Source organism: Streptomyces sp. TE5632, from assembly GCF_054061295.1.
Genome location: NZ_JBSSEA010000003.1, coordinates 2,362,501 through 2,418,750 on the forward strand (window position 1 = coordinate 2,362,501; position 56,250 = coordinate 2,418,750).

The following is a 56,250-nucleotide window of genomic DNA, read 5'->3' on the forward strand; positions in this document are numbered from 1 at the left end:
CTCGGTCTGTCGAACGGTGCGCCGAGCGTGCTGCTGTCGGCGGCGGCGCTCGGAGCCGGACAGGCCGTGATGCAGCCTGCGCTGGCGACGATGATCGTGGACTGCTCCACCGCGGAGACCCGGTCGCGGGCGTTCGCCATGCAGTTCTTCCTGCAGAATCTCGGGCTCGGGATCGGTGGTCTCATCGGCGGACACCTCGTCGACACCACGAAACCCGGCTCCTTCACCCTGCTGTTCTCGATCGAGGCGGCGATGTTCCTGCTGCTGGTCGGGGTGATGGCCACGGTGCGGATGCCGCACTCGCCGCGGGTCGCGGGCTCTCCGGCGGCATCGGCGAAGGGCGACTGGAAGCGGCTGATGGGCAACCGGGCCATGGTGCAGCTGTGCGTCCTCGGCTTTGTGGTGTTCTTCGCCTGCTACGGGCAGTTCGAGTCGGGACTGAGCGCGTACGGGGTCGAGGCGGCCGGCATCTCGACGTCCACCCTGGGGACGGCGCTGGCGGCGAACACGCTGGTCATCGTGATCGCGCAGTTCCTGGTGCTGCGGTTCGTGGAGCGCCGCAAGCGCACGCGCGTGATCGCGTCGGTGGGGCTGCTCTGGGCCGTGGCGTGGGCCGTGGCCGGGTACGCGGGCCTCGGCAACGGCAGCCAGGCGATGGCCACCGCCGCCTTCATCTCGACGTACGCGCTGTTCGGGCTGGGTGAGTCGTTGCTGTCGCCGACGCTCGCCCCGCTGGTCGCGGATCTCGCGCCGACCGGTCTCGCGGGGCAGTACAACGCGGCTTTCGCCCTGGTGAAGCAGCTCGCGCTGGCCATCGGTCCGGCGGTGGGCGGGCCGATGGGTGCCTCGTTGCACACGCCGTACATCGTGGTCTTCGTGCTGGTCTCGCTGGGGATCACCGTGCTCGCGCTGCGGCTGGGCCGGCAGCTCACGGACGTGCAGAACCAGCCGTCGGTGGCGCGGAGCCTGGTGGTGACGCAGGGCGGCGGCACATCGGCGGAGCAGGCGCCGGCACCCGCCTGACGTACCCGGCTCGTCAGGGCCGGCCCGCCCTACGAACCCGTCGGCTTCGGCAGGGCGAACTCGCACCAGACGGCCTTGCCGCCGCCCGGGGTGCGCCTGCTTCCCCAGTTGGAGGCGATCGTCGCGACGATGGCGATGCCCCGACCGGACTCGTCGGCGGGTTCCGCACGACGGCGCCTCGGAAGGTGGTCGTCGCCGTCGGTGACCTCGACGATCAGCCGGCGGTCGGTGCGGCGCAGGCGCAGCCGCATGGGCGGTGTGCCGTGCTGGAGGGAGTTGGCGACGAGTTCGCTGGCGGCCAGGACGCCCAGGTCGTGCAGGTCTGCGGGGAACCGCCAGCTGGTCAGCACACCGGAGGCGAAGGCACGCGCGCGCGGGGCCGCTTCGACGCCGCCCAGCAGTTCCAGGGCCGCGTTGCGGAAGAGCTCGCTCTCCGGGCCCTTGCGGGCGGGGTGCTGGAGCACCAGTACGGCGACGTCGTCGTCGTGGTCCGGGGTCACACCCGCCGAGCGGACCAGGCGGTCGCAGACCACCTGGGGGGTGCCGGTCGCGCCGGCCAGGGCGCGCTCCAGGGCCGCGATGCCCTCGTCGAGGTCCTTGTCGCGGCGCTCGACCAGGCCGTCCGTGTAGAGGACGGCGGTGGAGCCGGGGCCCAGCGGGATCGAGCCGGAGGAGTGCATCCAGCCGCCGGTGCCGAGCGGGGGCCCGGTCGGCTCGTCGGCGCGCTGGACGGTGCCCTGCTCGTCGCGGACCAGGATGGGCAGGTGGCCGGCGGAGGCGTAGACGAGGGTGCCCTCGTTGGGGTCGTGGACGGCGTACGCGCACGTGGCGATCTGGTTGGCGTCGATCTCCATGGCGAGGCCGTCGAGCAGTTGGAGGACCTCGTGCGGGGGGAGGTCGAGGCGGGCGTAGGCACGCACCGCCGTGCGGAGCTGGCCCATGACGGCCGCCGCGCGGACGCCCCGGCCCATGACGTCGCCGATGACCAGGGCGGTGCGCCCGCCGCCGAGGGTGATCACGTCGTACCAGTCGCCGCCGACCGCGGCCTCGGTGCCGCCGGGGTGGTAGGTGGCGGCGACCCGCAGGTCGTCGGGCTCCTCGAGTTCCTGCGGGAGGAGGGAGCGCTGGAGGGTGACGGCGGTCTCGCGCTGGCGGCGTTCGCTCGCGCGCAGCCGTTCCGCGGCCTCGGCGTGGTCGGTGACGTCGGTGGCGAAGACCAGCACACCGCGCCCGCGACCACCACGGCCGCGCCCGCCGCCCCCGGCCCCGTCGGTGTGGCCGTCGGTGACCGGGGTGCAGGTGAAGGTGTAGGAGCGGCCGTCGGGGGCCTTGCGGGACTTGACCGTGCGGGGCTTGCCGCTGCGCAGGACCTGGTCGAGGAGGGGCAGCAGGCCGAGTTCGTCGAGCTCCGGGAGCGCTCCTCGCGCGGGGGCGCCGACCGGGCGGGGGCCGAAGGCGGCCGTGTAGGCGTCGTTGACGTAGGCGATGCGGTGGTCGGGGCCGTGCACCAGGGCGACGAGGGAGGGGACGTGGTCGAGGACCTCGCGCACCCTGAGGTCGTCGACGGCGGGCACGGGCGATGGCTGGTCGGCGGGTTGTCCGGCGCGGGCGGCGGGCACGGAGCCCTCTCCCCGCCGGTCCGGGAAGACCGTGTGCTCGCTGCGCGCTGCGGCGCGGCGCTGCGTTCCGGGGAGCCGGGCGCTCCAGCGCGTGAAGTTCACGAATCCTTGCCTCGTGTAGTTGTCGGCGGCCGGAAACCGGGACCGGCCGGGGCCCCGGGACCGCACCGGGGACGGACGGCCGCCCGCCCTCGGTGGTGGACCAGTCTGGCAGGCTGCCGACCGGGCCGACATCGGTCAGACGTCGGGCCGGTCGGTGGAGTTCCTGGGTCCGGTCAGGACGACCCCTTCGGGTTGTGCGGGGGGTCCTGAGAAGGCTTTCCACCGGCCGCCAGTTCGAACTCGGCCCGCGGGTGTTCGAGTGAACCCAGGGAGACGATCTCCCGTTTGAAGAGCCCGGCGAGGGTCCATTCGGCGGCCACACGCGCCTTGCGGTTGAAGGTGGGGACGCGGCTCAGGTGGTAGGTGCGGTGCATGAACCAGGCGGGGTATCCCTTGAGTTTGCGCCCGTAGACGTGTGCGACGCCCTTGTGCAGTCCCAGGGAGGCGACCGACCCGGCGTAGGAGTGGGCGTATTTCTCCAGGGGTTCGCCGCGCAGGGAGTGCGCGACGTTGTCGGCGAGGAGCTTGGCCTGGCGGAGTGCGTGCTGTGCGTTGGGGGCGCACTCTTGGCCGGGCTCCTTCGAGGTGACGTCGGGGACGGCGGCGGCGTCGCCCGCGGCCCACGCGTGCGTGGCTCCCTCCACGGCGAGTTCGGCGGTGCACTTCAGCCGCCCGCGCCCGTCGCGCGCCAGGTCGGTGGCGGCGAGAACGGGGTGCGGTTTGACCCCGGCGGTCCACACGACGGTGCGGGTGGGGAATCGGGCGCCGTCGCTGAGCACGGCGACGCGGTCGGCGCACGACTCGAGGCGTGTCTCGAGTCGTACGTCGATGTTGCGGCGGCGCAGTTCGCTGATCGTGTACCGGCCCATCGCCTCGCCGACCTCGGGCAGGATGCGGTTCGAGGCCTCGACGAGGATCCACTTCATGTCCTCGGGGCGGAGGTTGTGGTAGTACCGCGTGGCGTAGCGGGCCATGTCCTCCAGTTCGCCGAGTGCCTCGACGCCCGCGTAGCCGCCGCCGACGAAGACGAAGGTGAGGGCCGCGTCGCGGACGTCGGGGTCGCGGGTGGAGGAGGCGATGTCCATCTGCTCGAGGACGTGGTTGCGCAGTCCGATGGCCTCCTCGAGGGTCTTGAAGCCGATGGCGTGGTCGGCGAGACCGGGGATCGGCAGGGTGCGCGAGACGGAGCCGGGCGCGAGGACGAGTTCGTCGTACGCCATCGGCCGGCCGCCGCCGCTGCCCTCCTCCTCGCTGGCGAGCGTGGCGACGGTGGCGGTGCGGGCGGCGTGGTCGAGGGCGGTGACCTCGCCGATGACGATGTGGCACCGGTCGAGGACACGACGCAGCGGTACGACGACATGCCGAGGAGAAATGGCCCCGGCGGCCGCTTCCGGGAGAAAGGGCTGGTACGTCATGTACGGGTCCGGTGTGACCACGGTGATCTCGACGGCGCCCCGGGCGAGTTCCCGTTTCAGCTTCCGCTGCAGGCGCAGGGCCGTGTACATCCCGACGTATCCGCCACCGACAACGAGAATGCGCGCACGTTCCTTCACCATCCCATGACGCACCCGTCGCTCGCGTTTGTCCACAGCCCCGACGAATTGTGTGACCGGAGGCCGTGGGCGGGCCGGAGGGGCAGGATGACCCGACCGAACGGCGTGTGCGCAGGTCAGCGGTGATTTGCCGGTGTTTTCCCGGGGGCGCATTCGGGATCAATGCGCTCCGTACTCCGATCGGGGGGCGCTCCGTGCGGAACCTGCCCCTTCTGAATTGACCCTCACTCAACTATGTTCGTACGTCGACGGGGTGTAGGGGGATGCGCTCTTCGGGTCCGCGACGGGCGGAGCCGGCCACCGGGCATGTTCCTCGAACCCCAGCCATCTAAGGCGGGGAGTCTCCGGGGGGAGACGTCATCGTTACCGGGGGAAAGCGTATGCATGTTCAGGATTCTCATTGGTCTTCCGCGTCCGCTGTCGCGCCCGGCGCCGCGCTGAGCGCTCCGTCGGGCCGCGGACGCGCGGGCGGGCCACGCACGGCACCGCTGCGTGTGGACGCCCAGCGCAATCTGGAGCACGTGCTGCGCGCGGCCCGCGAGGTCTTCGGCGAGCTGGGCTACGGCGCGCCGATGGAGGACGTGGCACGCCGGGCACGGGTCGGTGTGGGCACGGTGTACCGGCGCTTCCCGAGCAAGGACGTCCTGGTGCGGCGGATAGCCGAGGAGGAGATCTCCCGGCTGACCGACCAGGCGCGTGCGGCGCTCGGTCAGGAGGACGGCCCGTGGTCGGCGCTGTCCCGCTTCCTGCGCACGTCGGTCGACTCGGGCGCCGGGCGGCTGCTGCCGCCGCAGGTGCTGCGGGTGGGTGTGGCGGACGAGCACGGCGTGGCGGACCACGCGCGGGTGCCGCAGCAGCGGGCGCAGCACGCGGCGGGTGAGCTGCGGCTGGTGCCCGGGGAACCGTCGGCCGCCAGCGCGGAGGACGACGCCGGCGCGGCACAGCTCCTCGACGTCGTCGGCCGGCTGGTGGAGCGGGCCCGCGAGGCGGGCGCGCTGCGGGCGGACGTGTCGGTGTCGGACGTGCTCCTGGTGATCGCCACGGCCGCGCCCTCACTGCCGGACCCGGCACAGCAGGCGGCTGCCTCCGCGCGTCTGCTGGACATCCTGCTGGAGGGCCTGCGCTCACGCCCGGCGTGAGACGCGTAAGGTCCCCCTGCCCGAACGGGGGTCAGGGCCGGGTCTGTCCGGTGGGGCGGGTCGCAGGAAACCGGCGACGCCTCGGCATCGTAGGTGGGCGGGGGTGATGGGGGTGCCTGCTCGAAGAGCATGGGGGGAGGGCGTGCCCGCTTCCGCGTCTGCGGCGTGATCCGCCGGACGGGTTCACCTGCACGTAAATCCGCCTTGGGCGGGCCTGGGCCGCCCATGGCGGGAAGGTGACGGGGCCGGGGCGGCTGCCCGCGGTAGCCGGCGCGTCGACGTCGGCCACCGCGCAGTCACCCGGTTCCGCGCCGGGCCGAGGACGGCTGCCCGCACCGACACCCGACCCGCACCTGCCCGAGCGCCGCAGGCGCCTCCGCTCAAGCTCCGCGAGCCAGTGCCCCTCGTTGTGGTGCGATGCCCTCGGGGACCGCGCGCTGCCGCCCGGGCGTGCCCGTCCAGCAGGTCCCCCGCCGGGCCAACAGCCGCCGCAGCCACAGTTCCAGCGAGACCAGGTCCGCCAGCCCGTCCAGCGGCAGCGGCTCCCCTTCCGCCGCCGCTCGCAGCGCCTTGCGCACCACCCGGGCCTCGACCAGTCCCGCCTCCGCCAGCAGCGGCGTGTCGAACAGCGCCATCAGCGTGCCCGCGGCCACCCGCAGCCCGGTCCGCGCCGCGACCGCCGTGGTCGCCTGGGTCGGCGCACCCCACCCTGCGGGCAACTCCCGCACGCCCGCGCCTTCCAGCACGGTCCGCAGGATCGCGGCGCGCGCCCCCGGCTGCACCCGCAGCGCCTCGGGCAGCGCCCGGCACGCGCGGACGACCTGGTTGTCGAGGAACGGCGTGTGCAGCCGCTGGAAGCGGACCTCGGCGGCCTGCTCCAGCACCCGCAGGTCCGCCGCGTGCCGGGCCAGTGCCGCACGCGCGCGGAAGTCACCGGGCCGCTGCCCCGGCCCCACCTCGGACCGGCTCGTCGAGGCCTGGAGGCGAACCGATACTTCAGCGAGCGCCTCACCGGTCAGCCAGCGCGCCGCCGGCCCGGGTCTTCCCCAGGTGAGCGCGGCCAGTGAGGCATCCGCCGCACCCCCGGGAGCCTCGTCGTCCAGCTGGTGGCGCAGCAGCCGCTCCGCGAGGTTCTCCAGACCCGTGCGGTAGGGCGTACGGGCGAGGCGCCGGGCCGCGGCGTACACCCGCGCGGGCACCATCACGGACCCCTCCGCCTTCGCCAGCGCGGCGACGGGCCGTACGAGATGGCGGCGCTTGCGGTCCATCAGCAGGTCGGCGAGCCGGGCGGGATGCGCGTCGAGCACCTGCCGGGCCCCGTACCCGGTGAAGTGGTCCGCGCTGCCCGCCGCCAGCCGCGCCCGGTGCCGGGCCGCGATCACGAGGGAGGGTCCCGGCTCGTCCGTCAGCGGCCCGTCCAGATCTGCGTACGGCAGGGTGTCCTCGCCGCCCGCGACCACCACATGGTGCAGCCGGGGGTTGGCGGCCAGCGCCCCGGCCCGCGCCAGTTCGTCCTCCCGCCCGCCGAGCGGACCACCGGCCGGACCACCGGTGGAAACCCCCGCGAGATCGTTGAAGGTGACGGCGAGCAGCCGTTCCCCCGCGCCCGTGCCGTGCCCCAGCACGGTCCCCGGCATGCCCGGCAGCCCGGCGGCGAGCAGCGCCAGCGTCCCGGACGCGGGCCCGCCCGACAGGTCGGCTCCGATCCCGGGCACCGGCATCCCGCGCGCCGCGCGTCGTTCGGCGGGCCCCATGCCCGGGACCGGGCCGGGGTCGATGTCGGCGCCGGGTACGTGGCGGGGCGCGGCGAGCCGGGTGCGTACCGCTTCGACCAGCGCGTCCCGGACGGCGTCCACCGCGCTGTCGGGGTCGGCGGGAGGCGCGGCGACGGCGAGCGAGGCGACGGGCTCGTACCCGGCGATCTCGCGCGCCCCGGCTCGCAGGATCAGCGCGTGCCCCGGCGGAACGCGCTTCACGCCGTCGTACGGTGTGGAGTCGTACAGCGCGGCCGGCACGTCGGGGGCGGCGAGGAGCGCGGCGAGGTGACCGAAGTCGAGGTTGGCCTCGACGAGGTCGGCGAGCGGGAGCGCGGCGGTCGCGAACGCCGTGCCGCCCTCCCAGGGGGTGTGGAACACCGGCCGGGCGCCCGCGAGGTCGCCGCAGACGGTGGTCCGGCGGCCCACCCGCACGACGGCGGTGTAGCTGCCCGGCCAGGCGGTCAGATGACGGAGCGCGCCGCCGCGCGCGGCGAACAGGGCGACACGCAGCTGCTCGTCGGTGGCGCCACAGGTGCCGAGGACGGCGATTCGGGTCTCGGCGTCGGCGGACACCATCCGCACCTCGTCGGGGCGCCAGTCGCCGACCGCCCACAGCGGATCGGGGTCGCCCCACAACGGTTGCGAACCCACCGGCTGCACGGTCTCGCCGTCGGACCCGGTGGCGCCGGCGGAGCCGAACGTCGGGGCACCCGCGGCGGTGCTGCTCCATCCCACCAACCACCGCATCGACGCCTCCACAGGCCGTGGACAACAAGTGCGCCGTGCGCACCGGTTCACCATGCTGCCATGAAGGAGGCGCTCAAGAGGGGTGCCGGTGCCGCATGTGCTCCGTCGAATGCGCCCCGGCGGATACACCCACCTCGCTCCGAACGTCCGCCCGACGCAAGGAGATCGCCCGACCGCGGCCGTGCATTCGCCCCTGCCAGTGCGACGCGAATGCGCCCCCCAGCGCGCCCCAAAAACCTCTAACGCGCCCTCAACTGCCAGGACAGACAAGGCGACAGCCCTCGAACGAGGGGGTCGATTTTCGGCCAATTCGGAGATGCGAGGACAACCTCGAACACGCTCCGTACAGGCTCTGCGCACCGCTGAACGGTCGCACGGCCCGGGAGGCGGAGTGCGCCTCCCGGACCGTCTCCGCCGCCCGCGGGGATGAAGGCGGCGGTGTCCCCCAGCCCGCTGGATCCAGTACAGCGGGCCGACCCACGCCCGACCATGGAATCGCTCCCGCCGTGGCCGGAGTAGAGCGCACACACGGGCGCACGGCCACACGCCGGGAGCATGCCGCAACCGCGCGTATCGGACCCGTACTTCAGTACGGACCACAATCCCGCCATCCGGAAGAATGCCCCTTAACGCTTGGGATGCGGCGAACTACGCTGGGTTTACGAATGCCGCCGGGTTATGCCAGAGCGGCAGCCGTCTGTGTCGAGGGGTGGCGCATGTCCAGGGAGCAACGCGGGCCGAACGAAAAACTCGGCACCGTTCTCGCCCTCGCGGGAATCTCCAACGCGGGCCTCGCGCGGCGCGTCAACGACCTTGGCGCCCAACGCGGTTTGACCTTGCGCTACGACAAGACGTCGGTGGCGCGCTGGGTGTCGAAGGGGATGGTGCCACAGGGCACGGCGCCGCACCTGATCGCCGCCGCCATCGGCCAGAAACTCGGCCGCCCGGTGCCGCTCCACGAGATCGGCCTGGCGGACGCGGATCCCGCGCCCGAAGTGGGTCTCGCCTTCCCCCGGGACGTCGGGCAGGCGGTGAAGTCCGCCACCGAGCTGTACCGGCTGGACCTGGCCGGCCGCAGAGCGGGGTCCGGCGGCATCTGGCAGTCGCTCGCCGGATCGTTCGCGGTGAGCGCGTACGCGACGCCTGCCTCGCGCTGGCTGATAACCCCGGCCGACAGTTCGGTCGCGCGCGAGGTGAGCCCGGCGGAGGGCTCGGCCGCACCGGCCAAAGTCGGCCACAGCGATGTGCGCAAACTGCGCGAGGCGGCCGAGGACGCGCGGCGCTGGGACTCCAAGTACGGCGGCGGCGACTGGCGTTCCTCGATGGTCCCCGAGTGCCTGCGGGTGGAGGCGGCGCCGCTGCTGCTGGGCGCCTACGCCGACGACGTCGGCCGCGCCCTGTTCGGCGCGTCCGCCGAACTCACCCGGCTCGCCGGCTGGATGGCCTTCGACACCGGCCAGCAGGAGGCCGCCCAGCGCTACTACATCCAGGCCCTGCGCCTGGCCCGAGCGGCGGCCGACGTCCCCCTGGGGGGATACGTTCTGGCTTCCATGTCCCTCCAAGCCACCTATCGCGGTTTCGGCGACGAGGGCGTCGATCTCGCCCAGGCCGCGCTGGAGCGCAACCGCGGCCTGGCCACGGCCCGCACCATGAGCTTCTTCCGGCTCGTGGAGGCACGCGCGCACGCACGCGCCGGTGACGCCCCGGCGGCCGGCGCGGCCCTGAAGTCGGCCGAGGGCTGGCTGGAACGTTCCCGCCCCGGCGACAGCGACCCGGTCTGGCTCGGCTTCTACTCCTACGACCGGTTCGCCGCCGACGCCGCGGAGTGCTACCGCGATCTGAAGGCGCCCCGCCAGGTCCGCCGCTTCACCGAGCAGGCGCTGTCGCGGCCGACGGAGGAGTTCGTGCGCTCGCACGGCCTGCGGCTCGTCGTCTCGGCCGTTGCCGAGCTGGAGTCGGGCAACCTGGACGCCGCCTGCGAGCAGGGCGTGCGCGCGGTGGAGGTGGCCGGCCGCATCTCGTCCGCCCGCACCACCGAGTACGTCAAGGACCTCCTGCACCGTCTGGAGCCCTACGGCGACGAACCCCGCGTGGTCGAGCTGCGCGAGCGGGCCCGGCCGCTGCTGATGACACCCGCCTGAACGCCCCGCCCGACCGGGCCGCCTCGCCGAGGTCGGCGTCCCCGACGCCTCCGGGTTCACGGGCGTTGTCAGTGACGTGGTGCACTATCGGGAGCGGGAGGTGGTGCGAGTGGTGCGGGCGGTGCGGCGGTCGTACGACTGCGACGTGCTGGTGATCGGCGGCGGCATCGTCGGCCTGTCGACGGCGTACGCGATCACCCGCGCGGCGCCGGGCACACGGGTCACGGTGCTGGAGAAGGAGCCCGGCCCCGCCAGGCACCAGACGGGCCGCAACAGCGGCGTCATCCACAGCGGCATCTACTACCGCCCCGGCTCCCTCAAGGCACGGTACGCGGTGCGGGGCGCGGCGGAGATGGTCAAGTTCTGCGCGGAGTACGGCATCCCGCACGCCGTGACGGGCAAGCTGATCGTCGCCACCGACCGGGACGAACTGCCCCGTCTGCACGCACTGGTCCAGCGCGGCCGGAAGAACGGGCTGACGGTCCGCGAACTGGGCGCGACGCAGATCGCCGAGTACGAGCCGGAGATCGAGGGTCTGGCCGCCATCCACGTCGGCACCACCGGCATCTGCGACTTCGCGGCGGTGGCCCGCCACCTGGCGGAGGCGTCCGGCGCGGAGATCCGCTACGGCGCGCGGGTCGTCCGCGTCGACCGCCGCCCGGAACTGGGCGTCGCGGCCCTGACCGCCGCCGGGGACGTCGTGCGCGGCCGGGTCCTGGTGAACTGCGCCGGGCTGTACTGCGACGAGATCGCCCGCCTCACCGGTGACGATCCCGGCATGCGCATCGTGCCGTTCCGCGGCGAGTACTACGAGCTGACCCGGCCGGAGCTGATCCGCGGCCTGGTCTACCCGGTGCCCGACCCGGCGTTCCCGTTCCTCGGCGTCCACCTCACGCGCGGCGTCGACGGCGGCGTCCACGTCGGCCCCAACGCCGTACCGGCGCTGGCCCGCGAGGGCTACGACCGGCGCACGGTCCGCCCGCGCGAGCTGGCCGCCACCCTGGCCTGGCCGGGCTCCCGGCACCTGGCCCGCCGCCACTGGCGGCACGGCACGGGTGAACTGCACCGTTCCCTGTCCCGGCGGGCCTTCACCGAGGCGGTCCGCCGGCTCCTGCCCGCGGTCCGGGAGGCCGACCTGACCCCCGCCCCGGCCGGCGTGCGGGCGCAGGCCGTCCTGCGGGACGGCACCCTGGCCGACGACTTCCTGATCCGGGAGACCCCCCGCGCGGTCCACGTGCTCAACGCCCCCTCCCCCGCCGCGACGGCGTCCCTGCCCATCGGCCGGGAGATCGCCCGCCGAGCGCTGGCCGCCCTGGCCGACCCGACGCGGCAGGGTGCCGACGCGACCGCGAAGTCACCGTGAGGGCCGCCGTGCGGGCCGCCGTAAAATCGAGAGCACTGTGTCTGACTCCTTGAACACCTCCGCAGCCCCGCACGCCGAGCACGCGCCCGGTGTGTCGATCCGCCGTACCCGGGAGAAGGGGGAGCCCCGCTTCCCCGACGGGCCGAAGGCCGATCCCGCCGGGTCGCACTTCGAGCGGCGGATCCGGAGTTTCCAGCCGCGCCGGAGCCGGGTCACCGCCGGGCAGGCGGACGCGCTGCAGCGGCTGTGGCACCGGTGGGGCTTCGACGTCGACGGGCGCCGGCTCGACCTCGCCGACTTCTTCGGCAACGACCGCCCCGTCGTCCTCGAGATCGGCTTCGGCATGGGTGAGGCCACTGTGCGCATGGCCGCCGCCGACCCCGGCACCAACATCCTCGCGGTGGACGTCCACACACCCGGCCAGGGCCATCTGCTCGGCCTCGCCGACCAGCACGGTCTGGACAACGTGCGCGTCGGCAACGGCGACGCGATCATCCTGCTCCGCGAGATGCTCACCCCCGACTCCCTGAGCGGGCTGCGCGTCTTCTTCCCCGACCCCTGGCCCAAGAAGCGGCACCACAAGCGCCGGCTGATCCAGCCCGACTTCCTCACTCTCGCCGCGACCCGTCTGGCACCGGGCGCGGTCGTGCACTGCGCCACCGACTGGGAGCCGTACGCCCAGCAGATGCTCGAGGTGCTGACCGCGCATCCCGCCTTCGAGAACACCGTGGCGGACGGTGGTTTCGCACCGCGTCCGGAGTTCCGCCCGCTGACCCGTTTCGAGGGACAGGGGCTGGCCAAGGGCCATGTGGTGAACGACCTGCTCTTCCGTCGCGTACCGCACGACGACCGGCCCGGTGGCCGGCCCACCGGGCAACCCCCCACCGGCTCCTGAGCCCACCTGGCGTACCTGCGGGCAGCGCCCTTCCCTCGTTAGGGTCAATGTCGTGGACACCAGCCGTCCGTACCCGACGCGGTCCAGCGCGGTGGCACACCCCGCCGGGCCGCCCGGGCGGGCCCTGAGGCACGTGCACTGGTGGCAGCGGCCCTGGGTGCGCTACGGGGCGCTGATCGCCCTCCTCGCGCTCTCCGGCCTGGTCATCCTGGGTCTGGTCCGCGAGCAGACCGGCACGGAGGGCTTCCTGGTCGGCCTCGGCCTCGCCGTCCTCCCGGTGCCGCTGCTCATAGCCGCCTTCCGCTGGCTGGACCGTGTCGCACCGGGCCCCTGGCGCAACCTCGTCTTCTCCTTCGCGTGGGGCGCCTGCGCCGCCGCGCTGATGGCGATCGTCGCCAACAGCTTCGCCACCCACTGGATAGCGACGGAGACGGCGGACCCGTCCCGCGCCGACACCCTCGGCGCGACCGTCATAGCCCCTGTCGTGGAGGAGTCGGCGAAGGCCGCCGCCGTCCTGCTGGTCTTCCTCTTCCGCAGACGCGACTTCACCGGAATCCTCGACGGCGTGGTGATAGCCGGGGTCACCGCCACCGGCTTCGCCTTCACCGAGAACATCCTCTACCTGGGCAACGCCTTCGGCACCGACCAGCTCACCGGCGGCAGCGGTGTCTCCTCCGTCACCGCGGCGACCTTCTTCGTCCGCGTCGTCATGTCGCCGTTCGCGCACCCGCTCTTCACCGTGCTCACCGGCATCGGCTTCGGCGTCTCCGCGCTCGCCACCGAACGCCGGCGCCTGTGGCGCGTCCTGCCGCCGCTGGGCGGTCTGCTGCTCGCGATGGGCATGCACGCGCTGTGGAACGGCTCCTCGGTCCTCGGCGGGTACGGCTTCTTCGCCGTGTACGGGGCGTTCATGGTGCCGTCGTTCGGCCTGCTGACCTGGCTGGTGGTGTGGACGCGGCAGCGCGAACTGCGGACCGTGCGCACGGAACTGCCCGTGTACGTCGCCGCCGGCTGGCTGAGCCCGGCCCAGCCGTTCGCTCTCGGCTCGATGCGGGCCCGGCGCATCGCCCGGCGGTACGCGCGCCGGCACGGGGGCCGGGCGGCGGCACGGACGGTGGCACGGTACGAGGCGTACGCGACGTCCCTGGCGTTCCTGCGGCACCGGGCACGCCGCGGCCGCGTGGGCACGGACTTCGCCGCACGGGAGGGGGAGCTGCTGCGGGAACTGTGGTGCCGCCGCGCCGCAGCCCGCCCGGCCCTGGAGCACGCGGCCCGCGCCACCGCGCCGCCTGTGCCGCCCTGGCCGGTGTACGGCGCGTACGGCGTGTACGGCATGCACGGCGCGACGAGCCTCGCGTATGCCCCGTACCCCGCGCACCCCGCGTACCTCGGGTATTCCGCGTACCGGCCGAACCCGTACGCGTCCCCGTACCGCCCCTGAAACGCCTGACCGGCAGCCCTGACGTCGGGGGGTCGTCGTCAGGACTGCCGGGGCTGTGGTCGTCTCAGACGGTGAGGCCCTTCGACTGAAGCCAGGCCATCGGGTCGATGCCCGAGGCGGAGCCGGCGGGGTGGACCTCCAGGTGGAGGTGAGCGCCGGTGGAGTTGCCGGTGGAGCCGACGCGGCCGATCACGTCGCCGGTGTTGACCTGCTGGCCGACGCTGACGCTGATGGAGGACTGGTGGGCGTACCAGATCTCGGTGCCGTCGTCGAGCGTCAGCACGGTCTTGTAGCCGTAGGAGCCGTCCCAGCCGGCGGAGGTGATCGTGCCGGTGTGGACCGCCTTGATCAGCGTGCCCGTGGGGGCGGCGAAGTCCAGACCGGTGTGCTGGCCGGAGGACCAGTAGGCGCCGGCCTGACCGAAGGTCGAGGAGACCGTGTACGAGGAGGTGGGCAGCGCGTACTGCCGGGCCAGCTCGGCGAGGCGCTCGGCCTCGGCCTTCTTCTTGGCCTCCTCCTCCGCCTTGCGCTTCGCCTCGGCGGCCTTCTCCTCCGCCTCCTTCTTCGCGGCGGCGGCCTTCTCCTTGGCCTCCTTCTCCGCGGCGGCGGCGGCCTCGGCGGCGGCCTTGTCCTCGGCCTGGCTCTGCTGCTGCTCGACCTGGGCCATGATCCGGGCGTGCAGCGCCTCGCCGGCGTCGGAGGCACCCTGCTCGGTGACCTCGTCGGCGACCACACCGATGTCGCTGAGCGCGGTGGCGGAACCCTCGGGGGTTTCCTCGTCGGAGATGAGGGAACCGACAGAGGGAAGGTCCGGCATCGAGATCGAGACCGGCGGCTTGCCGGTCTGGGCGCTGGCCATACCGCCACCGGCGACGGCGGCTATGACACCGACGCCCAGGACCGTGGAGCTGCGGGCGAGGCCTCCGCCGCGCTGCTTGCCGACGCGGTGCCGGCCGCGCACGGGGCGGACGGACTCCTCGGTGGGGTTCCACTCCTCGAAGGGGCCCTCGTCGGGGCGGACGCCGCCGTAGACGAAGGTGTCGCCGTCGTACTGGCTCGGCATGAAGGGGGCCTCGGGAGCAGGCCGGTTCGACGCCACGTGGGCGTACTCCTTTCCTTCCTTCTCGCCTACCGGGTTAGCTGACGGGTTCGGAGCAGGAAGGTCTCCTACACGCGTATACCCTCCGTGTCTCCACGGGGCATCCACGCGATTCACCCCAAGATGTTGGTTCCCCGGTTCCCTTGCGGGATTCGGCGCATGCGCACGGAGCCGACTCGTGTGACGGCTGGGACGACCGCGCTGCGTTATCGAACGTTAATAGAGGTAGGGGTCGGATTCCAAGCCGTTCCTCTTGATCGTTAACGATTTCCACGCGGACTTAAGCGCCATGGCCGGGCAAAAACGGGCGAGTTGACCGTGCCTCACGCGTCACATCGAAACTGACGGTTTATCAGTTGTTATGCGCAGCGCGGTGACCCGATCACCTGGCGTGACAACGGTGCGGAAGTCGGGACGACGAGCCGGGGCGGCGGGGCTAAAGCCGAGAACGACCGAGGGCCGGAACCCTTTCGGATTCCGGCCCTCGGCCTTCAGTAGCGGGGACAGGATTTGAACCTGCGACCTCTGGGTTATGAGCCCAGCGAGCTACCGAGCTGCTCCACCCCGCGTCGTTGTGTCACCAGCATACGGCATGCGGGGGACACTCCGCACACTCCTTGTCGTCGCCGTCGTCGCCGTCGCCGTCGCTGCTGTCGCCGCTGTCGCCGCCGTCGCGTCACCGGCCGATCAGATGGCCGTTCGGCGCCGTGGCGGCCTCCTCGTGCTCGGGCAGTACGACGACCTGGGTGCCCCCGGCGGCCAGCACTCCGCTGCCGTCGGCGTCCGCCACGAAGGTGTCCGGCTCCCGCCAGGCGGTGACCACCCGCCGTACCCCCGCGTCCAGGATCAGCCGCGCACAGGGCGCCGGACGCGAGGCGCGGCGCGCGCAGGGTTCCAGGCTGGAGTACACGGTGGCGGTCGTGAGCCGCGGATCCGTGGGGTCGGTCTTGGCGAGGGCGGCCTCCTCCGCGTGCACCAGCGGGTCGCCGCCCTCCCGGGAGTGGCCGCGGGCCAGTTCGGTGCCGTCGGCCGCGACCACCACCGCGCCCACGCTGAAGGCCGTCTCCGACGGCGGGCACTGAACCGCCAGTTCACAGGCGAGGGCCAGCCAGTGGTGGTCGGCGGCGACGGGGAGCGGGCCGGTGCCGGGGGCGGTGGGCTCGTAGCGCATGAGAACGACGTCGCCGACCGGGCGGGTCTCCAGCAGCCGCAGCCGGCCGCCCTGGTAGGCACCGGGGCCGAAGAGGCGGGCGGCGTCCGGGTCGCCGACGAAGAGCGGGGCGAGGACCAACTGGAGCTCGTCGGCGAGGCCCTGGGTGAGGAGCTGGGTGTGGATCAGGCCGCCGCCCTCCACCATGAGCCGCCGGACGCCGTACACGTCGTACAGGTGCGTGAGGAGCCGCCGCCAGTCGAGTGCGGCGCCGAGCGGTACGACATCGGTGGCGAGGCCGTGCGCGCGGGCGCGTTCGGCACCCTCGTCGGTCGTGTAGAGGACCTTCTCGCCGCCGGTGTGCCAGAACCGCGCCGCCGGGTCCAGGTCGCCGGAGCCGCTGACGGTGACCTTCAGCGGGTACTCGGGCCGGCCCTCGGCGACCCGGGCGGCCCGCCGCTCGGGCGAGTTGACCAGCAGGCGGGGGTTGTCGGCACGGATCGTGCCGGCGCCGATCAGGATCGCGTCGACCGACGCCCGTACCTCGTCGACCCGGTCGAAGTCGGCCGGGCCGGACAGCAGCAGCCGCTCGGGGCCGGTGTCGTCGAGGTAGCCGTCCAGGGAGACGGCGGCGGACAACAGGACGTACGGGTGAGGCATCGACGCGCTCCTGGGAGGACGGGAAATTCGGGGACTACTACGAGAACTACGAGAACTACGAGAACTACGAGAACTACGAGAACTACGAGAACTACGGGGACTACGGGGACTACGGGGACTACGGGAACTACGGGGACTACGGGGACTGCAGGACCTGCGGGACTTGCGGACCGCTGAACTGATTCAAGTCTGACAACCGGATCGTGGGACGGGGCAGGCCCCCATGAGGGTCGTCCCCCAGCTTGTTTGGGTGGCACCACGGATGGTCATCGCGCGGGGGCGGATGTGAGCGTGGAAGCAACGTGGAAACAACGCCGAAAGACGGGACAGACACGACAAAAATCCCGGCCCCCTGTCCCGTGGCGCACCGACCGCGGCCCCGTACGGCCCGTATGGCGAAGAGCCCCCACCGACGCGAAGGAGCGGTCCCCACTCGGCTCAGTCGATGAGGTCACGCTCCGTTCCCGTGTTGTGGAAGGTGGTGACCCGTGGGACATGCCGACACACTGCTCGCCATGGGTGGCGCCTTCCTCGCCGCCGCGTTCCTCGCCCGCCTCGGCAGCCGGATCGGGCTGCCGACCATCCCCCTGTTCATGCTCGCCGGCATTCTGCTCGGTCCGCACACCCCGGGCCCGGTCCTGGTCGAGGACGCGCACGACTTCGGGATGCTCTCGGCACTCGGTCTCGTCCTGCTGCTCTTCTACCTGGGCCTGGAGTTCCACCTCGACGATCTGAGACGGGGCGGCAGACGGCTGCTCACCGCCGGTGGCATCTATCTGCTGCTCAACGTCGGCGCGGGGCTGGGCTTCGGGTTCGCCCTCGGCTGGGGAGCACGGGAGGCCCTGGTACTCGCCGGGGTGCTGGGCATCTCCTCCTCGGCGATCGTCACGAAGATCCTCATCGAGCTGGGCCACATCGGCCGGCCCGAGACCCGTCTCATCCTCGGCGTCACCGTCGTCGAGGACATCTTCCTCGCCCTCTATCTCGCCGCTCTGCAGCCCGTCCTCAGCGACGCCCAGGGCCTCACGGACATGGCACTCCAGGCGGCCAAGGCGTTCGGCTTCCTGATGGTGCTCGCCATCGTCGCCCGCTTCGGCGGCCGGCTGTTCGGCCGGCTGCTGGCCGTGCGCGACAACGAGCTGCTGGTCGTCACCTTCCTCGGCACCGCGATCCTGGTCGCGGGCGTCTCCGAGGTGCTCGGGGTCGTCGACGCCATCGGCGCGTTCATGGTCGGTCTGATCGTGGCCGGCACCCCCTCCGCGCCCCGGATCCGCACCCTGGTGCACCCGCTGCGCGACGCCTTCGCGGCGATCTTCTTCTTCGCCTTCGGGCTGGCCATCGACCCCGGCGACATCGCCTCCGTCGCCGGTCCGGTGTCCGTCGCCGTGGCGCTGACCCTCACCATGAACCTGGCCGCGGGCCTGCTGGTCGCCCGCCTGTACCGCTACGGCGCCGACATCGCCGCCGACATCGCGACCACGCTCGTCGCCCGTGGTGAGTTCGCGCTGATCCTGGCCGCCATGGCCACCGGCGCGGGGCTGGACGGCCGGCTCACCGCGTTCATCGCCGGATACGTGCTCGTCCTCGCCGTCCTCGGCCCGGTGCTCGCCGGACGGGCCGGCCTGCTCGCGCGCGCCCTGCGTGCCGTGCAGATGCGGCGGTCCGACCACGGCCCCCTGCCCGACGCCCCGGGTCACGGACCCGCGCCCGACGCTCCGGACGACGGACCCGCACCCGCACCCGCACCCGCACCCGCACTCGACCTGGACACCGGGCGCGGCCGGGAGGGGGAGCCCCTGCCCGCCGAGGCCGAGCGGTAGACCGGCCCTGAAAGCCGCCGTCCTGGCGTCGTTTCCCCGCCGGTGCCGGTTCGGGCACCCGTCTCGACGCCGGTGGCGGTCAGGGCTCGATCAGACCGACGCGGATGGCGTACCGGGTGAGTTCCAGTCGGTCCTTCAGGTCGAGCTTGGCCAGCAGGTTGGCGCGGTGGCGCTCCACGGTCTTGGGGCTGATGACGAGGAGGTCGGCGATCTGCTGCGAGGTGTGCCCCTCGGCGACCAGTTTGAGGATCTCCTCCTCCCGGTCCGTGATGGCCTTGGTGGGCAGGTTCCGGCCGTCCCGGGCGAGTTCGAGGTAGTTGCGGATGAGGGCGTTGACGGCGCCCGGGTAGAGGAACGGCTCGCCGCGCATGGTGGCCCGGCATGCCTCCACCAAGTCGCGGTCGGCGACGGACTTGAGGACGTATCCGGAGGCGCCGGCGCCGAGCGCCTCGAAGAAGAACTGCTCGTTGTCGTACATGGTCAGGATGAGGATCCGCGTCTGCGGGAGGGTGCGGGAGAGCTCGCGGGCCGCCTGGAGGCCGGTGAGGCGGGGCATGGCGATGTCGAGGATGGCCAGGTCGGGTTCGTGGGCGCGGGCCTGCTCGATGGCTTCGGCCCCGTTGTCGGCCTCGGCGACGACGGTCAGGTCCGGTTCGCCGTCGAGGATGAGGCGTACGCCTCGGCGGACCAGCGCGTGGTCGTCGGCGAGGAGGATGCGGGTGGGGGGCGGGCCCTCGGCGGGGCCGGTGGGAGTGCTGGCGGGAGCCGGGTCGGTCATGTTCAGCGTTTCCGGTCGGGAGCGGCGGTCACGGGCGGCACGGCCCGCACGGGCGCGGGGCCCCGTACGGGAACGGGAACGGCGAGGCGCACCCGGGTCCCGCCGCCGGGAGCGGGACCCACGTCGAGGTCGGCGCCGACGAGCAGGGCCCGTTCACGCATCCCCCGGATGCCGGCGCCCTCGGCCGCGGCACCGATGCCGTGGCCGTCGTCCCGGACCTGGAGATCGACTCCGGCGGGGGTGCGGCGCAGGGAGACCTCCGCACGGCGGGCCTGCGCGTGCCGGGCGATGTTGGTGAGCCCTTCCTGGGCCACCCGGTAGAGGACCAGTTCGGCCTCCGGCCCCAGGGCGGGCAGGTCGGGGTCGAGGCGGTGCTGGACCATCAGGCCGGTGGAGCCGCCGAACTCGGTGGTGAGGGCCTTGAGGGCGCTGGCAAGCCCCAGTTCGTCCAGGACCCCGGGGCGCAGCCGGCGGGCGATGCGTCGGATCTCGTCCAGGCTGCTCCGGGTGGTCTCCTGCACCAGGCTCAGCTCCTCGCGCAGCTCCACCGGGGCGTGGTCGGCGACCCGTTTGAGCTGGAGCAGGACGGCGGTGAGGCTCTGGCCGACCTCGTCGTGCAGTTCCTGGGCGATGCGGCGGCGTTCGTCCTCCTGCGCGGAGAGGGCGCGTGCGCTGCTCGTGGCGCGTTCGTCCTCCAGCCGGTCGAGCATCGTGTTGTACGTGCTGATCAGCTCGGCGATCTCCCCGCGCCCGGCGACCTCGGGACGCTGCCCCGGACGGAGCAGGTCGGTGGTGGACATGGCACGGGTGACGCGCTGCAGCGGGGCGAGGCCGACGCGTACCAGCAGCGCGTTGGCGAAGAGCATGGCGGCCAGCCCCACGGTGAGTACGGCGGCCTCGGTGAGCAGGACCGGGGTGGAGACGGTGACCGGTCCGAGCAGCAGGGCGGTGGCCGTGATCAGCACGACGGCGTTCAGCAAAAAGATCCGCCAGAACAGTGGCACTCAGTACCACCTCCTCACCCCTGCTCACCGTGCGCCGTCTGCCGTACTGTCTGTCGTAGGCTCCCGGTGCGGCGGGAGCGTTCCGGCGGCCCGTCGGTTCCGGGGGCGCGGGCACGCGGGCCGCCACGACCCAGCGTGAGCGCTGTTCCGGCTGTGCGCCATCCGTGCCAGCCCCCATTTTTCCACGGGTCCGTGGGTGTCCGGGCGCCCCCGTACATCGTCGACCCCCACGAAGATGAGGGCCGGACCCGATGGTTTCGAGGCACCCGGCGGGCGATCCTTGAAGTGGACGCGGGCCCGGCCCCGCCGAACCCACTCGCACCGGGCGGGTGATGACCTCGGCACCCGGGCAAGCTCCCCTGTGTCGGCCCCGGTTCGCGGGCCGACGGCTCACTTTTCGCCCCCGGCGTCGGTGTCATGGAACCGACGCCGGGAGGTGTTTTCCAGGTGGCGGTCGGAGGTCTCCCGTGCTGCCACCGTTCGGGAAGGAGGAGACGTGCCCCAGTCCGACGACAAGCGCCTCGTCGATCTCGCGGCCCGAATCGAGCAGGACGACCCGCACTTCGCGCGCTCCCTGTCCAGCGGTCGGCCGGCCAAGCCGCGCGAGTACCGGCACACGCGCGCTTGGTGGGTACTGGGAATCGGCGTGGTCCTGCTGTTCATCGGTCTGGTCATGCCCCACGGGCTGCTCATCGCGACCGGTCTGGTCCTCAGCGGAATCGGCGTTCAACTGTTCGACCCCTACCCGCCCCGGAAGGGCAGCCGATACCGGAACTCGGCTCGCTGATACGGCTCGAACCCGCATTCAGACACGATTCACGCTCACCGCTTTGTCACGTTGAGCGGCTTTCCTCATAGCGCACCCCGGTTTGGGGTGCGCTAAAATCTTTACCAAGCGCTTACGCTCCGTTGAGCAGCGTTCCGCTCCTTCGTCGAGCGTTGACCGCCGAACGTCGAGCGCTGAGCACTGGCTACTCGGCGTTGCCCGTCGAGCGTCGAGTGCTGATGACCGGTTGGGCCGACGACGAGAAGAGAAGAACGGGGGCGTGACATGGGTCGAGTGATCCCCGTACGTGTCGACAACGCCGCCCGCGACGCCGTTCCCGATACCGGCGGCACCGCCTTCCGGCCCTAGCGCCTGTCCCACGCCGTCTCCGCCCACCCTGCCCGAGGACCGGGCACCGACCCCTCACCCCGTAGGGGACGACCCGCCCCGCAGGGGACACACCGGACGCTCCCACTCCTCACCCGACAGTCGGCCCCCGCAGCACCTCACCCCGGCACCTGGTTCCCCGGCTCCCGACACCCGGCTCCCGACACCCGGGGTCCGCCCTCCAGCCCGGCGGGCCCCAGCCCTCAGGCACAGACGCCGCCACCGAACCGATCCACGGAGGTCAGCCGCCCGTGCACAACACCACCGCCTTGCTCGTCGAACTCGGAGCGATCATCCTCGCTCTCGGGCTCCTGGGCCGCCTCGCCGGACGGGTGGGCTTCTCTCCCATACCCCTCTACCTGCTTGCCGGCCTCGCCTTCGGCCATGGCGGGATCCTGCCACTGCAGGCCAGCGAGGAGTTCGTCGCCACCGGCGCCGAGATCGGTGTCATCCTGCTGCTGCTCATGCTCGGGCTGGAGTACAGCGCGTCGGACCTCGTCACCACCCTCAAGACCCAGTACCCGTCGGGCGCGGTCGACTTCGTCCTCAACGCCGCCCCCGGCGCCGTCGCCGCGCTGCTGCTGGGCTGGGGCCCGGTCGCCGCCGTCGCCCTCGCCGGCGTCACCTGGATCTCCTCCTCCGGGGTCATCGCCAAAGTGCTCGGCGACCTCGGGCGGCTGGGCAACCGCGAAACACCGGTCGTGCTCGGCGTACTGGTCCTGGAGGACCTCGCCATGGCCGTCTACCTGCCGATCCTCACCGCCCTGCTGGCCGGGGTGAGTCTCGCGGGCGGCAGCGTCACGCTGCTGATCTCCCTGAGCACCGTCGGCGCCGTCCTCTACATCGCCCTGCGTCACGGACGCGTCGTCAGCCGCGCGGTCTCCTCCGACAACGCCGAGATGCTGCTGCTGGTGGTACTGGGGCTGACCCTGCTGGTCGCGGGCGTCGCCCAGCACCTCCAGGTGTCGGCGGCGGTGGGCGCGTTCCTGGTCGGCATCGCGCTGTCCGAGGAGGTCGCCGAGGGCGCGCACGGCCTGCTGTCCCCGCTGCGGGACCTGTTCGCGGCGGTGTTCTTCGTCTTCTTCGGGCTGCACACCGACCCGGCGGACATCCCGCCGGTGCTGCTCCCGGCGCTCGCGCTGGCCGTCGTCACGATGCTGACGAAGATCGCCACCGGCTGGTTCGCCGCCCGGCGGGCGGGCATTCCGGCCAAGGGCCGCTGGCGGGCCGGGGGCACGTTGGTGGCGCGCGGCGAGTTCTCGATCGTCATCGCCGGTCTCGCCGTCGGCACGGAACCGCGGATCGGCCCGCTGGCCACGGCGTACGTCCTGATCCTGGTCGTCCTCGGCCCCCTCACCGCCCGCTGGACCGAACCGCTGGTCGGCCGTCTCACGCGCCGCAAGCCGGACGAGCGGCAGAGCACCGCCACACCGGTCGACCAGACGGAACCGGCCCATGCGAGCGGCTGACCACACGACGGTACGGACGGCGGCCGGTACGAACGGCCCGTTCGCGACGTCGGCGGTGCGAAAATCAGCCCGGGAAGCCCGGGATGCACTCCAGGGGAGCGGCAGCATGACGACCAAGGCGCCGGCATGATCGAGTGGATCACCGTCGGCACCGGCCCGCGACCGGTCCCCCGGCCCGTCGCCACTCCGCTGATATGGGCGGGCGCCTTCGGCGGCGCACTGGCCCTGGTGGCCCTCCTCCACACGGTCGTGGGCCCGCACCGCCCCGGGCTCTTTCTGGTGGCCCTGTCCCTGCTCGCCGCCGTCCTCGGCGTGTGCGCACGGTTCACCGCGGCCCCCGGCACGGCCGTCCTGTGCTGGCTGTTCCTCAACGGCTTCGCGATACCGCCCGCCGGAACCCTCACCTGGGCCGGCCCCAGGGACACGTTCTGGCTCGGCTGCCTGCTCGCCGCCGCCCTCGTCGGCACGACCGCGTCCCGTCTGGCCCATGCCCGCGCGGCCTACCACCGCCTCACCATCCGGACGGACCCCGAGGACGGCCGCCCGGCCTGACCGCCCGCAGCCTTGCGACCCAAGGCGACCCAATTCAAGAACGGTCGTTCTTGATCGATCGTTCTCATAACCCGTACCGTCATGGCCATGGGACGACCACGCGCCTTCGACACCGACCAGGCCGTCAGCACCGCAGCCGCCCTCTTCGCCACCCACGGCTTCGAGGGCACCTCGGTGGACGACCTGGTCACCGCCACCGGCATCCACCGGGGCAGCCTCTACAAGGTCTTCGGCTCGAAACGGAGCCTGCACCTGACCGCGCTCCGCCGGCACCTCGACCACGAGATCCACCCGGCCACCGCGGCCATCGCCACCCTCACCGACCCCGCGCAGGCACTGGCCACCGCCACCGCCTCGTACGACAACGGTCCGGCCGCCGGACTCCTCCTTCTCGCCGCCGCCGAACGCGCACCCCACGACCCGGAGGTCGCCGCACTGGTCGCGGAAGGGATCGCAGCGCTGGAGGACGCCCTGCGCCCCTCCCACGGTGACGCCGCCCCCCAACTCGCCTCCACCGTCCTCGGCACCCGCCTGCGCCTGCGCGCCCTGCCGACCACCACTCCCAAGGAGCACTGACATGGCCCTGATCTCCATCGACCGCGAACGCGGCATACTGACCGCCGAGTTCCAGGGCCTCGACAAGCTCTGGACCCTCAAGAGCCGCCTGGAAATCCCCCTCGCCCACGTACGCGGCGCCACCCACGACCCCGGTATGGCCCGCGAACCCAAGGGCGTCCGCGTCGCCGGCTCCCACTTCCCCGGGCTGATCACCGCGGGCCGCTTCCGCCGCAACGGTGAACGCCTGTTCTGGGACGTGAAGAACCCGGACAAGGCGGTCGTCATCGAACTCGCCGACGCCGAGCACTACGACCGGCTCGTCCTCGAGGTCGACAACCCCCGCGCCACCGTGGACCTCATCGAACAGTCCGTCTCCCGCGGCTGAACGAACCCGCACCACTCCACGACGCATGCGGTGTGCGGACGGAGAGGGCCGTCGACGTCCGCGTCGCGCGGGGCCACCAGGCCGGATTCGCAGGCGAGGAGCACCGGTTGAGCCCGGCCACGGGCCCGGAGCTTGGCCATGGCCCAGTTGATGTGGGTCTTCGCGGTCAACGGGCTGATCACCAGCCGGCTGCGGGCGGACCGCGCAGGGGCCCGACAACGGGGCAACGAGACGGCGTCCGGGTCGGCCGAAGCCGATCCGGACGCCGAAGAGCAGGTCGAAGGGGGCTGCCCCTCCTCTGCAACTGGTAGGCCCTGTGGGACTCGAACCCACAACCAATGGATTAAAAGTTCAGGTTCAGACGTGCCGCCGGGTGGTGCCCGGTGACGTTTCTTGCTTCCCTCGCAGGTCAGCAGGCTAGGGCTCCACCGCCCGGTACCGGTCTGTGTCGGCCCTCTACAGCGCGTCCGTGACCACTCCCGTGACCACGTGACCACCGCGCCGCCGACACGACGACGGCCCCGCCTCGGCGACTGCAACGCCGGACGGGGCCTTGATCCGGAACCCCTTCGGTGCAAGGAGCCCAGACCCATGCAGGACCGTACCCCGGACGCCGTGCGCGACTTGCTCGCCGTCGTCCTCGACGCGCTCACCCTTCCCTACGACACCCCCGACTACAGTCGGCGCATCCTCGACCGCGCCGCCGAGGCCCGCACGGTCGCCGTTGCTGCCCTCGCCGAGGACCCCGCGGACCTCGGCTGGAACGTCGACTACCTCCGTTCGAAGCTTGCCGCCGAGCAGGCCGCCACAGAGCAACGGGAGAGGAGCCGATGCCGGCGCTGCCTCCGACCGTTCGATGCCAACGACACAAGGTCCGACGGCCACGCCCGTCACGCAGACACGCCATGGTGCCGGTCGTGCGTCGACAACTGCCATGACGGCAGCGCCGAACACGCGTGCATGATCTGCGACCCGGCCCGGTACGGCGGTGGCTCCCGGTGAGTACCCCTCCGAAGCCGGGCAAGGCCCTGTCGGTGAAGGTCGACGCGTACCTGTATGACGACCTGGCGGTGATGCTGCGGACCGGTATGACACTGTCGGACGCCGTCCGGCACGCGGTGCGCATCGTGGCCGACGGCTACCGCGGCGCGTGGGAGTCAGGACGTATCCCCGACGGGGTGGCGCCCGACATCACGCACGTGATGGTGCGCCGGTATGACGCAGGTCAGCGGCCCTCTGACGCGCTCGGTGAGGGTCCGTCGGACGGCGTGCCGTATGCAGGTCATACGCAGGCGGGCGCCGGTCATACCGGGGGCGACGAGGGCGGTATGACGCCATCGCGCCGAGCGCTCCAGCCGTAGCGTCCTAAACACGACGACAGCCCTCGAGGACCCGCCTCGGGGGCTGTCTGCTGCCCGGCCCGGCCGCCGCGCCCGGGGGAAGCTTCAGCGGCCGGACCGGAGTCTTACCGGCCGCGTGCGGCTTCCCGCAGGGTCCGCACCAGTACCCGGCCCGTCGCGCACCCGCGGACGTCGTCCACGCACTGCTCACACATCTGCGTGTGCTCCAGCAGCGCCCGGTACGCCAGTCCGGCGGGCCCGTCCCGGTAGGTGCCTGTCGCAGGGCTCGACGGACGCCGGTCGCCGTTCACGGCCGGTCCGCGAACGGCACGAGCCGGTGCTGCTCACGGCACGATGCGCAGGCGTACAGCGCCCCGCCCGACCCGGACCCCTGCTCGATGACCTCGATCAGCCGCACCCCGCCCGCGTGCTGGCGGTGCCAGGCGCACCAGCCGTAAGCCGTGGGGGTGTCCTGCGTAGGTTCGGTCTGCGTACTCTCGGACACGTCGACTCCTTCACCAGTCGGCCGTGCCCCGGACCGTTCCCGCGGTCGCGGGGGCCTTCTGTGTGGGACTGTACGGCAACTTGGTACGTCTTGGTACGTCATCAGACGGGTTAGCTCGATCTATGTCCGGTGGGGATGTGCTCTTACGGTCGCAGCATGATCGAGCTGGATCGGGACGCCATGACGCCGCTGTACGTGCAGCTGGCCAACGTGCTGCGCGACCGTATCCGACGCGGTGAGATTCCGATCGGCCGGCGTCTGCCGTCGCAAGCGGAGTTGGAGGCGGAGACCGGCGGTCTGGTGTCACGGCGAACCATCAAGAGCGCGCTCGAGGTCCTGGCCGACGAGGGCCTCGTTCAGGGCGTACAGGGGAAGGGCGTCTTTGTGATCGCGCTCCCCGGGGGGTCTGCGGACGCGTAGGGGCTCCGGCTGTCGGACCGCACGGAAAATTTCAGTGGGCGGGGCTGTGACCTGGTCACTGAAATCTCCCGTGCGGCGGCTCATGGCGGGTTCGGCCGCACCGGTTGCTTCAGTGTTCGGTGGCTGCGGCGTTCTGCCGACCCTTGGCCGTGGGCGGGCTGGGTCAGCGTTTGACGCGGTTACGGACCGCCAGGACCGCCAGGCCCAGAAGGACGGGCTCGGTCACGCGGGACGCCATCTCAATGTAAGTACCGGCGGTGGTCAGGTCCTGCCCGGAGGAGCGGAACACCACCGAGTTGAGCGTGACGTTCAGGGCCTTCTCGAAGCGCTCGCCGGTGAACCGATTCCCGGTGGGGTTCTGGGGATCAGCCTTGTCGATCTCGAAGGTGACCCTGCCGCCGCCGGGCGGCACGGTGCCGGTGGCCTCCTGCTTCGGGTCATCCTGGGGGAGTCCGAAGCCCATCAGCAGCGCGATGGTGATGAGCATGGTGGCAGCGAGCCAGCCCAGGGCGCGGGAGGCGCGCAGGCCGTAGCCGGACAGCAGCCAGTAGCCGTGCAGCAGTCCGCGTTCGGCGCGGGTGGTGTTGGTGCGGTCGTGGCGGCGCATCTCCATCTCGCCGTAGTAGAAGTCCGCCGCCCCCGGCTCGTTCTTGCCGTCTTCGAACGCCTTGCGCAGCGCCCGGTACACCGGTGCCAACTGTGCCGGCCCGGCGTGTCCGGCGCCGAGCACCGCCACATTCCAGCCTCGGACGGCTGTCGGCTGGTGCGCGCGCCAGTGGTGCTCTTCGGCGAGGGTGCGGCGCTGGGTGAACCCTACGAGGCGCCCGCGCCGCCAGTGCATGCCGGGTGGGACCGTGTCGAAGGAGCAGGTGCCCTCCAGCCGCAGCTGGTCCAGATGCACTATCCCGGTGAATAGGCACTTCGACAGGTCGACGTCGGCGAGGACCAGATGGGCCGCGTCCACCCCCCGCAGCGAGGCGATCCGCACCGTGGCGTCGGTCGCGTGGGCAAGAGCCTGGTCTGCCACCGGCTGTCCGCCGGGGAGCGCGAAGGGGTCGGCCTCCGCAGCGATCGTGAGGGGGTATTCGAAGACCGCGTGGGCGAAGTCCACCGTGGCGTAGCGCAGACGCACCTCGGCCGTTGACGACCAGCGGGTCCGTTGGCACTCCAGGCGGCGCGCGGCGAACGAGAGGGTCACCGGGCCGCTGAACACCGCCCCGGACAACTGCACCCGTCCGGCGCACACCAATGGCCCGAGGCTGGCCGACCGCTCGAAAACCACCTGTTCGAATCCGGCGTCGCCCTGGAAGGTCGCCGACTCGAATCCGGCGTCGCCCTCGAAGGTCGCCGACTCGAACCGGGCGTTGCTTTCGAAGGTCGCCGACTCGAACCCGGCGTCCCGCTGGAAGGTCGCCGACTCGAACAGGGCGTCGCCCTGGAAGGTCGCCGACCCGAACCAGGCGTAGCCCTGGAAGGTCGCCGACTCGAACAGGGCGCCGTCCTGGAAGGTCGCCGACTCGAACAGGGCGCCGTCCTGGAAGGTCGCCGACTCGAACCCGGCGTCCCGCTGGAAGGTCGCCGACCCAAACCGGGCGTAGCCCTGGAAGGTCGCCAACTCGAACCAGGTGTAGCCCTCGAAGGTCGCCAACTCGAACCAGGCGTAGACCTCGAAGGTCGCCAACTCGAACCAGGCGTCGTCCTGAAAGGTCGCCGACCCGAACCGGGCAGTGCCCCGGAAGGTCGCCGACCCGAATCCGGCGTCCCGCTGGAAGGTCGCCGACCCGAATCCGGCGTAGCCCTGGAAGGTCGCCGACTCGAATCCGGCGTCGCCCTCGAAGGTCGCCGACTCGAACCGGGCGTTGCTTTCGAAGGTCGCCGACTCGAACCGGGCGTCGCCCTCGAAGGTCGCCGACCCGAACCAGGCGCTGCCGAGGCGGGGGTGTCCGGTGGCGGGATCGTGGAGGGCATTGAGGAGAGCGTCGAGAAGGGGTTCGGTGAAGGGGGTGCCGCGGTGGTCGATGTCGGCGCCGGGGGTCAGGCCGGACAGGTAGGCGTCGCGGTCGGCGTCGGCCAGGTGGGTGAGGCATGCGGTATGGCCGGGGACGTGGATGCCGCGGCAGCCGACCGGGTCCTCCGGGGTGGTGCCGTGGCCACAGTGCGGCCAATCAGGCGGAGTTGGGGACGGTTCGGGGCTCGGGTGTGGCATACCCGAAGGACGATCGAGCACGGCCGGATGGTTGCCGACCTCGCCTCTGAAGCCACCGCGCTGAACGCGTACTGAAATGAATCGTGCGCTACTGAAATCTTCCGTGCGGTCCGCCACGGTCGTACGCGGCGGGGTCGGTATCCCGCAAGCGCATCGTCTCGCCGTGCGGCAGGGTCAGCAGCTCGGCGCGGGACGCAGGCGGGCGTGACACGGTCTCGCCCCGCATGATCGCGTCATACCGGTCGCGGTGCTCGTTGTACGTGCGGACCTGGTCCTCGGACCGCATCGCGAGCAGCTCGGCGAGGGCCGTGGGCGGCTGGTAGCGGTCGCGGGCGTTGTCGGCCTCGACCACGGCCAGCATCTCCACGTGACGCTGCGCGGTCGGCGAGACGTAACCGGACTGCTCGGGCACAATGCGGCGCGGTGCCGGGTCGCCGGCGGAAACGGTGACGTGCTCAGGACTGGTCACTTCGCGTCGCCGCCCTTCGTGGCCGCCAGGAAGGCGCGGACGACGTCGCGGTGCCGGTGCGCCTGCTCAGCGAGCGGCGCGCGGTCGAATGCCGGCTGCCCCGGGTCGACGGTCACCGGGTGGGCGGCGGCCACGTCGGCGACCAGAACGGCGAGCAGCCGGGCGGCACCGATGCGATACCGGGAGTCGTCGCCGAACGCGAACGCGTCCGTGGTTGGGTCGACAGTCGGCGCGGTCCTCGACGCGGGCGCACGGCGCGATTCGCTGGTGACGAACCCGCCCTCCTCGACCTGCTCGTAACGGTGCATCGGACCGCACTCGGCCTGCCGCAGCATGCGCGCGGCCTCGGTCACGGCCTGGTCGTGGGCGTCGGCCATGGTGAGCACGTCGACCAGGGCGGCGCGGGCCCGTTCGTACGCGTCGACCACCGGGGCCCGGTCGGCCCGCTCCTCGGCCAGAGCGAGGGCGTCGGCCGTGAGGGTCTGCCGACGCTTCTCCTTGGCCGCGGCAGCGGTGCGCTCGGCCTTGCGGCGGGCGGCCTCGGCGCGGAGGCGAGCGAAGCGGCCCAACTCGCGCTGCTCGGTGAGCTGCTGCGGGGTGACCTTGTCGTCCCCGTCGCGTACGCGCTCTTCGAGGGCGGCGAGCAGGTCGTCAGCCTCGCGAGCCTCGGCCTCGGCGTGCACCACCTCGGGCGGGGTGTCGGTGGTCATGCTGGGGTTCCTCCGTGGCGGTAGGTGTCGAGTGAGGCTCGGTCGATTGCCCAGGTGCGGGCGCCTATGCGGCGGGCCTGGAAGGCGCCGTGTCGGGCGAGGCGCCGTACGTACCCGGCGGTGCAGCCGAGCAGCGCGGCGGCCTCTTGGACCGACACGTCCGTACCCGTGGTCACGTTGGCAGTCGCGGGCGACGCGGTGCCGTTATCGGAACCGCGTTCGAACACGGGGCCATCGGCGCCCTCGGCGGCGCGGTGGAGGTCGCGGAGTAGAGCGCGCGCGTCGGGGGTGAGTGCACCTCCACCGGCCTGTACGCGGTCACGGAGGTAGAGCACGAGGGCGGCGAACGTGGTGGATGCGAGAGCGCCCGGGACGATGACGAATGCCTCGTCGTCGGGCTCTTTCCTACGGATTTGGTATCCGGCGGCGGGAGTGTCGTTGCTGGTCACGGTGGGGGTGCTCACGCGGTGGTCACGGGCACGGCCGGTCACGCGGCACCCCCTTCCGGCGACTGTTCGATTTCGTCACCGCGCTGTTCGAGTGCGGCGCGGTCCTGCTCGGTGAGGCGGCGCAGCTTGGCCGCGTGGCGGGCGGCGACGCCGTGGGCGCGCTGCTCGGCCCGTGCGGCGCGGTCGGCGGCCTGCTGCTCCCGGCGGGCACGTACGGCGGCAATGCGGGCCGCTATCTGCTGCTCAACGTGGCTACTCATCGGCGGCCCCGTCCTGCTCGGCGACGCCTCGGGCGAGCCGTGCCGCGAGGGCCGGGTTCGAGCGGGACAGCTTCCGCAGGGTGCGGGTGAGGTTCTCCTGCTCGCGGGCCAGGGCTGCGCGGTGCCGGGTCGACTTCCCCTCGGCCTCGGTCGCGTCCTTGGCGAGCCGTTCGAGATGGCCGGCGGCCTCGGTGGCGATGCGTTCCACCATGGGCAGCAACTCGGGGTCGTGTCGTCGCCCCTCTCGGGCGAGGCTGGCCAGGGCGCGGCGGAACCCGCGGTTCGCGTCGTCGAGCCGGTCACGGCCGGGGTAGCCGCTCGGCTGCTGTCCGTCGGGGGTGGCGGTGCTGCTGGGCATGGGGTTGGTCCTCTCGTACATGTACGTGCGCCCGCGAGGCGATCCGGGGTGCGACCGGTCGCGGACGCGGTGGCTGTGGTTCGGGTGCGCGTGCGAGACACGGGGCGTCGCGCGGCGACATGGGGCGTGCGGTGGGGGCTTCGGGCTGTCCACCTGTCCCCCCTCCAAGGGGTGGGGACAGTGGGGACAGGTCGCCCGTAGGTGCTCTGTCCCCTGCTGTCCTGTGGCTGTCCGGGGCAGGTTTGACCTGGGCTTTTGGCTGTCCCTGTCCCGACGGCCGGGACAGGGGTTTTGCCCTATTCCTCCTGTCCTGTCTGTGGGGTGTTTTCGAGGGTCTGCGGGGACAGGTGATCCGGGCTGTTCGTCCGGTTCTTGCGGTGCTTGGCTACATCACTCAGGACCGCGTTTCCGGCCTGGATTCCGAGGCGGCTGCACTCGTTGCGGAGGCGGTCGCGTCCGGCGGTCGCGGGTACTCCGGCGGCGTCGAGGGCAGCGGCGATCTCTTCGACCTTGCCCGCGTAGCCGGTGTGGGCCTGGGCCTGCCCGGCGGTGTTGAGGCGGACGAGGACGACGGACGTGACGGGGCTTCCGTCCTCGTTGGCTTCGCCGTCGAGGGCGACCGAGTGGATGCCGAACTCCATATCGTCGAGTTCGGCGTCGTCCTTCTGCTTGCCGGTCTTGAGCGTGATCACGGGACCGGTGCCGGGCGCATCCTTGCGGGTGACGCCCAACTCGGTTTGCAGGGCGCCCTTGACGGCCGTGGCGCCGCGGCTGCGGCCCTCGTCGTGGCCGGTGTGGTGCACGAGCAGGAGGCAGGCGCCGGATGCCGCGCGGAGTTGCTCCATGCGGTCGACGATGATGCCCATCTCGCTGTTGCTGTTCTCCTCGACGCCGACCGTGACGCGGGCCTGTGTGTCGACGATGACCAGGGCGGGGGTAAGGCGCCGGCACACCTCGACGAGGACGAGCCATTCGGGATCACGGGCCTGTACCGGGCGGGGCAGGAACTTGACGCCGGTCATCTTCCGGCCGTGGTGCTGCTCCCACGCCCGGACGCGCTTGCGGATGCCGCGCAGGCCCTCGGCGACGAGGTACACGACGGGGCCGGGTCGGGTGGCCTGGCCGTGCCATGTGGAGCCGGTGGCGACGCACGCCGCGATGTCGAGCGTCATGAACGACTTGAAGGTGCCGGACGGGCCGTAGATCCGGGCGAGGGTGTCGCGGAACAGCATGTCGACGACGACCGGTTCGAGGGGCTCGATACTGTCGAGGGCGTCCGTGTCGAGCAGTTCGCCGAGCATGCCCGTGACGCGCTGCTCGAAGTGCTCTTCGGACGACCGTCCGGGGTGCTCCGGGTCGTCGCCGGTGTCCTGTTCGGCGCGGGCCTCGGCGACGCTCTCCAAGTGGCTGATGAGCTTCAGGGCGTTCGTCGGCGCGGTCATGGCGTGCTCCGGGGGTGCTGGGCGCCGGCACGCATGCCGGATGTGACGGTGGCCTCGACCTCGCGGTACGGGAGACCTACGGACTGTCCGGCGGCGTACAGGGCTTCAACCGCCAGGGCGGCGGGAAGCTGCCCCCCGGCAGAGAGCTGGGCAAGGCTGAACGAAGCGCGTACGAGGGCGTCGTTGCGGGTGCCGGGGTGCGCGTCCAAGACCCGTTGGATCTCGTTGTGGAGCGCGGCGGCGACGTAGCCGGTGGTGTTCTTGACGGTCGCGGGCATGGCGACCGGACGGGCGGGCGTAGGGCGCCGCGTGGCGGCCTCGGCGAGCCACGTAGGCAGCGGTATGGGACTGGCCTCGCTGGGAGGCGTCAACCACACGTAGGCGCTACCGCGGTAGGTCGAGGGAGGGGCTACGACGTATCCGCCGGCGGCGCGTACGTCCACCTTCCATCCGACCTTGGATGCGCTGTTGCGCACCTCGTGCCCGTCGGGGGCGCGGTAGTAGAGGTGTGTGCCGCCCGACGTGGTGCGGACGGCGGGTGTGGAGCCGAACGGGTACCGGTCGCCGTGGTGTTCGTACAGCAGGGCGAGGGCGTCCTCGCCGGACTCGACGCCGGGAGCGGGCGGGGTGTCGCCCTTGGCTGTGTCGAGGTCGACGACGACGAGGCCGGACGGGCCGCAGGCGACGCCGACCCCGTACGGGGCGTGCGTCCAACAGCGCCGGATGCGGTCGGGGTTGGTGGTGGCGCGCTGCTCCCACTGCTCGACGGCCGGCCGCTTGTCGTTGGGGCGAAGGGGGAAGACGTGCAGCCCGAGGCGGGCCAGGTCGAGAACCTGCTCGACGCGGCCCGCCTCGGCGGTGGTGGTGCTGTTCACGCTGCGGCGTCACCCCGCAGGCACAGGCGGCGCCGGATCTCTCCCGGGGTCCATCCGGCGGCGCGGAGACGTCGGTACTCGGCCCACAGCTCACGCGGGGTGAGTCCGTAGTCGGAGTGTCCGGCCGGGGCGGTGGCGCAGTCGTGGGGGTCGCGGTGGAAGGCGTGCGGGCATCCGCAGGTGCGGGGCTCGGTGCGGTATCCGGCGGCTCGACGGCTACGGAGCTGGGTGGGAACGGCCGACACCGGCCCCGCCGTAGCGGGACCGGTCTCGGTGTCGTACAGGCGCTCGGTCACCGGTCACCCCGGAGGGCGTCGACGAGGGCGGCCTCGATGACGTCCATGCGCGCGCCCATCTCGGTGGACGCGACCTCGTAGAGGATGCCGACGGTGGCGAGGCTGGCGGCGGCGGCCTTGACGTCGCGGCGCATCATCGCGGCGCGGTACTTGTCCGCCTCCGACTTCATCAGCTCGGCGAGCCGGGCGACGCCGAACGGCACCTCGACGGCGCCGGGCACGGTCACAAAGGTGCTGGCGCGCTGGGCGGCGACCGCCGGATCGGCGGCGCGGTCCGCGTCGAACAAGCAGGACGGGAGGGCGGGGGTGTCTATGATGGACAAGGCGTCGTTCTCTTTCTTTTCGGCAGGGCCCCGGGATTCGTTTGGCTGCGATCCGGGGCCCCTTGCTTTTGCAGGGGAAGGGTTGGCGCTCAGGCCCTCGGCGCGGTGTTGGCGCACCTGCCGGGGGCCGTTCTCATCCCGCCGGGGAGGCGGTCGGCTGCTCGATGCCGAGCAGGTTGAGCAGGTCAGCGCGGCGTACGCGGTACTGGACGCCCAACCGGAGCGTCGGCACCGGGAACTGCCCACGCTTAGCGAGGTCGTAAGCGGTGGTGCGCCCCACATTCAGGGCTCGGGCCGCTGTGGCGAGGTCGACGGCGGCCGGCAGTGCGAGTAGTTCGGCGGGCTGCATGCCGCGAGCGGGCTGTGTCTTCACGTGGCAACTCCGTGAGGTTTTAGTGTCTGCGGCGAACATACGGGTGGCGCTGGACGATGTCAAAGAGTCCGGGGTACTGTGCTCCTATGACACAGACCGCGTGGCCGAACCGCATCGGCCAATCCGTCGCTACTGAGGTGCGCAGGCACCGGCAGTCGCAGGGGATGAGTGCACAGCAGCTTGCGGACCGGTGCGCGGCGCTCGGTTTCCCCATCGGCCGCTCCGTCCTCGCCAACTTTGAGAGCGGACGACGCCCGACACTGTCCGTGCCGGAACTGCTCGTTCTCGCCAAAGCCCTGGGCGTACCGCCGGGAGCTCTACTCTTCCCCGTCGGCCGCGTCGACCAAGTGGAACCACTCCCTGACCGCACTGCGGCGCCGTGGGACGCCCTCCAGTGGTTCACTGGCGAGCAACCGCTCGACCGCTCCGCGGACTACGACGAGTGGCGGGAAGACCGCGCCGGCCTCGACACCTACCGATGGCACGCCCGCTACCTCGACGACTGGCATGCCGACCAAGACGCCGCAGCCCGCGCCAACACGGAACACGCGCGCGCCGCTCTGCTGCGGCAGGCAGCAGGACGTGAGACGCCCCTATGGGGTGCGCGTCGCCGCCTGCGCGGCCTCGGCCTAAAGCTCCCCGAACTTCCCGCCGAGCTACGCCACATCGACGACGCCGACTACCAACCGGATTTGGAGAACATGAGGTGAAGGGCTCGACGTACAAGCGGTGCAAGTGTCCGGCGCAGTACGACGCCAAGGGCCGGCGGAAGAACTGCCGGAAGGATCACGGCGCCTGGTACTACGTGGCCGACGTCGGGTTCGGCCCGGACGGCAAGCGCCGGCAGGCCCGTAAGGGCGGGTTCCGCACCGCGGACGACGCCGAGACCGCGCTCGCCGAGCTGCTCGCCCGCGTCACCTCCGGCGGCTATACCCACGACGACGGGCAGACCGTCGCGCAGTGGCTCGCCACGTGGCTGGAGTCGAAGGAGCGGGCCGGCCTGCGCCCCACGACGATCCGCGCGTACCGGCACCACGTCGACGACTACCTCGTGCCCCAGCTCGGCCGCATACGGCTGCGCGACCTGCGTCCGCCGCACGTCGACGCGCTCATACGCGCCGTGAGCGACGGCAAGCGCAAGGCCGCCACCGTCCGGCGGATTCACGCGACGCTCCGTTCGGCCCTGTCGACCGCGGTCAGGCAACGACTCCTGTCCTACAACGCCGCGAAGGACATCGAGTTGCCCAAGGCTCAGCGCCCCAAGGCGAAGCCGTGGGAGCCGGCCGAGCTGGGCGCGTTCCTCGACAGCATCGGCGGGCATCGGCTCGGCTCCATGTTCGAAGTGATCGCCGGTACCGGCATGCGCCGCGGCGAGGCCGTGGGCCTGCGCTGGGATGACGTCGACCTCGCCCGCCGGATCATCACGGTGCGGCAGCAGGTCGTACAGGAATCCGGGCGGAAGAAGAACAAGCAGACCGCGGCACCGTGCCCCTACTGCGAAGCCGGACACCTCGGTGTCTCGTTCGGCAAGCCCAAGACCGCGTCCGGTGAGGACCGCGTCGTCGACCTCGACGAGGTCACGGTCGGCGCCCTACTCGCACACCAGCTACGGCAGCAGGCCGAGCGGCAGCAGTGGGGCGAGGCGTACGCCGACCACGGTCTCGTGTTCGCCCGCGAGGACGGCAACCCGCTGCGCCCCGACGACGTCACCAAGCTGTTCGGTGCCCTCGTCGACGCGGCCCGGTTCGAGGACGACGCCCACCTTCCCGACGAACAGCGTCGACGACTGCGCCGGGTGCGGCTGCATGACCTGCGCCACGGTCAGGCGTCACTCATGCTCGCCGCCGGCGTCGACCTGGCGATCGTGTCGAAGCGGCTCGGTCACAGCTCCATCTCGATCACGTCGGACACGTACTCACACCTGCTCGGCGGAGTCGGGCGGGATGCCGCGGACCGCGCCTCGGCCCTCGTGCCGCGCGCCAGAAAGACCGCGCCGGTCGGGCCAGCAGCGGGCCAGCGTGACCACTCGGTGACCACCCCGGCTACGGATTCGGCCGACGAGCAGGCCCCGGAAAAGACGGAACCCCCGTCTGACCAGGTCAGCGGGGGTCATGAACCCGAGGGTTCCGGTAGGCCCTGTGGGACTCGAACCCACAACCAATGGATTAAAAGTCCACTGCTCTGCCAATTGAGCTAAGGGCCCTTGGCGATGTTGCCCCCACGAGCATAGCGGGATGTGGGCGCGTCTTTGATCGGGTATCGGCGAGGGGCACCCGGACGTGTTCCGTGAAAAACGCGGGAGGGCCCGCACGACGGGGGTCGTGCGGGCCCTCCCGGGTCGGTCCGGTGCGCCGGGATCAGCCGTTGCGCTTCCAGCGCGGCTTCTCCTCGCGGCGGACGAAGGAGCCGCCACCGCGGTGGTCGTCACGGCGGCCGTACGGGCGGTCGTGGGAGGCGCCGGAACGGAAACCGGGGCGGTCGCCGCCCTGGCGGTCACGGAAGCCGGGGCGGTCGCCCTGGCGGTCACGGTTGAACGGACGGTCGCTGCCGCGGTGGCCGCCACGCTCGTCGCGGCGGAAGCCGCCACGGTCACCGCCACGGTCGCCGTCGCGGTTGAACCCACCGCGGTCGTCACGGCGTTCGAAGGAGCGGCCACCGCGGTCACGGTCACGGTCGAAGGAACGGTCACCACGGTCACCGCGGTCGCCGCGGTCGTCGCGGCGGAAGCCGCCACGGTCACCGCCACGGTCGCCGTCGCGGTTGAACCCACCGCGGTCGTCACGGCGTTCGAAGGAGCGGCCACCGCGGTCGTCACGGCGGAAGCCCCCACGGTCACCGCCACGGTCACCGCGGTCGTCGCGACGGAAGCCGCCACGGTCACCGCGGTCGTCACGGCGGAAACCGCCACGGTCGCCGCCACGGTCCCTGTCGCGGTTGAACCCGCCGCGGTCGCCGTCACGGCGTTCGAAGGAACGGCCGCCGCGGTCGCCGCGGTCACCCCGGTCGTCACGGCGGAAACCGTCCCGGCGCTCGGGGCGCTCGAAGCGCTCCGTGTCACGCGCGGTCGGCTGCTCCGGCAGCGAGACCTCGGTCTGGGCCTGGACCGCCGCCTCGGTGGCCGCCTCGGCGACCGCCGTCTCCGGGTCCTCGCCCCGCTCACGGGCGGCCCTGGCGACCAGCCGGTCCGCCTCGCCACGCAGTTCGGACGCGCGGCGCTGCGCCCGCTCCAGCTCCTTGGTGAGCTGAGCGACCTCACGCTCCGCCTGCTGCGCCGCGTTGCCCGCCGATTCCGCCTGGACCTCGGTCATCGACCGGGCCCCGGTGATCTCGGCGACCTCCGGGTCGAAGGCCGCGCCGCCCTGGATGATGTGGCGCGTGGCGTCCACGCCCGCGTCCTCCATCAGCCGGAAGATCTGGCGCCGCTGGTGCGGCAGCGAGAGGGAGACCACGGTGCCGGTACGGCCCGCGCGCGCCGTGCGGCCGGCCCGGTGCAGGTAGTCCTTGTGGTCACCGGCCGGGTCGACGTTCAGCACCAGGTCGATGCCGTCGACGTGGATACCGCGCGCGGCGACGTCCGTGGCGACCAGGACGTTGACGTAGCCGTCCTTGAAGTCGGCCAGCGTCCGCGTCCGCGCGCCCTGCGTCATGCCGCCGTGCAGCGCCTCGGCCTTCGCACCCGCCTCGCGCAGCTGGTCGGCGACACGGTCCGCGCCCAGCTGGGTGCGGACGAAGATGATGGTGCGGCCCTTGCGGGAAGCGATGGCCGCGATGACCGGCGCCTTGTCCTTCGGCTTCACGACCAGGATGTGGTGCGACATGGTCGTGACGGCACCCTGGGCGGCGTCGACCTCGTGACTGACCGGGTCCTTCAGGTACCGGTCGACGAGGGTCTTGATCTCGTTCTCCATCGTCGCGGAGAACAGCATCCGCTGACCGCCCGCCGGAACCTGGTCCAGCAGCTCCGTCACCTCGGGCAGGAAGCCCAGGTCGGACATCTGGTCGGCCTCGTCGATGACGGCGATCTGCACGTTCTCCAGGGAGCACGCGCCACGGTTGATGATGTCGCGCAGCCGGCCGGGCGTGGCGACGAGGATGTCGACACCGCGCTCGAGGGCGTAGATCTGGTTGCCCATGGAGGTGCCGCCGCAGACGACCTTCATGCGCAGGCCGACGACGTCGCCGTAGGGCTGGAGCGCGTCGGCCACCTGCATGGCCAGCTCACGGGTGGGCGTCAGGATGACGGCCCGCGGCTTGTGCTTCTCGGTCCGGCCGCCGGCCAGCGTGGCCAGCGTCGGCAGACCGAAGGAGAGGGTCTTGCCGGAGCCGGTACGGCCCCGGCCGAGGATGTCCTTGCCGGCCAGGGCGTCCGGGATGGTCGCCGCCTGGATCGGGAAGGGGCTGGTCACGCCGTTCTGCGCGAGCTTGCGCACGACGCCCTCGGGAAGACCGAGGTCGGCGAAGGTGAGCTCGGGGGTGTCGGGGGTGTCGTCGGTGACGGTGTCGTCGGTGACATCGGTGACGGTGACATCGGTGACGGTGTCAGCGGCGACGTCGGTGATGACAGCGGTGATGTCGGTGTCCACCGAGCTCCCTGCGTCCTCAGGGGTCACAGGGGTCTCGGGCAGGACGACGTGATCAGTACTGGCGATGGGCATACGAATGCGAAACCTTCCGGAGTCTCTTCGGCACGCGCCCGTCAACTCCGTGATTCGCAATTCGCAATATGACCGCCTCGATGCGGTCCACCACGGTAAGGGGAGAGTACGCGCCACACGGCGCGCTCTGCAGTGGCGCCGGGCAAATAGGATCAAACGATCTGCCACCATACGCACCCTCCCCCACCGAAAGCAAACCGATCCCCCCTCACTCCACAGACCCGCAGGTCAGCAGAGTGAAGGCCAATCGGCCCACGCATCGACAGGACGGCAGGGCAAGTGCGCATACCGGCGAGGAAACACTGGAGAAGCCGCTACACCGGCACCCCCGCTTCCGGCGCCGGCTCCCGCCGCGCCAACTGGGGCTCCGGCGGCTCGTCCGCCGTCGAGGACGGCTCCGCGACCGTCGGCTCCGGTGTGACCGACGGCTCCGGTGGCGGGGGTGCGGGCTCCGGGTCCGACGGCCGGCTCGGCTCCGGCGGATCGGGCCGGCCGTCGGGCGTCGCCGGCTCCGTCGGCCTGCCCGGCCGCCCGGTGTCGTCCGGCGCCGGATCGCTCATCCCCGCGGAGGGCGACGCCTCGGCCGAGGCCGACGCCCCCGCCTCGCCCGTCTCACGCTTGCCCTTCCCACCCTGGCCCGCACGGCCCCCGCGCTCGCCCTCGGCCGCCGCGCCGCCCTGGCCGTCCGCACCTCCCGGCCCCGGCGGCAGCCCTCCGTCGGGCGCCGCGCCACCCGGCCGTCCGGCGGAATGCGACGGCTTGGCGGCCCCGCCCGCCCCGTCCTCACCGATACTCATACAACCGGCGGCGGCGGCGACGGCCACGACGGTGACGGCCAGGCGGACAGGTACGTACAAGGGGCGCACGAGGCCACCTCCGGTTGCGATGCTGGGTCGACGTGTCCAACTCCAGCCGCCCGCAAGAGGACACGCCAACGACGCACCAGTGACAGACCGGTGACCTACCCGTAGCCGAGGGCGTGCAGTCGGGCATCGTCGATCCCGAAATGATGCGCGATCTCGTGCACCACCGTGATCTCCGCCTCCGCGACGACGTCCTCCCGGGACTCGCACATCCGCAGGGTCGGCCCCCGGTAGATGGTGATCCGGTCCGGCAGCACGCCGGCGTACCACTCGCCCCGTTCCGTCAACGGAGTTCCCTCGTACAGCCCCAGCAGCTCGGGATCGTCCGCCGGGGGCTCGTCCTCGACGAACACCGCGACGTTGTCCATCAGCCTCGTCAGCTCCGGCGGAATCCGGTCGAGTGCCTCGGCCACCAGCTCCTCGAACTCCCCACGCGTCATCTCCAGCACACCGCCATTGTCAGCCATGACCCGTCCGTACGAGCGCCGTCGGACACCCCGCATATCGAGTACTCCGTATGGGCATACGGGATCAATGGTCCGCGTCCCCTCCGCAGTCAGGAACCTCCGACACCGCTTCCCAAGGGGCCCGCGCGCCCTCAGTCGCCGCCGCTCCCGCCGCCCTGCTCCTCCCATGACGACCACCGCGCTCGCTTCCCGCCCCCGCCCCTGGAAGCGGGTCCTGGGACTCATCGCCGTCGTTCTGCTGGGCGCCTGGCTCGGCCTGCTGGTCGTGGGCAACGTCCGGGTCCCGGTCGGCCCCATGGACACGACCATGACCCTGCGCCCCTCCCTCACCGGCGGCACGAAGATCAACGTCTCCCCCCTGGGCGCCCTCGAACTCGACAGCCACAACGCCCCCGTCCGCCTCGACGTCAACGTCGACCAGCTCGACCCCGCCCGCGCCCAGGCCCTAGTCGACCACCCCGAACGCCTCTCCGGGCTCCAGGACGAAGTCACCCAGGACATCGCCCGCGGCACCGCCGACCTCGCCGTACGCTCCGTCGTCGCCGTCGTCACCGGCGCCACCGCGCTCGGCCTCATCGTCTACCGCCGGCCCCGCCGCGCCCTGGCCGCGGGCGGCCTCGCCCTCACCCTGCTGGCCGCGTCCGGCGGCACCGCGTACGCCACCTGGAACCCGGACTCCGTCCTCGAGCCGAAGTTCTCCGGGCTGCTCTCCTCCGCGCCGTCCCTGGTCGGCAACGCCCGCAGCATCGTCACCGAGTTCGACGTCTACCAAAAAGAGCTGGCCCGCCTGGTCACCAACGTGACGAAGCTCTACGACGCCACCTCCACGCTCCCCGCCTACCAGCCCGACCCGACCACCATCCGGGTCCTGCACGTCTCCGACATCCACCTCAACCCCGCGAGCTGGGCGATCATCGCCTCGCTCGTCGAGCAGTACCAGGTGGACGTCATCGTCGACTCCGGCGACACCATGGACCACGGCACCGCCGCCGAGAACGGCTTCCTCGACCCCGTCGAGGACCTCGGAGCCCCCTATGTCTGGGTCCGCGGCAACCACGATTCCCTGGTCACCCAGCGCTATCTGGAAGGCCTCAAGAACGTCCACGTCCTGGACGAGGGCCGGGCCGAAAGCATCGCGGGCCTGCGCTTCGCCGGCATCGGCGACCCCCAGTTCACCCCGGACCGGTCCAGGAAACCCGGAGCCGAGCAGTCCCAGGAACTCGCCGGCGCCCGCCTCGCCTCCGCCCTGCGCGACCAGAAGGCGGCCGGCACCCCGGTCGACGTGGCCGTCGCCCATGAACCGTCGGCGGCCCGCGAGGTCGACGGCACGGTGCCCCTCGTCCTGGCCGGGCACATCCACCGCCAGAAGACGGAGGTCATGAAGTACGGCACCCGGCTCCGCACCGAAGGCTCCACCGGGGGCAGCGGCCTGCGGGCGGTCGAGGGCGAACACCCCGACCCGATCGAGACCTCGATCCTCTACTTCGACCGCGACACACGCCGCCTCCAGGCCTGGGACGCGATCAAGCTGGGCGGCCTGGGTCTCACGACAGCCGAGGTCAGCCGCCATCTCCCGGAGGAGAACCAGCCGGGCGCGACGCCGTCCGGGTCCTCCTCCGAGTCCCCCTCCGAACCCCCGACCCAGTCCCCGTCCCGGCCTCCCTCGACAAGCGCCCCGTAAACCGTTTTGGCGATCGCTCCCGCCATCCCATATGCTTCTCACGTCCCCGACGCGCTGAGAGGCGCCCAGGCGGGCCGATAGCCCTCATCGTCTAGCGGCCTAGGACGCCGCCCTTTCAAGGCGGTAGCACGGGTTCGAATCCCGTTGGGGGCACGCACCACCCTGTGCGACACTGTCGTACGAAGCTTGGTCCTGTGGAGCAGTTAGGAGTGCTCGCCACCCTGTCAAGGTGGAGGCCGCGGGTTCAAATCCCGTCAGGACCGCTGAGGTTTCACGTGAAACCTCGTGGCTGGGTAGCTCAGTTGGTACGAGCGATCGCCTGAAAAGCGATAGGTCGCCGGTTCGACCCCGGCCCCAGCCACAACAACACCCCCTCCGGGTTTCCGGAGGGGGTGTTCGCGTGCGCCGCACCGCCAAAACTGTTGGCCACAAAATTCTCGATGATGAGATCCTGGTTCCCGTATGTCCACGCAACCTGTCTCCGCTTCCGCGTCCCCCTCCGACGCCCCCTCTTCCAGTGCCGCTTCATCCGGTGCCCCCGCTTCCGGTGCCCCCTCCTTCGGCGCCCTCGCCTCCCGCCTGACCGAGCTCTCACTGCGCGATGCGCAGCGGCTCGGGCGCAGGCTCGAAGGCGCACGCAAGATCCGCAAGCCGGAGGCCCGGACCGCCGTGCTCGACGAGATCGAGGCGGAGGTCGCGAAGGCCGAGGAGCGGATGGCCGAGCGGCGTGCACGTGTTCCGGCGATCACGTATCCGGAGCAGTTGCCGGTCAGCCAGAGGAAGGACACGATCGCCGAGGCCATTCGCGATCACCAGGTGGTGATCGTCGCGGGCGAGACGGGTTCCGGCAAGACCACGCAGATTCCGAAGATCTGTATGGAGCTGGGCCGGGGCGTCCGCGGGATGATCGGGCACACGCAGCCCCGCCGGATCGCCGCCCGCACGGTGGCGGAGCGTGTCGCCGAGGAACTGGACACTCCGCTCGGGGAGGCCGTCGGCTGGAAGGTGCGGTTCACCGACCAGGTGAGTCCGGACTCCACCTTCGTGAAGCTGATGACCGACGGCATCCTGCTCGCCGAGATCCAGACGGACCGGGAGCTGCGCGCCTACGACACGATCATCATCGACGAGGCCCACGAGCGGTCGCTGAACATCGACTTCCTGCTGGGGTATCTCGCCCAGCTGCTGCCGCGGCGCCCGGACCTGAAGGTCGTCATCACCTCGGCGACCATCGACCCGGAGCGGTTCTCCCGGCATTTCGGCGACGCTCCGATCATCGAGGTCAGCGGTCGTACGTATCCCGTCGAGGTGCGGTACCGGCCGCTGCTCGAGGAGGACTCGCAGGACGCCGACCGTGACCAGGTCACCGCGATCACGGACGCGGTCGAGGAGCTGATGGCCGAGGGCCCGGGCGACATCCTGGTCTTCCTCTCCGGTGAGCGGGAGATCCGGGACACGGCGGACGCGCTGACGAAGAAGCAGTACAGGTTCACCGAGGTGCTGCCGCTGTACGCGCGGCTCTCGCACGCCGAGCAGCACCGTGTCTTCCAGCAGCACAGCGGCCGCAGGATCGTTCTCGCGACCAACGTGGCGGAGACGTCACTGACGGTGCCGGGCATCAAGTACGTCATCGACCCGGGCTTCGCCCGTATCTCCCGGTACAGCCACCGGACCAAGGTGCAGCGGCTGCCGATCGAGCCGGTGTCGCAGGCCAGCGCCAATCAGCGCAAGGGCCGCTGCGGGCGCACGTCGGACGGTATCTGCATCCGGCTGTACAGCGAGGACGACTTCGACGCCCGCCCGGAGTTCACGGACGCGGAGATCCTGCGCACGAACCTGGCGTCGGTCATCCTGCAGATGACGGCGGCGGGTCTGGGCGACATCGAGAAGTTCCCGTTCATCGATCCGCCGGACCACCGGAACATCCGGGACGGCGTGCAGTTGTTGCAGGAGCTCAACGCGCTGGACCCGGCGCAGAAGGACCCCCGCAAGCGGCTGACGGAGACCGGGCGGAAGCTGGCCCAGCTTCCGGTCGACCCGCGGCTGGCGCGCATGGTGCTGGAGGCGGACCGCAACGGCTGTGTCCGCGAGGTGATGGTGATCGCGGCGGCGCTGTCCATCCAGGACCCGCGTGAGCGGCCGGCCGACAAGCAGACCCAGGCGGACCAGCAGCATGCCCGGTTCCGGGACGAGACCAGTGACTTCCTCGCCTATCTGAACCTGTGGCGCTATGTGCGCGAGCAGCAGAAGGAGCGCGGCTCGTCGTCCTTCCGGCGCATGTGCAAGCAGGAGTATCTGAACTTCCTGCGGATCCGTGAGTGGCAGGACATCTACACGCAGTTGCGCACGGTCGCCAAGCAGATGGGCATCCACCTCAACGAGGAGGACGCGCCCGGGGACCGCATCCATGTCTCGCTGCTCGCGGGTCTGCTCTCCCACATCGGGATGAAGGACGTGAAGGAGTCGAAGGACTCCGGTGCGGCCGGGCGCAAGGACGGAAGCGGGCGCAAGGACGGCGGCGGGCGCAACGAGTACCTGGGAGCGCGCAACGCCAAGTTCGCGATCTTCCCCGGTTCGGCGTTGTTCAAGAAGCCGCCGCGGTTCGTGATGTCGGCGGAACTCGTCGAGACGTCCCGGCTGTGGGCCCGGGTCAACGCGAAGATCGAGCCGGAGTGGGTCGAGCCGCTCGCCGGGCATCTGCTGAAGCGCACGTACAGCGAACCGCACTGGGAGAAGGACCAGGCCGCGGTGATGGCGTACGAGAAGGTCACGCTGTACGGCGTCCCGATCGTCGCCCACCGCAAGGTGAACTACGGCCGGATCGACGCCGAGGTGTCGCGCGAGTTGTTCATCCGCCATGCCCTGGTCGAGGGCGACTGGCGCACGCACCACAAGTTCTTCGCGGACAACCGCAGGCTGCTCACCGAGGTCGAGGAGCTGGAGCACCGGGCGCGGCGCCGGAACATCCTGGTCGACGACGAGACCCTGTTCGACTTCTACGACCAGCGGGTTCCCGAGCACGTCGTGTCGGGGGCCCACTTCGACTCGTGGTGGAAGCGCAAGCGGCACGAGCAGCCGGACTTCCTCGACTTCGAGCGCGAGATGCTCATCCGTGAGTCGGCGGAGGCCGTCACCAAGGCCGACTATCCGGATTCCTGGCGGCAGGGTGCCCTCACGTTCCGGGTGACGTACCAGTTCGAGCCGGGTGCGGACGCGGACGGGGTGACGGTCCATGTTCCGCTCCAGGTGCTGAACCAGGTCACGGAGGAGGGCTTCGACTGGCAGATCCCGGGTCTGCGGGAGGAGGTCGTCACGGAGCTGATCCGTTCCCTCCCCAAGCCGATCCGCCGCAACTACGTGCCGGCGCCGAACTACGCGAAGGCGTTCCTGGAGAGAGCGGTTCCTCTGCAGGAGCCGCTGACCACGACGATGGCGCGTGAGCTGAGGCGCATGGTCGGGGTGCCCTTCGACGCGGACGACTTCGACTGGTCCAAGGTCCCCGACCATTTGAAGGTCACGTTCCGGATCGTCGACGAGCGTCGTCGCAAGCTCGACGAGGACAAGGACCTCGAAGCGCTCCGGCTCCGACTCAAGCCGAAGGCCCGCCAGGCGCTCTCGCGGGCGGCGGCCGCCACGGCCGAACGCCGGGGTGGCGAGTCCCTGGAGCGTACGGGGCTGACCGACTGGACCGTCGGCACACTGACCCGCGTCTTCGAGACACGGCGGGCCGGTCAGCCGGTGAAGGCGTTCCCGGCACTGGTCGACGACGGCGACACGGTCTCCGTACGGCTCTTCGACACGGAGGCGGAGCAGCAGCCGGCGATGTGGAAGGGCACGCGTCGGCTGATCCTGCGCAACATCCTGGTGAGTCCCGCGAAGTTCGCATCCGAAAAGTTGACGAACCCCCAGAAGCTCGCTCTGTCGGCGAATCCACACGGTTCGATCCAGGCGCTGTTCGACGACTGCGCGATGGCGGCGGCGGACCGGCTGATCGCGGACTTCGGTGGGCCCGTGTGGGACGAGGAGTCGTATCGCAAGCTGTACGACAAGGTGCGCGCGGAGATCGTGGACACGACCGTCCGCGCGGTGGGTCAGGTGCAGCAGGTACTTGCCGCCTGGCAGGCGTGTGAGCGCCGGCTGAAGAGCGTGCGCAGCCCCGCGCTGCTGGCGAACCTCCAGGATGTGCGGGGCCAGTTGGACGCCCTGGTGAAGCCGGGGTTCGTGACGGAGACGGGGTTGCGGCGGCTGCCGGACCTGATGCGGTACCTGGTGGCCGTGGACCGTCGTCTGCAGCAGATGCCGACGAACGTCCAGCGGGACACGACCCGCATGGAGAAGGTCCGGGAGATGCGGGACGAGTACGCCTGGCTGCTGGAGCAGATGCCGCAGGGGCGGCCGGTGCCGCAGCAGGTGCTGGACATCCGCTGGATGATCGAGGAGCTCCGGGTCAGCTATTTCGCCCACGCGCTGGGCACGGCGTACCCGGTGTCGGACAAGCGGATCGTGAAGGCGATCGACGCCGCCGTTCCGTGACCGAAGCGGCACGCAGGGTGAATTCGACCAGCGGGCCACCACTCCTGTACAGTCTCTTTTCGCAGCGCAAGACGGTAATCGCGCCGCGAAACCTGGTCCTGTGGAGCAGTTAGGAGTGCTCGCCACCCTGTCAAGGTGGAGGCCGCGGGTTCAAATCCCGTCAGGACCGCTTTCCCGAAGGGGCCCGCACCATATGGTGCGGGCCCCTTCGTCATGAGGCGACCAGGCCCCGACAGAGGCCGCGCCCGCGGCGGCAGCCGCCGTCGAACACGGCAAATCCCGTCAGGACCACCTCCACCAAGAAGCCCGCACCATACGTGCGGGCCCTTTCGCCCCACCCGAGACCAGGCCGCGCCCGCGGCCGCTGTCGTGGTGAGGCCCTTCTCACCAGGTTTCGCCGTCGCCCCCTCCCGCGCATCCCCCTCGCCGGTGTTGCGGTTCATCGCCCGAAGGCCCTCACCGGCGGCGTGAGGGCCTTTCAGGCGGTCCTGCGTGTTCGAGGACCCCGCGCCCCGCGCCGAGCGCCTCTGAGGCTTCCCGACGGAACACCCTGCGCCTTGACGGGGCGGCATTCCCTGGGTACCCCGGACAGCAGGGCAGGCCGCTCTCCGTGCGGCCCTCTGGAGGTGGCACATGGCCGCATCGGCCAGGCACGAAACGCGGGCGTTACTCCGCGCGCACCTGTCGGCCGCGTCGTCGTTCGGGGGGCATCTCACCCGCCACTGTCCTGTCTGCCACCGCCTGTTGCGGCTGGCGATGGACTCCGCTCCCCACGACTCCACCCCCCGCCCCGCCGAACACGCGGAATCCGCCGAAGGCACCGAAAGCGCCGAGAGCGCCGAGAGCGCCGAAGGCACAGAGCGGCCACCGGAGCCCGTCGAGGGCGAGGGCGCCGCGACCGCCTAGCCGACCGCCCGGACCACCACCTCGCCCGGCACCCCGGCCACCCAGTTGCCGGGCCCCGCCGCCGAGTTGCTCGCCCCGCCCCCAACGCCCGTCCCCTTTAGCGCATATGCCGGTGGCTCAACAACCCAGTCGGTATGTGACGGGTGTCACCACATGAGTTTTGGAATGTGCGGTACTTACTCCCGTCCTACGCCAAGTCAATTTAATATGTGCAATTGCACTACCCTCAGGGGCCCGCACCAGCCTCCGCACAGATGGCCTCACAGTCGCTCCCGGAGTCGGACAAGCTCGCGCACGAAGCACCCGTCGCCCCACCCGGCCGGCCTTTCCGGGACCGCAACCAGCGCCGATCACCGAGCGTTCACGCCGACCGGCCGGCGGCCCACCGCACAAAAAAATCGCGCTGGACTCGGCGGAGTCCAGCGCGATCGACGACGCACCCTGTGCAGCTGCCGGGAAAGTTGCGTCCGGCGTGGGAGAGGGGCCTGTTGGGGCAGTCCCCGTGTCGTGTGGAGCTGTGGTTCCGGACGCCTCGACCAGTTGGGGGACCAGCCGGTTTGTCCGGGTTATTCAGTTGTTCAGGCCTCGCTGCGCTGCTGCGGAATGCCCGCGAGCAGGGCGCGGACCTCAGCTTCGCGGTAGCGGCGGTGCCCGCCGAGCGTGCGGATCGACGTGAGCTTGCCGGCCTTCGCCCAACGCGTGACCGTCTTCGGGTCCACGCGGAACATGGTGGCGACCTCAGCCGGGGTCAACAGCGGCTCGGCATCAGGGGTGCGAGCGGTCATGAGCGGCCTCCTCGGGAGAACCGAACCTTCTCGGTTCTTTCCTCTAAATTCTGCACCTTGACCCGCGTTGCCCGAAATGGTGGACGCGGGTCGAGTCGGTTATAGGACGAACGGCTTGTCCTCGGCACTACAACTACACCATCCGTCCAGCCGCGTCGGCCAAACCGATGGAATTGCCCTCCCAGGTGTTCATCAGCCGCGGAAGCCGATGGACCATGCCATAGCGGACAGTCACTCGCTTGTGACGATCAGTCACAGGCGAGATCAGGAGTCACTCGACCCCCCAAAGCGTGCAATGCCGAGATTCCGCCCATAGCCGAGCACAGCAGGACGGAGGAGCCCTCCCGGACTCCTTGTCCTATTTTGGCACGAGGGGGTACAAGGGGCGCAAGGCCCGCGTACGTGCGGTCCGTCACGCTTGACCCGCTTGGGACATACGCCCGGATCGGCATCTACGTCCGTTGTCGGGTTCGGGCTGACGACACCTCAGGGCGACGACAAAACCCCAAGAAGGGCGTTTGGTCAAACGCCCGTTCGTCACCTCGGCCGTGCGGCGGGCGTCAGTTGGCCGACCGCAGATCCCGTACGGAACGCCACCGCTCCACCAGTCGCCCGTAGGCCTCCCCCGCGGCCACCCCGTCGCCGCGGCGCAGGGCCGCGATCCCCTCGGCCACGTCGGCCGCCGAGTGGTCGCCCTCCAGGACGCCGGCCGGCAGGGCGTGCACCAGGCCGCCGTAGTCCAGCTCGACCAGTGAGCGCGGATGGAACTCCTCCAGCCAGCGCCCGACGTCCACCAGGCCGTCGATCAGCGGCCCTCCGTCCATGGTGTCCTTCAGTGCCCGCAACCCGCGCGCCACCCGTCGCCGCGCCTCGACCATGGGCGTCCGGTAGCGCAGTACGGGAGCCCCGGTGGAACCCTCCTCGGCGCACCCCTTGTCGTACTCGCGCTCCTCGTCCGAGACCAGTACGAACCAGTTGATCGGCACCTGCCAGGTCGCCGTGCGGATCCACGGCCTGGCGTCGGGGTGGGCGGTCAGCCAGCGCTCGTAGTCCTCGGCGGCCTGGCGTCGCACGAACGGGGGCAGGAGCGCGTCCAGGACGGGCAGGGGAAATTCCTCGGCGAGTTCGCCCAGGGCCTGCCAGCCGCGCAGCCGGGTGCGCCAGGGGCAGACGCAGACCACTCCGTCGACCTCCAGCACGAACGCGTCGTCGCTCTCCCGCACCGGAACCGGGACCGGTGGGGTGGGTACGACGTCGGCCAGGGCCCGGCGGAGTTCGTCCTGGTAGGAGGGGAGGTCGGTGCGGCGGGCGTAGCGGGCCCAGTGACCGCGCTCCGGTTCCGGGAAGGCGGCCAGTGGTTCGTACACGCGCAGATAGGTCGCGTAGGGGACGACCACCGAGGAGACCTTGGGCACGCCTGCTCCCTCCCCCGCGCACCGGCGTGAAAACCTGCGGGCCCGCTCACGCGCGCGCGGGTGACGCGGGCACACGGGCAATCCAGGCAAATGGTCGCACGGCGGCACCCCGGGAGTGACCACGAGAACGTGATCCTGGACACGGCGCCGCTCTCGGCCACGGCAGGGCCTAATCTCGTGCTCACAGCCTCCGCAGGCTCCCCCATCGCCACAAGCGGCGGGGGAGCTTTCGGGATCTGCGCCCACCCGCCGCTACTTACTCAGGAGTCACCACCGTGACCGACGTATCTGACGGCGTCCTGCACACCCTGTTCCGTTCGGACCAGGGCGGTCACGAGCAAGTCGTGCTCTGCCAGGACCGTGCAAGTGGCCTCAAGGCCGTCATCGCCCTCCACTCCACCGCCCTGGGCCCCGCCCTCGGCGGTACGCGCTTCTACCCGTACGCGACCGAGGAGCAGGCCGTCGCCGACGCGCTGAACCTCGCCCGCGGGATGTCGTACAAGAACGCCATGGCCGGTCTCGACCACGGCGGCGGCAAGGCAGTGATCATCGGGGATCCCGAGACGGTCAAGACCGAGGAGCTGCTGCTCGCCTACGGCCGGTTCGTCGCCTCACTGGGCGGCCGGTACGTCACCGCCTGTGACGTCGGCACCTACGTCGCGGACATGGACGTCGTGGCCCGCGAGTGCCGCTGGACCACGGGCCGCTCCCCGGAGAACGGCGGCGCGGGCGACTCCTCGGTGCTCACCTCCTTCGGTGTCTACCAGGGCATGCGGGCCGCCGCCCAGCATCTGTGGGGCGACCCCTCGCTGCGCGACCGCAAGGTCGGCATCGCGGGCGTCGGCAAGGTCGGCCACCACCTGGTGGAACACCTGCGCAAGGAGGGCGCGGAGGTCCTGGTCACCGACGTGCGCGAGGACGCCGTGCGGCGGGTCCTGGACCGGCACCCGCAGGGCGTCACGGCCGTCGCCGACACCGCGGCGCTGATCCGGACCGAGGGGCTGGACGTGTACGCCCCCTGCGCACTGGGTGGTGCGCTGAACGACGACAGCGTGCCGGTGCTGACCGCCAAGGTGGTCTGCGGCGCCGCCAACAACCAGCTCGCCCACCCGGGTGTGGAGAAGGACCTCGCCGACCGCGGGATCCTCTACGCGCCGGACTACGTGGTGAACGCCGGCGGTGTCATCCAGGTCGCCGACGAGCTGCACGGCTTCGACTTCGACCGGTGCAGAGCGAAGGCTGCGAAGATCTTCGACACCACGCTCGCGATCTTCGCACGTGCGAAGGCCGACGGGATTCCGCCGGCCGCGGCGGCCGACCGGATCGCCGAGCAGCGGATGGCGGAGGCCCGCGCGGCACGCGCGGCCCGCTGAGTCGGGCTGCGGAAACGCAGGCGGAAGCACGGACGGAAACGCAGCCAGGACCGCAGACGGAAACGTAGATCAAGAACGTAGATCAAGAACGTGGACAGGAACGCGGATGCGGGACGGGGGCGGGGGCGGGCCGGCGGGTCCGCCCCCGCCCCCGGTCCGGACGCTGTTCGTACGTTTGGCCGGTACCCGCGGCGGGGCACTTCGAGAGAACTCTCACTTCTTCCGGCGGGTCGGCCCTCGACAAGTGCTTGAAATCGCAGTTGACCTGCGAGAACAGGGTGCCGTAAGGGTCACGGAAGGGGGCACGTCATGCGGGCGACGTACCGTATGGGCGTGGGCTCAGGTACCGTGGGAGCCCTACGGACCGGCCTCTCCACGGAGAGTCCGTTCCGGACTATGAACGCGTGTCAAGACTCTGGGGCCGTCGAGCCCCGTCGTTGAGGGGGTCGAGCCATGGGGCGCGGCCGGGCCAAGGCCAAGCAGACAAAGGTCGCCCGCCAGCTGAAGTACAACAGCGGCGGGACGGACCTCGCACGTCTGGCCGAGGAGCTGGGTGCATCGCCTTCGAACACATCACCGAATGTCAACGGTGACCCGATCGAGGACGATGAGCAGGACGACGACCTGTACGCACGGTACGCCGACCTCTATGAGGACGACGACGAGGACGAGGACGGCCAGTCCCCTCCCCAACGTCGTGGCGCTTGACCTTGCACTGATTCATCAGCCCGGTCGGTGACTCCGGTCACCGACCGGGTTCTGTGCTACCCGCACGTCCCGGACTCCGGGCGCGGCCCGGTGGTACCGGGTCCACTGGCCCCGGTCCGCCGGTCCGCGTGGTGAGTCACCGTGCTCGGCCTGCTGCTCGGCGTGCTCGTCCCGCATCAGCTCGCGTAGTCACCCACCAGTGCCGCTCCCGTGGTGTGCTCGCCGCGGTCGGTGATCTCGCCGGCCACCCAGGCGTCCACACCACGGTCGGCCAGCGTGGTCAGCGCCGCGTCCGTGGACTCCTCCGGCACGATCGCGATCATGCCGACGCCCATGTTGAGGGTGCGCTCCAGCTCCAGGCGTTCGACCGAACCGGTCCGTCCGACGAGGTCGAAGATCGGGGCCGGGCTCCAGGTGGAGCGGTCCACGACCGCGTGCAGCCCGTCCGGGACGACGCGGGCCAGGTTGGCCGCGAGGCCGCCGCCGGTGACGTGGCTGAAGGCGTGCACCTCGGTGGTGCGGATCAGGGTCAGGCAGTCCAGCGAGTAGATCCGGGTGGGCTCCAGGAGCTCCTCCCCGAGAGTGCGGCCCAGCTCGTCGATCCGGCTCTCCAGAGCGAGCCCGGCCTGGTTCAGCAGGACGTGCCGGACCAGCGAGTACCCGTTCGAGTGGAGCCCGGAGGCGGCCATGGCGACGACCCGGTCACCCTTGCGGATGCGGTCCGGACCGAGCTGCCGGTCTGCCTCCACGACGCCCGTACCGGCGCCCGCGACGTCGAAGTCGTCCTCGCCCAGCAGGCCGGGGTGTTCTGCCGTCTCCCCGCCGACCAGGGCGCAGCCGGCCAGCACACAGCCTTCGGCGATGCCCTTGACGATGGCGGCGACCCGCTCGGGGTGGACCTTGCCGACACAGATGTAGTCGGTCATGAACAGCGGCTCGGCACCGCACACCACGATGTCGTCCATCACCATGGCGACCAGGTCGTGTCCGATGGTGTCGTAGACGCCCATGCGGCGGGCGATGTCGACCTTGGTGCCGACGCCGTCCGTGGCGGAGGCGAGCAGGGGACGCTCGTACCTCTTCAGGGCGGAGGCGTCGAAGAGCCCGGCGAAACCGCCGAGGCCGCCGAGGACCTCGGGGCGCCTCGCCTTCTTCACCCATTCCTTCATCAGCTCGACCGCTCGGTCGCCCGCGTCGATGTCGACGCCCGCGGTCCTGTACGACGCCGCCGCGTGGCCGGCGCCAGTGTTCTCAGACATGACTGGGAGAGCCTTCGTCTCGTTACGGCAGGGCAGGGGGTTACGGGCGGCGGATCGCGTCGAGCGCGGCCGGTGCGGCCGTACCGGCGGCCAGCTCCGACTCCAGGAGCTGCTTGCCGAGGAGCTCCGGATCGGGCAGCTCCATCGGGTACTCGCCGTCGAAGCAGGCGCGGCACAGGTTCGGCTTGGCGATGGTCGTCGCCTCGATCATGCCGTCGATGGAGATGTACGCCAGGGAGTCGGCGCCGAGCGAGGTGCCGATCTCTTCGACGGACATGCCGTTGGCGATCAGCTCGGCGCGGGTCGCGAAGTCGATGCCGAAGAAGCACGGCCACTTCACGGGCGGCGAGGAGATCCGGATGTGGATCTCGGCGGCGCCCGCCTCGCGGAGCATGCGGACCAGGGCGCGCTGGGTGTTGCCGCGCACGATCGAGTCGTCGACGACGACCAGGCGCTTGCCCTTGATGACGTCCTTGAGCGGGTTCAGCTTCAGGCGGATGCCGAGCTGGCGGATGGTCTGCGAGGGCTGGATGAACGTCCGGCCGACGTACGCGTTCTTGACCAGTCCGTTGCCGAAGGGGATGCCGGAGGCCTCCGCGTAGCCGATGGCGGCCGGGGTGCCGGACTCCGGGGTCGCTATCACCAGGTCGGCCTCGGCGGGCGCCTCCTTGGCGAGGCGGCGGCCCATCTCGACGCGCGAGAGGTAGACGTTCCGGCCGGCGATGTCGGTGTCCGGGCGGGCCAGGTACACGTACTCGAAGACACAGCCCTTGGGCTTCGCTTCCGCGAATCGGGAAGAGCGCAGTCCGTTCTGGTCGATGGCGACGAACTCGCCGGGCTCGATCTCGCGGACAAAGCTGGCGCCGCAGATGTCGAGGGCGGCGGACTCGGAGGCGACGACCCAGCCGCGCTCGAGCCGGCCGAGGACCAGCGGGCGGATGCCCTGCGGGTCGCGGGCGGCGTACAGCGTGTTCTCGTCCATGAAGACGAGGCTGAAGGCGCCCTTGGCCTGCGGAAGGACCACGTGCGCGGCCTGCTCCACGGTCACCGGTTCGCCGTCGGCGGCGCGCTGGCCGGCCAGCAGGGCGGTTATCAGGTCGGTGTCGTTGGTGGCCGCCACCTTCGGGGCGCGGCCGTTCTCCTTGGGCAGCTCGGCCACCAGCTCGGCGAGCTCGGCCGTGTTGACCAGGTTGCCGTTGTGGCCGAGCGCGATCGACCCGTGCGCGGTGGCACGGAACGTCGGCTGGGCGTTCTCCCACACGGAGGCGCCGGTGGTCGAGTAGCGGGCGTGACCGACCGCGATATGACCCTGGAGCGAACCGAGCGAGGTCTCGTCGAAGACCTGGGAAACCAGGCCCATGTCCTTGAAGACGAGGATCTGGGAGCCGTTGCTGACCGCGATACCCGCGGACTCCTGGCCCCGATGCTGGAGGGCGTAGAGCCCGAAGTACGTGAGCTTGGCGACCTCTTCGCCCGGAGCCCAGACACCGAAGACGCCGCAGGCGTCCTGGGGGCCCTTCTCTCCGGGGAGCAGGTCGTGGTTGAGTCGTCCGTCACCACGTGGCACGCCACCGAGTGTAGGCGAGGTCGAGTGCTGGTCCGAATTGGGTACACCACCTCAGCCCCGGATCACGTGGGGGCGAAGAATTCGACGGACGGACCGTTCTCCCTGGTCAGCGTCATGCTCCGGTGATCGACCCGATAGCTGAGCGTGGTGTCGAAAAACCGCAGCAGCCGCTTCTCGGTCTTCATGAGTGAGTCTTCGCACACCATTCGGGTCGTGGTGGGCGTGCCGACGGTGATATGGCCGTCGCGGACGGTGGCGTCGGCGTTCACCTTGTTGCAGCCGAGGCTTCCGGAGACGGTGCCATCCTCCTCGTCGAAGGTGAGGTGGGCGTGGCTCTCGGAGTCGGGGGTGGTGATCTTCCACTTCGTGCCGTGCAGGGGGGTGTCCGCGTCGCCCTCGCTGAGACGGACGGTGGTGCCGTCGTCGGCGGTGAGGGTCAGCCGGTCGTCGTTCACCCGGGCCTTCAGAGCGCCTTCCTTGAGGGCGCGGGCGAGGGTGCGCTCGAAGGTGCTGCGCGGCTCGTCGTCACAGGCCATCAGGGTGGTGTCGATGCTGAACCGGACCCGGTCTCCGTCGAAGCCGGTCTCACCGCGGAAGTAGTTGCAGGCGTACCGGCCGCTGGTCCGGCCGTCGTCCTCGATGGTGATGTGTGAGTCGACGGGGGCGCGGAGGGTGGTGCCGTTCGCGGTGATGCTGTCGACGTTCCAGCGGAAGCCGGCGAGGGACCGCTCCGCCGCGCCCGTCGTCGCACCGACCGCGCTCGCCCGCCCGGCGTCCGCTCCCGCGCCTGCCTGCTCACCGCCACAGGCCGCCACGAAGGGGACGGAGAGGGCGGCGGTGGCCGCCGCGAGAGCGGTGCGCCTTTTGTGCCGGTTGTTCCTTTGTGTGTACATGCCGCTTCGACGGAGACGGGGTACTTCCGGTTCCCCTCACGTCGACCGCCGTCACCTCACGTCATCAGTGGCAGGTACGGTCCCAGGTCCGCCCGCTCCCCGCTCGCGCTCACCTTGGCGTCGGCCACCGCGTCCTGCCACACCGTGCGCCCGGTGGCCAGGCGGATCCAGGTCAGCGGGTCGGTCTCGACGACGTGGGGCGGGGTGCCCCGGGTGTGCCGCGGCCCCGCCACGCACTGCACGACCGCGTACGGCGGGATGCGCACCTCCGTCGAGCCGCCGGGCGCCTTCGCCGCGAGCGTGTCGGCCAGCAGCCGGGTGCAGGCGGCGAGGGCCTGGCGGTCGTGGGGGACGTCGAGGCCGGGCACGGCGGCGTTGAGGTCGTCGGCGTGGACGACGAGCTCGACGGTGCGGGTGACCAGGTAGTCGGTGAGGTTCATGGCCCCGGGGCGCAGGGCGAGCACGCGGGTGGGCGGGGCGGCGTCGAGGTCCCGGGTCAGGTCCTCCGCAGTGCGGGTGAACAGGGCGTCGAGGTCGGGGGTCGCCTCGGCGAGCACCCGGGAGCCCTCGGCGACGGCACCGGCGTGGGCGGCGGTCGCGGCGGGGTAGTCCAGCAGTGCCAGCTCGGGCTTCGCCGGTTCGTCCCGCTCCAGGGCCCGGCTGACGCTCCCGACGGCCAGGGCGAGGTGCGCGAGCAGGTCCCGTACGGTC

General features: G+C 71.3%; 50 protein-coding genes, 6 tRNA genes, 2 pseudogenes and 1 riboswitch (2 of these 59 cut by a window edge). Of the genes and pseudogenes, 26 read left to right on the plus strand and 32 right to left on the minus strand.

Annotated elements, in window-relative coordinates:
* Window positions 1–1,023, plus strand: the 3' portion of a protein-coding gene (locus ACVW19_RS15895; protein WP_457464627.1) for an MDR family MFS transporter. The gene continues 255 nt to the left of window position 1, outside the view; only the last 1,023 of its 1,278 coding nucleotides appear in the window; its start codon lies beyond the left edge, outside the window; the stop codon is at window positions 1,021–1,023.
* A gap of 29 nt (window positions 1,024–1,052) precedes the next feature.
* Here ACVW19_RS15895 and ACVW19_RS15900 read toward each other — a convergent pair whose 3' ends face one another.
* Together ACVW19_RS15900 and ACVW19_RS15905 are read right to left on the minus strand one after the other, a co-directional pair.
* The gene (locus tag ACVW19_RS15900) at window positions 1,053–2,744 is read right to left on the minus strand and encodes an ATP-binding SpoIIE family protein phosphatase (protein WP_457460042.1); all 1,692 of its coding nucleotides are present in this window, start codon (window positions 2,742–2,744) and stop codon (window positions 1,053–1,055) included.
* A 173-nt stretch (window positions 2,745–2,917) separates the two neighbouring features.
* On the minus strand, window positions 2,918–4,300 hold the full coding sequence (locus tag ACVW19_RS15905) for an NAD(P)/FAD-dependent oxidoreductase (protein WP_457460043.1): 1,383 nt from the start codon (window positions 4,298–4,300) through the stop codon (window positions 2,918–2,920).
* A 377-nt stretch (window positions 4,301–4,677) separates the two neighbouring features.
* Here ACVW19_RS15905 and ACVW19_RS15910 point away from each other — a divergent pair, with 377 nt between their 5' ends.
* Window positions 4,678–5,436 (plus strand): TetR/AcrR family transcriptional regulator, encoded by a 759-nt coding sequence (locus ACVW19_RS15910; protein ID WP_457460044.1) that lies wholly within the window; start codon window positions 4,678–4,680, stop codon window positions 5,434–5,436.
* Between the two features lie 380 nt (window positions 5,437–5,816).
* Here the strand turns inward: ACVW19_RS15910 and ACVW19_RS15915 are convergent, their stop codons facing one another.
* Window positions 5,817–7,940, minus strand: coding sequence for an asparagine synthase-related protein (locus tag ACVW19_RS15915; RefSeq protein WP_457460045.1), 2,124 nt, complete (start codon window positions 7,938–7,940; stop codon window positions 5,817–5,819).
* Window positions 7,941–8,656: 716 nt separating this feature from the next.
* On the opposite strand from ACVW19_RS15915, the gene ACVW19_RS15920 reads away from it, so the two are divergent.
* From ACVW19_RS15920 to ACVW19_RS15935, 4 genes are all read left to right on the plus strand, one after another.
* Window positions 8,657–10,081, plus strand: a complete 1,425-nt coding sequence (locus ACVW19_RS15920) for an MFS transporter (RefSeq protein ID WP_457460046.1) — start codon at window positions 8,657–8,659, stop codon at window positions 10,079–10,081.
* 79 nt (window positions 10,082–10,160) lie between these two features.
* Window positions 10,161–11,444 carry an L-2-hydroxyglutarate oxidase gene (lhgO, locus tag ACVW19_RS15925; protein ID WP_457464628.1) on the plus strand — a complete coding sequence of 428 codons (1,284 nt, stop codon included), beginning with the start codon at window positions 10,161–10,163 and terminating at the stop codon, window positions 11,442–11,444.
* A gap of 37 nt (window positions 11,445–11,481) precedes the next feature.
* The gene (gene trmB, locus ACVW19_RS15930) at window positions 11,482–12,339 is read left to right on the plus strand and encodes a tRNA (guanosine(46)-N7)-methyltransferase TrmB (RefSeq protein ID WP_457460047.1); all 858 of its coding nucleotides are present in this window, start codon (window positions 11,482–11,484) and stop codon (window positions 12,337–12,339) included.
* A gap of 52 nt (window positions 12,340–12,391) precedes the next feature.
* Entirely contained in the window at window positions 12,392–13,780 is a 1,389-nt protein-coding gene (locus ACVW19_RS15935; protein ID WP_457460048.1) for a PrsW family intramembrane metalloprotease, read from the plus strand.
* Between the two features lie 64 nt (window positions 13,781–13,844).
* Here ACVW19_RS15935 and ACVW19_RS15940 read toward each other — a convergent pair whose 3' ends face one another.
* The 3 genes from ACVW19_RS15940 to ACVW19_RS15950 all read right to left on the minus strand — a co-directional run bounded on the left by ACVW19_RS15940 (window position 13,845) and on the right by ACVW19_RS15950 (window position 16,689).
* On the minus strand, window positions 13,845–14,879 hold the full coding sequence (locus ACVW19_RS15940; protein ID WP_457460049.1) for a M23 family metallopeptidase: 1,035 nt from the start codon (window positions 14,877–14,879) through the stop codon (window positions 13,845–13,847).
* A gap of 11 nt (window positions 14,880–14,890) precedes the next feature.
* Window positions 14,891–15,047, minus strand: a riboswitch (cyclic di-AMP (ydaO/yuaA leader).
* A gap of 327 nt (window positions 15,048–15,374) precedes the next feature.
* Window positions 15,375–15,448: transfer RNA gene (locus ACVW19_RS15945), tRNA-Met, on the minus strand.
* A gap of 107 nt (window positions 15,449–15,555) precedes the next feature.
* On the minus strand, window positions 15,556–16,689 hold the full coding sequence (locus tag ACVW19_RS15950; protein WP_457460050.1) for a dihydrofolate reductase family protein: 1,134 nt from the start codon (window positions 16,687–16,689) through the stop codon (window positions 15,556–15,558).
* Between the two features lie 488 nt (window positions 16,690–17,177).
* Here ACVW19_RS15950 and ACVW19_RS15955 point away from each other — a divergent pair, with 488 nt between their 5' ends.
* Window positions 17,178–18,509, plus strand: a complete 1,332-nt coding sequence (locus ACVW19_RS15955) for a cation:proton antiporter (protein WP_457460051.1) — start codon at window positions 17,178–17,180, stop codon at window positions 18,507–18,509.
* 79 nt (window positions 18,510–18,588) lie between these two features.
* On the opposite strand, the gene ACVW19_RS15960 is transcribed toward ACVW19_RS15955, so the two are convergent.
* Complete coding sequence (locus tag ACVW19_RS15960; protein ID WP_457460052.1) at window positions 18,589–19,287, minus strand: response regulator; 699 nt, start codon at window positions 19,285–19,287, stop codon at window positions 18,589–18,591.
* A gap of 2 nt (window positions 19,288–19,289) precedes the next feature.
* Window positions 19,290–20,291, minus strand: a complete 1,002-nt coding sequence (locus ACVW19_RS15965; RefSeq protein ID WP_457460053.1) for a HAMP domain-containing sensor histidine kinase — start codon at window positions 20,289–20,291, stop codon at window positions 19,290–19,292.
* A 496-nt stretch (window positions 20,292–20,787) separates the two neighbouring features.
* Between ACVW19_RS15965 and ACVW19_RS15970 the strand changes: the two genes are divergently transcribed.
* The 5 genes from ACVW19_RS15970 to ACVW19_RS15990 all read left to right on the plus strand — a co-directional run bounded on the left by ACVW19_RS15970 (window position 20,788) and on the right by ACVW19_RS15990 (window position 24,408).
* Window positions 20,788–21,078: a DUF3040 domain-containing protein gene (locus tag ACVW19_RS15970; RefSeq protein WP_457460054.1), complete on the plus strand. Its 291-nt coding sequence runs from the start codon at window positions 20,788–20,790 to the stop codon at window positions 21,076–21,078.
* A 617-nt stretch (window positions 21,079–21,695) separates the two neighbouring features.
* Window positions 21,696–22,913 carry a cation:proton antiporter gene (locus ACVW19_RS15975; RefSeq protein ID WP_457460055.1) on the plus strand — a complete coding sequence of 406 codons (1,218 nt, stop codon included), beginning with the start codon at window positions 21,696–21,698 and terminating at the stop codon, window positions 22,911–22,913.
* 126 nt (window positions 22,914–23,039) lie between these two features.
* Window positions 23,040–23,465, plus strand: a complete 426-nt coding sequence (locus ACVW19_RS15980; RefSeq protein ID WP_457460056.1) for a hypothetical protein — start codon at window positions 23,040–23,042, stop codon at window positions 23,463–23,465.
* Between the two features lie 87 nt (window positions 23,466–23,552).
* Entirely contained in the window at window positions 23,553–24,041 is a 489-nt protein-coding gene (locus tag ACVW19_RS15985; RefSeq protein ID WP_457460057.1) for a TetR/AcrR family transcriptional regulator, read from the plus strand.
* A gap of 1 nt (window position 24,042) precedes the next feature.
* Window positions 24,043–24,408 carry a hypothetical protein gene (locus ACVW19_RS15990; protein ID WP_457460058.1) on the plus strand — a complete coding sequence of 122 codons (366 nt, stop codon included), beginning with the start codon at window positions 24,043–24,045 and terminating at the stop codon, window positions 24,406–24,408.
* A gap of 65 nt (window positions 24,409–24,473) precedes the next feature.
* Here the strand turns inward: ACVW19_RS15990 and ACVW19_RS15995 are convergent.
* Window positions 24,474–24,596, minus strand: a pseudogene (locus ACVW19_RS15995) (DNA-binding response regulator); the annotation flags it as partial.
* 403 nt (window positions 24,597–24,999) lie between these two features.
* Here ACVW19_RS15995 and ACVW19_RS16000 point away from each other — a divergent pair.
* On the plus strand, window positions 25,000–25,410 hold the full coding sequence (locus tag ACVW19_RS16000; RefSeq protein ID WP_457460059.1) for a hypothetical protein: 411 nt from the start codon (window positions 25,000–25,002) through the stop codon (window positions 25,408–25,410).
* Window positions 25,407–25,769, plus strand: coding sequence for a type II secretion system F family protein (locus tag ACVW19_RS16005; protein ID WP_457460060.1), 363 nt, complete (start codon window positions 25,407–25,409; stop codon window positions 25,767–25,769). The genes ACVW19_RS16000 and ACVW19_RS16005 overlap by 4 nt, the downstream gene beginning before the upstream one ends.
* Window positions 25,770–25,873: 104 nt before the next feature.
* On the opposite strand, the gene ACVW19_RS16010 is transcribed toward ACVW19_RS16005, so the two are convergent.
* Together ACVW19_RS16010 and ACVW19_RS16015 are read right to left on the minus strand one after the other, a co-directional pair.
* The gene (locus ACVW19_RS16010; protein WP_457460061.1) at window positions 25,874–26,059 is read right to left on the minus strand and encodes a hypothetical protein; all 186 of its coding nucleotides are present in this window, start codon (window positions 26,057–26,059) and stop codon (window positions 25,874–25,876) included.
* The gene (locus ACVW19_RS16015) at window positions 26,056–26,253 is read right to left on the minus strand and encodes a hypothetical protein (protein ID WP_457460062.1); all 198 of its coding nucleotides are present in this window, start codon (window positions 26,251–26,253) and stop codon (window positions 26,056–26,058) included. Before ACVW19_RS16015 ends, ACVW19_RS16010 begins: the two co-directional genes overlap by 4 nt.
* A 156-nt stretch (window positions 26,254–26,409) precedes the next feature.
* Between ACVW19_RS16015 and ACVW19_RS16020 the strand changes: the two genes are divergently transcribed.
* On the plus strand, window positions 26,410–26,673 hold the full coding sequence (locus tag ACVW19_RS16020; protein WP_457460063.1) for a GntR family transcriptional regulator: 264 nt from the start codon (window positions 26,410–26,412) through the stop codon (window positions 26,671–26,673).
* 163 nt (window positions 26,674–26,836) lie between these two features.
* On the opposite strand, the gene ACVW19_RS16025 is transcribed toward ACVW19_RS16020, so the two are convergent.
* The 11 genes from ACVW19_RS16025 to ACVW19_RS16075 all read right to left on the minus strand — a co-directional run bounded on the left by ACVW19_RS16025 (window position 26,837) and on the right by ACVW19_RS16075 (window position 34,434).
* Complete coding sequence (locus ACVW19_RS16025; protein WP_457460064.1) at window positions 26,837–28,879, minus strand: pentapeptide repeat-containing protein; 2,043 nt, start codon at window positions 28,877–28,879, stop codon at window positions 26,837–26,839.
* A gap of 88 nt (window positions 28,880–28,967) precedes the next feature.
* Window positions 28,968–29,348 carry a hypothetical protein gene (locus ACVW19_RS16030; protein WP_457460065.1) on the minus strand — a complete coding sequence of 127 codons (381 nt, stop codon included), beginning with the start codon at window positions 29,346–29,348 and terminating at the stop codon, window positions 28,968–28,970.
* Window positions 29,345–30,058 carry a hypothetical protein gene (locus ACVW19_RS16035; RefSeq protein WP_457460066.1) on the minus strand — a complete coding sequence of 238 codons (714 nt, stop codon included), beginning with the start codon at window positions 30,056–30,058 and terminating at the stop codon, window positions 29,345–29,347. The genes ACVW19_RS16030 and ACVW19_RS16035 overlap by 4 nt, the downstream gene beginning before the upstream one ends.
* Window positions 30,055–30,522 (minus strand): helix-turn-helix domain-containing protein, encoded by a 468-nt coding sequence (locus ACVW19_RS16040; protein ID WP_457460067.1) that lies wholly within the window; start codon window positions 30,520–30,522, stop codon window positions 30,055–30,057. Before ACVW19_RS16040 ends, ACVW19_RS16035 begins: the two co-directional genes overlap by 4 nt.
* A 23-nt stretch (window positions 30,523–30,545) precedes the next feature.
* Window positions 30,546–30,767, minus strand: a complete 222-nt coding sequence (locus ACVW19_RS16045) for a hypothetical protein (RefSeq protein WP_457460068.1) — start codon at window positions 30,765–30,767, stop codon at window positions 30,546–30,548.
* Window positions 30,760–31,125, minus strand: a complete 366-nt coding sequence (locus ACVW19_RS16050) for a hypothetical protein (RefSeq protein WP_457460069.1) — start codon at window positions 31,123–31,125, stop codon at window positions 30,760–30,762. Before ACVW19_RS16050 ends, ACVW19_RS16045 begins: the two co-directional genes overlap by 8 nt.
* A 296-nt stretch (window positions 31,126–31,421) precedes the next feature.
* Window positions 31,422–32,567, minus strand: a complete 1,146-nt coding sequence (locus ACVW19_RS16055; RefSeq protein WP_457460070.1) for an AAA family ATPase — start codon at window positions 32,565–32,567, stop codon at window positions 31,422–31,424.
* On the minus strand, window positions 32,564–33,442 hold the full coding sequence (locus tag ACVW19_RS16060) for a bifunctional DNA primase/polymerase (RefSeq protein WP_457460071.1): 879 nt from the start codon (window positions 33,440–33,442) through the stop codon (window positions 32,564–32,566). The genes ACVW19_RS16055 and ACVW19_RS16060 overlap by 4 nt, the downstream gene beginning before the upstream one ends.
* On the minus strand, window positions 33,439–33,738 hold the full coding sequence (locus ACVW19_RS16065; RefSeq protein ID WP_457460072.1) for a hypothetical protein: 300 nt from the start codon (window positions 33,736–33,738) through the stop codon (window positions 33,439–33,441). The genes ACVW19_RS16060 and ACVW19_RS16065 overlap by 4 nt, the downstream gene beginning before the upstream one ends.
* Entirely contained in the window at window positions 33,735–34,061 is a 327-nt protein-coding gene (locus ACVW19_RS16070) for a hypothetical protein (protein WP_457460073.1), read from the minus strand. Before ACVW19_RS16070 ends, ACVW19_RS16065 begins: the two co-directional genes overlap by 4 nt.
* A 133-nt stretch (window positions 34,062–34,194) precedes the next feature.
* A complete protein-coding gene (locus ACVW19_RS16075) occupies window positions 34,195–34,434 on the minus strand; it encodes a helix-turn-helix domain-containing protein (protein WP_457460074.1) in 240 nt (79 codons plus the stop codon).
* Between the two features lie 86 nt (window positions 34,435–34,520).
* Between ACVW19_RS16075 and ACVW19_RS16080 the strand changes: the two genes are divergently transcribed.
* On the plus strand, window positions 34,521–35,144 hold the full coding sequence (locus tag ACVW19_RS16080) for a helix-turn-helix domain-containing protein (RefSeq protein WP_457460075.1): 624 nt from the start codon (window positions 34,521–34,523) through the stop codon (window positions 35,142–35,144).
* Window positions 35,030–36,298 (plus strand): annotated as a pseudogene (locus tag ACVW19_RS16085) (site-specific integrase); the annotation flags it as partial. The gene ACVW19_RS16080 and the pseudogene ACVW19_RS16085, both read left to right, overlap by 115 nt.
* Window positions 36,299–36,564: 266 nt before the next feature.
* Here ACVW19_RS16085 and ACVW19_RS16090 read toward each other — a convergent pair.
* From ACVW19_RS16090 to ACVW19_RS16105, 4 genes are all read right to left on the minus strand, one after another.
* Window positions 36,565–36,637: transfer RNA gene (locus ACVW19_RS16090), tRNA-Lys, on the minus strand.
* Between the two features lie 154 nt (window positions 36,638–36,791).
* Complete coding sequence (locus tag ACVW19_RS16095) at window positions 36,792–39,089, minus strand: DEAD/DEAH box helicase (protein WP_457460076.1); 2,298 nt, start codon at window positions 39,087–39,089, stop codon at window positions 36,792–36,794.
* A gap of 314 nt (window positions 39,090–39,403) precedes the next feature.
* The gene (locus ACVW19_RS16100; protein ID WP_457460077.1) at window positions 39,404–39,886 is read right to left on the minus strand and encodes a hypothetical protein; all 483 of its coding nucleotides are present in this window, start codon (window positions 39,884–39,886) and stop codon (window positions 39,404–39,406) included.
* 164 nt (window positions 39,887–40,050) lie between these two features.
* Window positions 40,051–40,401: a metallopeptidase family protein gene (locus tag ACVW19_RS16105; protein ID WP_055593280.1), complete on the minus strand. Its 351-nt coding sequence runs from the start codon at window positions 40,399–40,401 to the stop codon at window positions 40,051–40,053.
* A gap of 85 nt (window positions 40,402–40,486) precedes the next feature.
* On the opposite strand from ACVW19_RS16105, the gene ACVW19_RS16110 reads away from it, so the two are divergent.
* From ACVW19_RS16110 to ACVW19_RS16140, 7 genes are all read left to right on the plus strand, one after another.
* The gene (locus ACVW19_RS16110) at window positions 40,487–42,100 is read left to right on the plus strand and encodes a metallophosphoesterase family protein (RefSeq protein WP_457460078.1); all 1,614 of its coding nucleotides are present in this window, start codon (window positions 40,487–40,489) and stop codon (window positions 42,098–42,100) included.
* A gap of 80 nt (window positions 42,101–42,180) precedes the next feature.
* A tRNA-Glu gene (locus ACVW19_RS16115) sits at window positions 42,181–42,253 on the plus strand.
* Between the two features lie 35 nt (window positions 42,254–42,288).
* A tRNA-Asp gene (locus tag ACVW19_RS16120) sits at window positions 42,289–42,363 on the plus strand.
* Window positions 42,364–42,387: 24 nt separating this feature from the next.
* Window positions 42,388–42,461, plus strand: a tRNA-Phe gene (locus tag ACVW19_RS16125).
* Window positions 42,462–42,562: 101 nt separating this feature from the next.
* Complete coding sequence (hrpA, locus tag ACVW19_RS16130; protein WP_457460079.1) at window positions 42,563–46,633, plus strand: ATP-dependent RNA helicase HrpA; 4,071 nt, start codon at window positions 42,563–42,565, stop codon at window positions 46,631–46,633.
* Window positions 46,634–46,727: 94 nt separating this feature from the next.
* A tRNA-Asp gene (locus ACVW19_RS16135) sits at window positions 46,728–46,802 on the plus strand.
* Between the two features lie 464 nt (window positions 46,803–47,266).
* Window positions 47,267–47,539, plus strand: a complete 273-nt coding sequence (locus ACVW19_RS16140) for a DUF6274 family protein (RefSeq protein WP_457460080.1) — start codon at window positions 47,267–47,269, stop codon at window positions 47,537–47,539.
* 578 nt (window positions 47,540–48,117) lie between these two features.
* Here the strand turns inward: ACVW19_RS16140 and bldC are convergent.
* Window positions 48,118–48,324 carry a developmental transcriptional regulator BldC gene (bldC, locus tag ACVW19_RS16145; RefSeq protein WP_003949541.1) on the minus strand — a complete coding sequence of 69 codons (207 nt, stop codon included), beginning with the start codon at window positions 48,322–48,324 and terminating at the stop codon, window positions 48,118–48,120.
* A 560-nt stretch (window positions 48,325–48,884) separates the two neighbouring features.
* Window positions 48,885–49,739, minus strand: a complete 855-nt coding sequence (locus tag ACVW19_RS16150; RefSeq protein ID WP_457460081.1) for a hypothetical protein — start codon at window positions 49,737–49,739, stop codon at window positions 48,885–48,887.
* A gap of 275 nt (window positions 49,740–50,014) precedes the next feature.
* Between ACVW19_RS16150 and ACVW19_RS16155 the strand changes: the two genes are divergently transcribed.
* The gene (locus ACVW19_RS16155) at window positions 50,015–51,112 is read left to right on the plus strand and encodes a Leu/Phe/Val dehydrogenase (protein ID WP_457460082.1); all 1,098 of its coding nucleotides are present in this window, start codon (window positions 50,015–50,017) and stop codon (window positions 51,110–51,112) included.
* A gap of 453 nt (window positions 51,113–51,565) precedes the next feature.
* Window positions 51,566–51,820, plus strand: a complete 255-nt coding sequence (locus tag ACVW19_RS16160) for a DUF3073 domain-containing protein (protein ID WP_457460083.1) — start codon at window positions 51,566–51,568, stop codon at window positions 51,818–51,820.
* A gap of 176 nt (window positions 51,821–51,996) precedes the next feature.
* Here ACVW19_RS16160 and purM read toward each other — a convergent pair whose 3' ends face one another.
* From purM to ACVW19_RS16180, 4 genes are all read right to left on the minus strand, one after another.
* Window positions 51,997–53,079 (minus strand): phosphoribosylformylglycinamidine cyclo-ligase, encoded by a 1,083-nt coding sequence (purM, locus tag ACVW19_RS16165; RefSeq protein WP_457460084.1) that lies wholly within the window; start codon window positions 53,077–53,079, stop codon window positions 51,997–51,999.
* A 40-nt stretch (window positions 53,080–53,119) separates the two neighbouring features.
* Window positions 53,120–54,646 carry an amidophosphoribosyltransferase gene (gene purF / locus ACVW19_RS16170; RefSeq protein WP_457460085.1) on the minus strand — a complete coding sequence of 509 codons (1,527 nt, stop codon included), beginning with the start codon at window positions 54,644–54,646 and terminating at the stop codon, window positions 53,120–53,122.
* Between the two features lie 62 nt (window positions 54,647–54,708).
* Window positions 54,709–55,539: an META domain-containing protein gene (locus ACVW19_RS16175; protein WP_457460086.1), complete on the minus strand. Its 831-nt coding sequence runs from the start codon at window positions 55,537–55,539 to the stop codon at window positions 54,709–54,711.
* Window positions 55,540–55,595: 56 nt separating this feature from the next.
* Window positions 55,596–56,250, minus strand: the 3' portion of a protein-coding gene (locus ACVW19_RS16180; protein WP_457460087.1) for a sterol carrier family protein. 143 nt of this gene lie beyond the right edge of the window; the window shows 655 of its 798 coding nt (coding positions 144–798); the start codon falls outside the window, past its right edge — the gene reads right to left on this strand; the stop codon is at window positions 55,596–55,598.

What these genes read in the sequence shown, in the direction of transcription:
- ACVW19_RS15905 (WP_457460043.1), bottom strand. Translation starts at nt 4,300, where the DNA reads ATGGTGAAGGAACGTGCGCGCATTCTCGTTGTCGGTGGCGGATACGTC.
- ACVW19_RS15910 (WP_457460044.1), top strand. Translation starts at nt 4,678, where the DNA reads ATGCATGTTCAGGATTCTCATTGGTCTTCCGCGTCCGCTGTCGCGCCC.
- ACVW19_RS15915 (WP_457460045.1), bottom strand. Translation starts at nt 7,940, where the DNA reads ATGCGGTGGTTGGTGGGATGGAGCAGCACCGCCGCGGGTGCCCCGACG.
- ACVW19_RS15920 (WP_457460046.1), top strand. Translation starts at nt 8,657, where the DNA reads ATGTCCAGGGAGCAACGCGGGCCGAACGAAAAACTCGGCACCGTTCTC.
- ACVW19_RS15950 (WP_457460050.1), bottom strand. Translation starts at nt 16,689, where the DNA reads ATGCCTCACCCGTACGTCCTGTTGTCCGCCGCCGTCTCCCTGGACGGC.
- ACVW19_RS15960 (WP_457460052.1), bottom strand. Translation starts at nt 19,287, where the DNA reads ATGACCGACCCGGCTCCCGCCAGCACTCCCACCGGCCCCGCCGAGGGC.
- ACVW19_RS15980 (WP_457460056.1), top strand. Translation starts at nt 23,040, where the DNA reads ATGATCGAGTGGATCACCGTCGGCACCGGCCCGCGACCGGTCCCCCGG.
- ACVW19_RS15985 (WP_457460057.1), top strand. Translation starts at nt 23,553, where the DNA reads ATGGGACGACCACGCGCCTTCGACACCGACCAGGCCGTCAGCACCGCA.
- ACVW19_RS15990 (WP_457460058.1), top strand. Translation starts at nt 24,043, where the DNA reads ATGGCCCTGATCTCCATCGACCGCGAACGCGGCATACTGACCGCCGAG.
- ACVW19_RS16000 (WP_457460059.1), top strand. Translation starts at nt 25,000, where the DNA reads ATGCAGGACCGTACCCCGGACGCCGTGCGCGACTTGCTCGCCGTCGTC.
- ACVW19_RS16020 (WP_457460063.1), top strand. Translation starts at nt 26,410, where the DNA reads ATGATCGAGCTGGATCGGGACGCCATGACGCCGCTGTACGTGCAGCTG.
- ACVW19_RS16025 (WP_457460064.1), bottom strand. Translation starts at nt 28,879, where the DNA reads ATGCCACACCCGAGCCCCGAACCGTCCCCAACTCCGCCTGATTGGCCG.
- ACVW19_RS16035 (WP_457460066.1), bottom strand. Translation starts at nt 30,058, where the DNA reads ATGACCACCGACACCCCGCCCGAGGTGGTGCACGCCGAGGCCGAGGCT.
- ACVW19_RS16045 (WP_457460068.1), bottom strand. Translation starts at nt 30,767, where the DNA reads ATGAGTAGCCACGTTGAGCAGCAGATAGCGGCCCGCATTGCCGCCGTA.
- ACVW19_RS16050 (WP_457460069.1), bottom strand. Translation starts at nt 31,125, where the DNA reads ATGCCCAGCAGCACCGCCACCCCCGACGGACAGCAGCCGAGCGGCTAC.
- ACVW19_RS16055 (WP_457460070.1), bottom strand. Translation starts at nt 32,567, where the DNA reads ATGACCGCGCCGACGAACGCCCTGAAGCTCATCAGCCACTTGGAGAGC.
- ACVW19_RS16080 (WP_457460075.1), top strand. Translation starts at nt 34,521, where the DNA reads ATGACACAGACCGCGTGGCCGAACCGCATCGGCCAATCCGTCGCTACT.
- ACVW19_RS16095 (WP_457460076.1), bottom strand. Translation starts at nt 39,089, where the DNA reads ATGCCCATCGCCAGTACTGATCACGTCGTCCTGCCCGAGACCCCTGTG.
- ACVW19_RS16100 (WP_457460077.1), bottom strand. Translation starts at nt 39,886, where the DNA reads ATGAGTATCGGTGAGGACGGGGCGGGCGGGGCCGCCAAGCCGTCGCAT.
- ACVW19_RS16110 (WP_457460078.1), top strand. Translation starts at nt 40,487, where the DNA reads ATGGTCCGCGTCCCCTCCGCAGTCAGGAACCTCCGACACCGCTTCCCA.
- hrpA (WP_457460079.1), top strand. Translation starts at nt 42,563, where the DNA reads ATGTCCACGCAACCTGTCTCCGCTTCCGCGTCCCCCTCCGACGCCCCC.
- ACVW19_RS16140 (WP_457460080.1), top strand. Translation starts at nt 47,267, where the DNA reads ATGGCCGCATCGGCCAGGCACGAAACGCGGGCGTTACTCCGCGCGCAC.
- bldC (WP_003949541.1), bottom strand. Translation starts at nt 48,324, where the DNA reads ATGACCGCTCGCACCCCTGATGCCGAGCCGCTGTTGACCCCGGCTGAG.
- ACVW19_RS16160 (WP_457460083.1), top strand. Translation starts at nt 51,566, where the DNA reads ATGGGGCGCGGCCGGGCCAAGGCCAAGCAGACAAAGGTCGCCCGCCAG.
- purM (WP_457460084.1), bottom strand. Translation starts at nt 53,079, where the DNA reads ATGTCTGAGAACACTGGCGCCGGCCACGCGGCGGCGTCGTACAGGACC.
- ACVW19_RS16175 (WP_457460086.1), bottom strand. Translation starts at nt 55,539, where the DNA reads ATGTACACACAAAGGAACAACCGGCACAAAAGGCGCACCGCTCTCGCG.